Source organism: Pararhizobium sp. LjRoot255 (assembly GCF_964252905.1).
Lineage (GTDB): Bacteria > Pseudomonadota > Alphaproteobacteria > Rhizobiales > Rhizobiaceae > Pararhizobium.
Genome location: NZ_CAXUPQ020000001.1, coordinates 2,903,668 through 2,959,513 on the forward strand (window position 1 = coordinate 2,903,668; position 55,846 = coordinate 2,959,513).

Sequence of the window (55,846 nt, forward strand, 5' to 3'; positions counted from 1 at the left end):
CGCGCTGGCTCCTCTCGACATAGACCGAATGCTCGACCGTATGACGATAGCCGTCGAATGCCCGCCAGTCGCCGAAGGAGGCATAACCGGCGATCGTGCCGTCATCGGTGACGGCCACGAGCACCGGATAGCCGAGGCGCCGGCGCTCCGTGAGCCACGCCGCGCGATTTTCGAGGTCCACCTGCGCGTCGTTCCAGATCGCCGTCGTGTTGAGAACGGCATCGTTGTAGATGTCGCGGATAGCGGGAAGGTCGGCCTCTTTGGCGTCACGCAGCTGCATTGGGTTTCTCCGGAAAACGCCGAAGCTCTACCGCATAATTCCTTAAATCGGAATCGATTTAAGGACAGATCCCGCCCGGTGAGGGGCGGGATCTACATCTATACGAATCTCACGCGACCTGCTTTTCAAGCAGCGGATAGTCGGTATAGCCCTTGGCGCCGCCGCCGTAGAAGGTGGCCTGGTCCGGGGTGTTGAGCGGCGCGTTGTCCTTCAGGCGCTGTACGAGGTCCGGATTGGCGATGAAGGGCTTGCCGAAGGCGACGAGGTCGGTCTTGCCCTGCTCGACGGCCTCCACGGCGAGGTCGCGGTCGTAGCCATTGTTGGTCATCCATGCGGCCTCGCCGCCGGCCTTTTCATAAGCCTGGCACAACGCCTTGTAGTCGAACGGCTGATCACCCTGCTGGAAATCGCGCGGGCCGCCGGTCGCACCTTCGATGATGTGGATATAGGCGAGCTTGTATTTCGCCAGGCCTTCGACGACGTAGGTGAACAGCGCCTGCGCGTCCGGATCGGACGAATCATTGGCGGGCGTTACCGGCGAAATGCGGATGCCGGTGCGGCCTTCGCCGATTTCCTTGGTGATCGCATCAACGACTTCGAACAGGAAGCGGGCGCGGTTTTCGATCGGGCCGCCATACTGGTCGGTGCGCACGTTCGAGCCGGAACGCAGGAACTGGTCGATGAGGTAGCCATTGGCTGCGTGGATCTCGACGCCGTCGAAGCCTGCATCGATCGCCGCACGTGCGGCCTTGCGGTAGTCTTCGAGGATCCCGGGAATTTCGGCGAACTCGAGCGCGCGGGGCTCGGATGTTTCGGCGAACGTGCCTGTGCCGTCTTCGTTGATGAGGTAGGTCTTCGATTTCGCCTGGATGGCCGAGGCCGACACCGGCTTTCCGCCGTTCGGCTGTAGCGATGTGTGGGAGATCCGGCCGACATGCCACATCTGCACGACGATCTTGCCGCCGGCCTTGTGGACGGCTGAGGTGACCTGCCTCCAGCCGTCCAGCGCTTCCTTGCTATAGAGGCCGGGAACGTCGGCATAACCCTGACCCTGATGGGTGATCGCGGTCGCTTCGGTGATCAAGAGCCCAGCGCTGGCGCGCTGTTCGTAATAGGTGACGTTCAGCGTGTTCGGAACGGCGCCCGGCGAGCGGTTGCGCGTCAGCGGCGCCATCACGATGCGGTTGGCAAGCTCGATGTCGCCGATCTTGATCGGGTCGAAGAGGGAAGTCATGGGAAGTCCTTTTCGTTCGTTGCGGGGGTAGTCATTCTGGGAGGATAAGGGCTGGCTGGGAGGATAGGGCTGGCTGGAAGGATCAGCACTGGCTGGGAGGATAAGGGCTGGCGGGCGGATCGCCGTCAGAGTGTGTTGCCGATGTCTTTCAGGAACGCCTGGATGGTCTCTTCGTTCCGTTTGTAGAAGATCCACTGGCCGACGCGTTTGGTGGTGACGAGACCGGCGCGCTGCAGGATCGCCAGATGGCCGGAGACGGTCGATTGCGAAAGACCGCATCGCTCGAACTGGCTGGCGCAAATGCCCATCTCCAGCGGATGATGCTGGTCGGAAAAATGCGCTTCCGGTTGCTTCATCCATCCCAGCATCTCGATGCGCTTCGGATGCGCCAGTGCCTTGAGGATCTCGTCCTTGTCCATCAATCGACCTTGTATCGTCAAATCTCGATACGCCGATATTTAGATCGTGTTTGTCCGATATTCAAATCACATCTCTGTGAGGGGGATTCTGGGCAAAAAAAGAGGGCCACGGGAAAACCGGGCCCTTTAAGTGTGAAGGTCAAAAAACCTCCAGAGGGGAACAGCTGCTGCGGTGGCACTGGGAGGAAAAAGACCACCATCTGCACCAGCTGGATTGGATATGGGAAAGGGGATTGCGCATTTCAACCCGCGGCGCCAAGAAAAATTGCAACTATAAGGATGTACTTGAATTCAAGGCAAAAAAAGAGGGCCACAAGAAAACTTGGGCCCTTTATAGTTATGAAGGTATCTAAACCTCCAGAGGGGAACAGCTGCTGCGGTGGCACTGGGAGGAAAAAAGCCACCAAACTGCATCAGCTGCAGTCGATATGATGGTTTTTTGGGCGCACTGCAATCATTTAATATGCATGACAGCCATGTGCCGAGCGCAGGCCTGCGCATTTTTCAAGCGATTTAAATCGCTTATTCACCTGAGGTTGTTAAGGCTTCGGGAAAAAATCAGTTAAAACAGTAGTTTGTCTAGTGGGAATGTAGAGAACATTTTTTGTGCAACTGCGAAGGCGGCGTCAGAAACTCCAGTTGCGCGCTTTTGCGACGATGAAATCGCGAAAGACTTTCAACTTCGCGGCGTTCTTCATCTCGTCGGGATAGCAGAAATAGGTGTCGAAGGATGGAATGGCGGCGCCGATCGGCAGTTGAATGAGGCCGGGGTCGCGACCGACGATATAGTCCGGCATCATGGCGATGCCGATGCCGAGCAGGCAGGCGCGCTTGATCGAGGTCTGGCTGTTGATCTGCAGATGCGAGGGGCGGGGATTGTCCGAATCGCGCCCGGCAATCTCCAGCCAGTTGACGTCGAGCAGGTAGTTGGGCGCAGGTTCGCCGAAGGTGATGATGCGGTGATTGTCGAGATCGTCGAGCGACTGCGGCTCGCCGTATTTGTTGATGTAGGACGGCGCCGCATAGACGTGCATGTGCACGGTGAAGAGCTTGCGCTGGATCAGGTCTGATTGCTGCGGCTGGCGCAGGCGGATGGCGCAGTCGGCGTGGCGCATGTTGACGTCCAGTTCCTCGTTGTCGAGGATCAGCTGAACCTGCATTTCCGGATAGAGCGCCAGGAATTCCTGGACCTTGTCGGTCAACCAGCCCTGGCCGAGACCAACGGTTGTGGTGATGCGCAGCTTGCCGCTCGGCTTGTCGGTGGTCTCGGTCAGCTGGACCCTGACGCTTTCGAGCTTCATCAGCACTTCGTGGGCGGTACGATAGAGAATTTCACCCTGTTCGGTGAGGATCAGGCCACGGGCATGGCGATGAAACAGCTTGATGCCGACATCCTGCTCGAGCGAGCTCACCTGGCGGCTGATGGCCGATTGGGAGAGGTGCAGTTTGTCGGCCGCATGGGTGAACGATCCCGCTTCCGCCGCCGCATGGAAAATGCGCAGTTTGTCCCAGTCTAGCGGCATAGGGCCTCCCATAAAGGCTCGTGGCGGAAAACGGCCTCGTTCTTTCCCGCCAGAGAGCTGATTGTCTGTTCCCACTCAGGAGCGAGAATTCCCGCTCCAATTGTTCGCGGCTTCTATTCGGCCGCAATTGCGACGGGCATATGGCCCGCCAGGTATTTTTCGGCTTCGAGCGCCGCCATGCAGCCCATTCCGGCGGCCGTGACCGCCTGGCGATAGATGTCGTCCGTCACGTCGCCGGCCGCGTAGACGCCAGGCACGTCCGTGGCGGTCGAATCGGCGGCCGTCCACAGGTAGCCGTTCGGCTTCAGGCGCAGCTTGTCCTTGAAAAGCTCGACCGCCGGCGCATGGCCGATCGCCACGAAGACGCCGTCGATCGGCATTTCGCTCACCTCGCCGGTGCGGGTGTTGCGCAGCTTGACACCGTTGACCGAGGCCGGCATCGGCGGCTTGGCCGGCGCGCCGAGATACTCGACGACCTCGTGATCCCAGATCACCTTGATGTTTTCCTTGGCGAACAGCCGCTCCTGCAGGATTTTTTCCGAGCGGAAGCTGTCGCGGCGGTGAATGACGGTAACGGTCTTGGCAAGGTTGGACAGATAGAGCGCTTCCTCGACGGCCGAGTTGCCGCCGCCGACGACGATCACGTCCTTGTTGCGATAGAAGAAGCCGTCGCAGGTGGCGCAGGCCGAAACGCCGAAACCCTGGAAGGTGGCCTCGCTCTCGATGCCGAGCCATTTGGCCTTGGCACCGGTGGCGATGATCAGGACATCAGCCGTCCAGTCGGTGCCGCTGTCGGTCGTGAGCTTGAACGGCCGCACCGAGAGATCGACGCTGGTGACGAGATCACTGACGATCTCGGCGCCGACATGTTGGGCCTGCTTGAGCATCTGCTCCATCATCCAGGGACCCTGGACCGGATCGGCATAACCCGGATAGTTCTCGACGTCGGTGGTGATCATCAACTGGCCGCCCTGTTCCATGCCGGCGATCAGAACCGGATTGAGCATGGCGCGCGCCGAATAGATGGCGGCGGTGTAGCCAGCCGGGCCTGAGCCGATGATGAGAACTTTGGTATGTCGGGCAGTCATGAGCCGGGTCCTTCGATCGTCGGAACGGTATAACACCGTCCGGCTTCGTCATATGGTGAGAAATTGTCCCCTAGTCTAGGGATTCCGGCGGCCTTGTTTCAAGGGCGGCCTCGTTGATACGCACAGATGTGTTGCGCAATTGCCCCGGTTTGGCGAGGTTTTTGTGCATGGCGCGTAAAGACGCTCTCGTTTTTTTATCCTAATACGTGTTACCGACAAAACTTATGACAATCGCCGATCGGACAGACGTGGCAGTGAACAAGCGGAAATCCCCATACCCGTTTCGCAATCCCGGCGATTTCGACTACGGCCGCACGCTGTTTCACCGGTTCGGCACCTGGCTCTACAGCCGCCGCGTTTCTTCCCGCCGCAAGAGGAAGACCGAAACAGTGACGTTGTCGCCTTTGTCGCCCGCAACGTTCCGGCCGTTGCGGAGCGCGGATGTTCCGCTGCTTTTCCTGGCGCATGACGACCTCAAATTCATGCGGTCGCTGCTGGCGCATTATCGCCGGCTGGGAGTGACCCGCTTCATCTGCGTCGATGATCAATCGACGGATGGCACGCGCGAATTTCTTTGCACGCAGCCCGATGTCGACGTCTGGACCTCCGGTGTGCGCTATCGCGAGGCACGGCGCGGCAAGCTGTGGCGCGAAGCCTTGTTTGCCCGCTATGGCAAGAACCGCTGGTATCTGAATATCGATGCGGACGAATACCTCGTCTACGACCGATGCTTCGAAAGACCGCTGCCGCAACTGATCGCCCATCTCGAAAGCCTCGGCGTGCGCCGGTTCGCAGCTCCGATGATCGACATGTACCCCGGGGGCGAGGTCAGCGCCTTTGCCTTCGACGGTTCGACGGAGGCCATGCCATGGGAGGTTGCCGATTGCATCGACGGCAGTGGCTACGTCATCGAGAAGACCAAGCGCTTCCTCAGCCTTGCCGGCGGTCCGCGGCGGCGCAAGTTTGCGGCCGAAGCCGAGATGATGAAATATCCGCTGATGTACTGGGATGACGATTGCAGCTTCGGCGTCAGCATCCATCAGCCGCTGCCCTTCGACCGCAACTTTTCGCCCATCTCCGGCGTACTCTTGCATTTCAAGTTCTTTGCCGATTATCACGCGAAAACCCGTCAGGCGGTGGAGGACAAGCAGTATTTCGGCGGCGCGCGCGAGTATCAGCGCATCCTCGATACGGTGGCGGCCAGCGGCGAACTCGATTTCGTCTATGAAGACACGCTGAAATATTCGTCGCCGGAGCAATTGATCGAGCACGGATTCATGCGCTCGATCTGGTCTGCCGGCGAACAGCTGGGGACTTGAGGACCCATGCGGATCGGATCGATTTCCCACTATTTCTGCCTTCTTCGCGGACTTCTTTTGCCGGGCTATCTGCGCCTCGGCCGTAAATCGCAGATCCGGTGGGGCGCGTTCATCGACGCCTACCGGGGCCGAGTGGTGATCGGCGACCGGTTCAAGATCCATCGAGGCGGCTTCATCGACGCGCAGAAAGGCACGATCGAGATCGGTTCGAACGTGTCGATCAATCCCTACAGTATCCTTTATGGTCTGGGCGGCATAAGGATCGGCAATGATGTCCGTATCGCCGCCCATGTCGTCGTCGTTTCCTTCGATCATCGTTATGACGACGTTTCCAAAGCCATTACGATGCAGGGCGTCGTCGCCAAGCCGATCGTGATCGAGGATGATGTCTGGATCGGTGCCGGAGCGCAGATCCTGGGCGGCTCCCATATTGCCAAAGGCTGTGTCATCGGCGCGAATGCCGTGGTCAAAGGCAAAACGGAACCCTACGGAATTTATGTTGGCAGCCCGGCGCGGCTTTTGAAGTATCGCGGGCAATAACAAATATGGTCTGCACATGCAGGATCGACAAGAAAAACGGGAAGCTCAACCATGGTGATGCGCGTCGACCTTGATGCAATCGATATGAAGATTTTGCGCGAGCTCCAGAATGACGGCCGGATGACCAATGTCGAGCTGGCCGAGCGGGTCGGCATATCGGCGCCCCCGTGTCTCAGGCGCGTGCGCAAGCTGGAGGAGGCGGGCATCATCCGCGGCTATCGCGCGCTGCTGAACGCACCGGCGCTCGGCTATGACCTGGTTGCATTCTGCATGGTCGGTCTCCAGCACCAGTCGGATGCCAATCTCAAGGCCTTTGCCAAGCAGACGGCAAATTGGCCGCTGGTGCGCGAAGCCTGGATGGTCTCGGGCGAATCCGATTTTCTCCTGCAGTGCGTGGCCGAAAACCTTGCAGCATTTCAGGATTTCGTTATTGAGGAGCTCACGGCCACGGAGAACGTGGATACCGTGCGCACGATGCTGACCATCCGGCAGGTCAAGGATGTCTCTCTGATAGAGATGTAGGTTGCTTCCGCGCCGGTGTCTCCGGTTGTCACGATAGGATCAGGTGATTTGAAACGACTGCTGCGATCGCTGCGCAAGAGCTTCCGTTATATGTTCAACGTCCGCACCGTCCGGCTGGGCGGCGTCACGATTGACACGACCATCGGTCATATTCCTGAAAACGTCCGGGAACTGATTTTTCGCGAGATCTACGAAGACACCGAACGCGACCTGATCGGCAGGATCCTCAAGCCCGGCATGCGCACGCTTGAAATCGGCACCGGCATCGGCTTCGTCAGCCTCGTTGCCGCCCGCATCTGCGGCGAACACAGTGTCTTCTGCTACGAGGCCAATCCGGAGTTGGAGCCGACGATCAAAAGAAATTTTGAGCTGAACGGTCTGACGCCGAACCTCACCATGCGCGCGGTGACCGTCGACGGTGCGCCGATTGCCTTCTTCAAGAGCGACAACATCATCTCCTCCAGCCTCTACGACCGCAAGCGCGACGACAAGCAGATCATCGTCGAAAGCGAGGCGCTCTCCGACGTCCTTGCAAAGCATGATCCCGCAGCATTGATCATGGACGTCGAGGGCGCCGAAATCCAGCTGCTCGGTGTCGACCTGAAGAACGTTGCCGACATCATCGTCGAGTTGCATCCGCATATCGTCGGCGAGGATGCCATCGCGGCGCTCATTTCCAATCTGAAGAACCGCGGCTACGTCATGCTGAGCAATAACCGCAAGACCTCCCATTTCGCCCGCGCGGCCTGAAGGGCACTGCTCCATGCCATCGAAGCTCCCGGTTTCCGCCTTCATCATCTGCCTGAACGAGGAAGCCTATCTCGGCAATTGCATCGAGAGCCTGGTGAACTGCGCGGAAATCGTCATCGTCGATTCCGGCTCGACCGACGGCACGGCGGCGCTGGTGCAGTCCTATATCGACAAGGGCTGGCCGATCCGTTTCCTGTTCGAACCCTGGCGCGGCTATGCCGGCCAGAAGCAGTTCGCGCTGGAACAGTGCCGCGAGCCCTGGTGCCTGAATATCGACGCCGATGAGCGGCTGGATGAACCGCTGCAGGCGCTGCTGCCGTCACTGATTGCGGCGCCGGCTGACACCGTCGGCTGGCGCGTCGCCCGCCGGCCCTATCTGATCGGCTACGGCTATACGCCGGACAAGGTGCGCGAACGCAAGAACCTGCGGCTGATCCGCAAGGGCGGGGGGGCATACGACCTTGCGCAAAAGGTGCATGAAGGGATCGTGCCGGACGGCAAGGTCGAGGCGGCGGCGACGGGCAGTCTTTTGCACTACCGGCCGCTTGTTATCGACGAGCAGATCCTCAAGGAAAACAAATATTCGACGCTGAAGGCGGACCAGCAGTTTGCGGCCGGCAAGCCGCCGCGCCCCTACAAGGTGATCCTCAGCCCGCCACTCTATTTCCTCCGGCTCTATTTCCGCAATGGCCTCTGGCGCTGTGGCCTTCCGGGCTTTATCGAGGCGGCAACCGGCAGCGTCTATGCCTTTCTGACGGCGGCAAAGATCTATCAGCGGCATGCCCTCAAGCGCAGGCCGAATTTCGACGACATGGAGCGCGCGCGGCGCGGCAAATGAGGACCGCATGAAGGTTATGCACTACCACTTCGGCAAGGACGGCGGCGCCGAGCGCTTCTTCGTCCACCTCGTCAATGCGCTTGCCCGGCGCGGCGTCGAGCAGACTGCCGTCATCCGTCCGAACCGCCTGTGGCGCAAGGACGTCGAGCCCCATGCCCGGCTGATCGAAAGCAATTTCCGCAACCTGTCGCCGGATCGCATCCTGCTGCCGCTGAAGGTCATGCACCTGGCGCGCCGCGAAAAGCCGGATGCGCTGTTTTCCTGGGCGACACGGGCAAGCCGCCTGATGCCGAACTACAAGGGCTGCATCAAGATTTCGCGGCTCGGCGACTATCCGACCAATCTCAGCTATTTCAAGAACACCGACGTGCTGGTCTGCAACACGCCGGGGATCGGCGAACATGTGCGCCGGATCGGCTGGAAGCGCGGCGTCGAGGTGATATCCAACTTCACCAACACCGAGCGCGTCACGCCGATCGACCGCAGGAGCGTCGATACGCCGGAAAATGCGCCGGTCGTCATGTCGATGGGCCGCTTCGTGCCGCGCAAGGGCTTTGCGCTGTTGACTGCGGCCGTTGCAAAATTGCCGGGTGTCTATCTCTGGCTTGCCGGCGACGGCGAGGAGATGGAAAACGTGCGCAAGCTCGCCACCGATCTCGGCGTCACCGACCGTGTGCGCTTCCTCGGCTGGCAGAAGGACACGCGTCCTTACGTGGCGGCCGCCGACATCTTCGTCATGCCGTCAAGTCACGAACCGCTCGGCAACGTCATTCTCGAAGCCTGGGCACAGCAGAAGCCGGTGGTCTCCAGCCGGTCCGAAGGGCCGACCTGGTTCATGCGCGACGGCGAAAACGGCCTGCTCGTCGATATCGGCGATACCGACGGTTTCAGCAGGGCGATCGAACGGTTGATCAACGACCGGCACCTTGCCGATCACGTCGCCTTGGGCGGCCACGAGACCCTGATGGGGCAGTTTTCCGAGGAGGCGGTTGCCAACGCCTACCTCGAACTGTTCAAGCGCAAGCCTTAAATTTCGTCGTTTTTCGGTTGAATAGGCCCCGTCATGGTAGCCAGCAGCCCCTCACCCTAACCCTCTCCCCGCTTGCGGGGAGAGGGGATTTGCCCGGAGTTTGCCGCATGTCCCTTCTCCCCGTCTACGAGGAGAAGGTGCCCGACAGGGCGGATGACGGGTCGCAACGCACCAATATGTTTGAGGCGCTTAATAAGCCGCCGTATCAGATAAAAAGTTTCTCGTAGACCGCCCCGATCCGCGATGCCTCGCCCTGAATGCTGAAACTGTCGGTCGCACGAGCGAGCCCACGTTCGCCCGCCAGCTTTGCGCGCTCCGGGTCGTCCATAAACGCAGCGGCGGCCTGCGTCATGTCGCCGAGCGAATTTGCCGCAATGAGGATGCCGGTTTCATCCTCGCCGGTCACCAGCAGTTCCGAAAATGCGCCGACATCGGTCGCCACGACCGGCACCTTTGTCGCCATCGCCTCCAGCGGCGTCAGCCCGAAACCCTCCCAGCGTTGCGGAGCGACGAACAGGTCGAGCGCCCGGTACCAGTCCGGAATGTTGGTATGCTCGCCGACGAAGAGGATGCGATCAAAAAGGCCCGCTTGCTTCACCCTGTCCTTCAGTTCGTTTTCGAAGGAGACGTGCGCCGCCGTCGCACGGCCGGCGACGATTGCGATCCAGTTCGGTCGCATCGGCAGAAGTTCGATCATCGTATCGACGAAAAGATCCGTGCCCTTCTGATGGCGCACCCGGCCGAAACAGCCGGCGATCTTCTTGTCGGGGGCAAGGCCAAGTGCTGCCTTCGCGGCCATCTTGTCATCGGCGGGAAAGAATCGCAGCGTGTCGATGCCGTGCATGATCGTCGTGCTCGGCACCGCCAGATAGGCGGCGGTGCGATTGCTGGTGGCGATCACCGCGTCCATCCGGCGGATCAGGAACTTGCTCCAGCCGGAATGCTTGCGCTGCGAGGCGGAGGTGAAGACGATCCTGAGCTTCATCCGCAGGATGTCCCGCAGCACGATCGCCGGCAGCATTTCGACATTGCGTCGCGCATGCCAGACCCTCAGCGCCCGGTTTTTCGGCCGACCCCACAGCCGAAGCAATGCGGAATAGCCGATACGGGGCAAACCGACCGGCAAGCCAGGACCCAAAGTCGCGACCTTCTGGCCGAGCGCACGTTGCACCGGAACAAGCTGGATGATCGTCGAGGTGACGCCGGAAAGGCGGCGCTTGAAGTTCGGCGCGATGATCTCGACGTCGCTGATGTCTTCCACGCTTACGTGCCCTTGTTCTCTAACAGAAAAAGCCCGGAGGCAGCTCGACGTGCCGTCCGGGCTTTTACTGCATAATTCCTTAAATCGGAATCGATTTAAGGACAAAAATTATGCAGCAACTCCAGCTGTTACAGCGACCTTTGCGCGTCTGAACAGACGCGCGGCGCTGTAATGCAAAATGCCGGGGATCAGCCCCAGTTGATCGCGAGGATTTCGTAGGCCTTCGAGCCGCCGGGGGCGACGACCTCGATCGAATCGCCGACTTCCTTGCCGATCAGCGCGCGGGCGATCGGCGAGGAAATCGAGATGCGGCCCTGCTTCACGTCGGCTTCCTGGTCGCCAACGATCTGGTAGGTCTTGTTCTCTTCCGTGTCCTCGTCGACCAGTTTCACGGTGGCGCCGAACTTGATCTTCGAGCCGGACATCTTCGACAGGTCGATCACCTCGGCACGTGCCACGAAATCCTCGAGCTCGCCGATGCGGCCTTCATTGTGGCTCTGGGCTTCCTTGGCGGCATGATACTCGGCATTTTCCGAAAGGTCGCCATGGGCGCGCGCTTCGGAAATGGCTTCGATGATCCGCGGGCGCTCCTCCTGCTGACGCCAGCGCAGCTCTTCCTGCAGCTTGACGAATCCGCTCTGAGTCATCGGCACTTTATCGACCATTTCATTGTCCTTCATAGTCCGCACCGAGCCCGCAAAAGGCGGGCTCGGCACAAAAGAAAACGGTCACCGGAGCGTTAACTCCGGAACCGTCAGAAACATTTGAACAACGCTTATAGCAGAAAGCGGAGTGCAAAAGCCAGATTATTCGGAGGAGGGGGCAAGTCCGGAAAGACGCGTTTTACGGCGAAACCGCAACGAGGGGGAACAATCTCGAGGTATGATCGTTGGTTCTGCAAGACAAGGATCAGCTCATGCCGAACCCATCACCGGACCATCTTGAAGGCAGGCTCAACGCGCACCGAAAGCTCTTTATCGCACTTTCGGCGTTCATCGCGGCAAGCAGCGAGGGCCGCGCGTTTCTCGAGCGTGTCGCGGAGGACAGCGAAACCGTATCCGATCACGAAGAGGATCCGGGCATCGAGCCTGATGACGGCTTCGCGATGCAGCAGGTCGCCGACGACGAGATGCAGTCGATCGTGAAGGCGGCGTTGTCGCGGGCTGCGGCAGCCGAAAGCGAGGAGCAGCGGCGCAGGGATATCGCACCATGAATGAGGTGAGATCATGCAAGATCGCCCGCAGGACAGATTGAAGCTCTACCGCCTGATTCCCGTCGCCGCTGCCAATGATCCGAACTGGGACAATGCCGACTATCAGGGTGAGGTGGTCGTTCGCGCCTTCTCGGCCGCGGATGCCCGGGTCGTCGCCGCGCAGGCGGAACTCGATTTTACCGAGATCGATGCATTGCCGGCCGAAGGCAATTCTACCCGCGATGCCAGCGCATTCCGCAACGAGCGACTCTATACGGTAGTCGAGATGTCTGAGCAGCAGGGGCTTGCGGCCGACGGGCCGCGCGGCGTTGTCGAGGGCGTTGTGTCCGTCGGCACGATCAAGCCGACGCAGATTCCGTGAGACAAAGGAGAAAGACCATGGCTGCACAGGCAAGCCAAGCTGCCCGCACCGCGGAAAAACAGCGCCATATCCAAAAACAGGTCGCCAAGGCCGACGCCAAGGACAAGCAGCAGAAGTCCGCAAAACCGAGGGCGATGCAGGCTGGCGCGCGGCTCTACCCGGTGCCGCCGTTTCCGAAACAGCATCAGCCGAAGCCCGGCGCCGAATACAAGCTCGATCCCGCCCCCTTGTACGATGCGCCGTTTTACAAGGGTTCCGGCAAGCTTGAGGGCAAGGTGGCGATGATCACCGGCGGCGACAGTGGCATCGGCCGCGCGGTCGCCGTGCTCTTTGCCCGCGAGGGCGCCGATGTCGCAATCCTCCATCTCGCCGAGGGCCGCGATGCGGAAGACACCGTGAAGGCGATCGAGGCGGAGGGCCGCAGGGCGATGGCCATTCCCGGCGACGTCAAGGACCGGATATTCTGCCACAAGGCCGTGGCCGCCGTGGTCGAGGCTTTCGGAACGCTCGACGTGCTGGTCAACAACGCCGCCTTCCAGGTTCATACCGCAGATGTGCTCGACCTGACGGAAGAACATTTCGACGAAACGCTGAAAACCAATCTCTACGGCTATTTCTTCATGGCGCAGGCCGCCGTGCGGCACATGAAGGAAGGCAGCGCCATCATCAACACCGGTTCGGTCACCGGCATCGAAGGCAGCAAGCAGCTCCTGGACTATTCGATGACCAAGGGCGGGATCCATGCCTTCACCCGGGCGTTGTCCGGACAGCTTGTCGAAAAGGGCATCCGCGTCAACGCCGTCGCGCCCGGCCCGGTCTGGACGCCGCTCAACCCGTCGGACAAGGAGGCGAAGGACGTGTCCACATTCGGTTCCGACACGCCGATGAAACGCCCCGCCCAACCGGAAGAAATCGCTCCGGCCTACGTCTTCCTCGCGTCGCCGCAATGTTCGAGCTACATCACCGGCGAGATATTGCCGATTGTGGGTGGGTACTGATCGGGGCGCCTGCGAGCGGAAAAATTGATGCGCTCGCGAAAATAGGACTTTACCTCAACTGCACTTGAGGTTGTAACAGTCATGCTTCTTTACTGGAGACGGAAGCATGACGACCGACAATATCCCCTACGTCGAAGAGCAGATGGCTGCTCCGCCCGTTGAATTATCGGCCGGATGGGCCGAACTTCTGCGGCCGCGCCATCTGGTGTCGACGATCACCCTCTGCCTCGGCGTGGCTCTCTTCGCCTTCAACGAATTCTTCATCTCGACGGCACTGCCGACGGCCGTCGAGGATCTCGGCGGCGCCGCTCTCCTGTCCTGGGCCTTCACCCTCTATCTCGTCTTCGCCATCATCGGCGGCATGGTGGCCGCCAATCTGAAGCAGCGGTTCGGAGCGCGAAACACGCTTCTTGTGTCCGCGGCCATCTTCATCGCCGGCACTGTATCTGCGACATTCGCCACGGACATGACGCAGGTTCTTGCCGGGCGCCTCCTGCAAGGAGCGGGCGAGGGCATTGTCGCAGCACTCTGCTATGCGCTCATCCCCGAGCTCTTTCCGCCGCGCCTCGTGCCGAAGGTGTTCGGCGCCGAAGCGATCGTCTGGGCACTGGCCGCATTCTCCGGACCGCTGGTCGCCGGTGGCCTGACGGAGCATTTCTCCTGGCGCGCCGCCTTCTTCGTCAGCATTCCGGTGGCTGCCCTCTTCATTGTTTTGGTGCTGTGCATCGTTCCGCACGGTGTCTCAGGTCTGCAGAAAGCACCGTCGATCCCGTTCGCACGATTGGCCTCGGCGGGTTTCGGCATCCTGATGATCTCGCTTTCCGGCGCGGTTGGCAGCACGGCGCTGATGGCTTTGCTGCTGGCCGGCGCCACGGTCGTGCTCACGGCCGTCGTCTATCTCGACCGCCGCTCGGCGAACCCGGTGCTGCCCAAGGCTGCATTCACCGCGCACAAAGCATTGGGAACGGGTCTTTGGGTCATCCTGTTGATGCCGCTTGCCCAGGCGGCCGGGTCGGTCTTCCTCGTCTACAGCCTGCAGCATCTGTGGCAGCTCGGACCGACCGCGGCCGGCGCTTTGAGCGCGGTCATGGCGATCTCCTGGAGCCTCACCGCGATCGTCGTCGCCAGCCTGCCATCTCTTGCGCTGCGCAACCGGATCATGCTGGCGGGGCCGGTTCTGCTTCTCGCCGGTCTGGCGGCGGTCATGACCGCGATCGGTTCGGGCGCGCTCTGGCTGGTCCTGCCGGGACAAGTGATGATCGGCGCCGGGTTCGGCACTTCATGGGGCACGATCAGCCAGTTGATGATGGATGTGTCCACCGATACCGAACGCGACCGGACCTCGGCGATGCTGCCGACCCTGCAATCGGCCGGCTACGCCATCGGCGCCGCCTTTTTCGGCCTTATCGCCAATGTCATGGGTTTTGGCGAAGCAGCATCGGCCGAAACGATCCGCCAAGCGATGCTCGTCGTCTTCGTCACCGGATGTGCGGTCGCCGCGGTTTCGGTTTTCTTCGGAATGAGGACGGGAACCCTGGCGCGCAGGCAAGCCAAGTTCTGAGACGCGGAATAGAGAAGCGGCGCCCGCAGGCGCCGCTCAAACCATCAATCCTGGAAATAGCTCTGCAGCGTCCGCACCTCGAGGCTTCCGGCCTTCAGTGCCTTGATCGCACGGGCCGCGGCTTCGGCGCCGGCCATGGTGGTGTAGTAGGGCACCTTCTGCATCAGCGTCGCGCGGCGCAGCGATTTCGAATCCGAGATCGCCTTGTTGCCGTCTGTCGTGTTGATGACGAGGTGGACCTGGCGGTTGCGGATGGCGTCCTCGATATGCGGACGGCCTTCCTGTACCTTGTTGATCTTGGTAGCGATAATGCCCTTTTCCGCGAGGAAGCGGGCGGTGCCGCCGGTTGCAAGAACCTTGAAGCCGATATCGGTGAGGTGGCGGATGGCGGGCAGAACGCGTTCCTTGTCCTCGTCGCGTACCGAGACGAACACCGTCCCCTCGCGCGGCAGGTCGACGCCGGCGCCGAGCTGTGCCTTGGCGAAGGCCAGAGCGAAGTCGGTGTCAAGGCCGATGACTTCGCCAGTCGAGCGCATTTCCGGCCCGAGCAGGATGTCGACGCCGGGGAAGCGGGCAAACGGGAAGACGGCTTCCTTGACGGCGATATGCTTCAGGTTGCGCGGGTCCGGCTTCTTGCCATAGGCGGCGATCGCCTCGTCGAGCTTTTCGCCGGCCATGATGCGGGCGGCGATCTTGGCGATCGGCGCGCCGATCGTCTTCGCCACGAAGGGCACGGTGCGCGAGGCGCGCGGGTTGACTTCGAGAACGTAGATCGTGCCGTCCTTGATGGCGTATTGCACGTTCATCAGGCCGACGACGTTGAGGGCCTTCGCCATCGCCTTGGTCTGGCGTTCCAGTTCGTCGACAATCTCGTCGGACAGCGTGTAGACCGGCAGCGAGCAGGCACTGTCGCCCGAGTGGATGCCGGCTTCCTCGATATGCTCCATGATGCCGGAGACGAAGACCGTCTCGCCGTCCGAGAGCGCATCGACGTCCACCTCGACCGCATTGTTCAGATAGCTGTCGAACAGAAGCGGGTTCTTGCCGAGCAGCGTGTTGATCTGGCCGGTCTTGTCGTTCGGGTAACGCTGCTTGATGTCTTCCGGCACCAGTCCCGGCACGGTGTCGAGCAGGTAGGTCTGCAGCATCGATTCCGAATGGATGATCTGCATGGCGCGGCCGCCGAGAACATAGGACGGGCGCACGACCAGCGGGAAGCCGATTTCACTGGCGACCAGGCGCGCCTGCTCGACCGAATAGGCGATGCCGTTGTTCGGCTGGTTGAGGTCGAGCTTCTGCAGGAGCTTCTGGAACCGGTCGCGGTCTTCGGCAAGATCGATCATGTCGGGCGCGGTGCCGAGGATCGGGATGCCGTTCTTTTCCAGTGCCTCGGCAAGCTTCAGCGGGGTCTGGCCGCCGAACTGGACGATGACGCCGACGAGGGTTCCTTTTTCCTGCTCGGCGCGCATGATCTCGATCACGTCTTCGGCCGTCAGCGGCTCGAAATAGAGCCGGTCGGAGGTGTCGTAGTCGGTCGAGACGGTTTCCGGGTTGCAGTTGACCATGATCGCCTCATAGCCGGCGTCCTTCAGCGCGAAGGCGGCATGGCAGCAGCAATAGTCGAACTCGATGCCCTGGCCGATGCGGTTCGGACCGCCGCCGAGGATGACGACCTTCTTGCGGTCGGAAATCTGCGCTTCCGAGCGGGCCGCTCCGTTGAAGGGCGTCTCGTAGGTCGAATACATATAGGCCGTCGGCGAGGCGAATTCGGCGGCACAGGTGTCGATGCGCTTGTAGACGGGGCGCACGTTCAGCCGGTTACGCAGCTCGGCCACTTCCTTCGGCCGCTTGGCCGACAGCGTCGCCAGCCGCGCGTCGGAAAAGCCCATGGCCTTCAGCATGCGCAGGTTTTCGGCATCTTGCGGCAGGCCGTGCTCGCGCACGCGCTCTTCCATGTCGACGATCGCCTTGAACTGGGCGATGAACCACGGATCGATCTTCGAGCCGTCATGCACGTCGGCCTCGCTCATGCCCATGCGCAGCGCCTGCGCGACCATGCGCAGTCGGTCCGGCGTCGGCGTGCCGATTGCCGCGCGGATGGCGTTGTGGTTGTCGCCATTGTCCTCTTCGAGGCCGGGGATCTCGATCTCGTCGAGGCCGGTCAAGCCCGTTTCCAGGCCGCGCAGCGCCTTCTGCAGCGATTCGGCAAAGGTGCGGCCGATGGCCATGACTTCGCCGACCGATTTCATCGCCGTCGTCAGCGTCGTGCCGGCGCCCGGGAATTTTTCAAAGGCAAAGCGCGGGATCTTGGTGACGACATAGTCGATCGATGGCTCGAACGAGGCGGGCGTCGCGCCGCCGGTAATGTCGTTGTCGAGTTCGTCGAGCGTATAGCCGACGGCGAGCTTGGCGGCGATCTTGGCGATCGGGAAGCCCGTCGCCTTGGATGCCAAGGCCGACGAGCGCGACACGCGCGGGTTCATCTCGATGACGACGAGGCGGCCGTTCTCGGGATTGACGGCAAACTGCACGTTCGAGCCGCCGGTCTCGACGCCGATCTCGCGCAGCACCGCGATCGAGGCGTTGCGCATGATCTGGTATTCCTTGTCGGTCAGTGTCAGCGCCGGGGCAACGGTGATCGAATCGCCGGTATGCACGCCCATCGGATCGATGTTTTCGATCGAGCAGATGATGATGCAGTTGTCCGCCGTGTCGCGGACCACTTCCATCTCGTATTCCTTCCAGCCGAGCACCGATTCCTCGATCAGCACCTCGGTCGTGGGCGAGGCGTCGAGACCGGAATTGATGATCTCGAAGAATTCCGAGCGGTTGTAGGCGATGCCGCCGCCGGTGCCGCCCATGGTGAAGGAGGGGCGGATGATCGTCGGCAGGCCGATCTCGTCGAGCGCCTGCGCGGCCACTGCCATGGCATGGCTCATATAGCGCTGCTTGCGGTCGGTCTCGCCGAGGTTCCACTGGTTCTCCAGCTCGTCCAGTGCCTTGTCGAGTTCGGCGCCGGTCAGCTGCGCCTTGACCCTGGCGCGTTCGGCCTCGTGAACCTTGCGGTCGTGATCCTTGATCTCGGTGGCGTTGGCGAGCATCGACTTCGGCGTTTCGAGCCCGATGCGCTTCATCGCCTCGCGAAACAGCGCCCGGTCCTCGGCCATGTCGATCGCGGCCGGCTTGGCACCGATCATCTCGACATTGTAGCGGTCGAGAACGCCCATTCTCTTGAGGGAAAGCGCCGTGTTCAGCGCCGTCTGGCCGCCCATGGTCGGCAGCAGGGCGTCCGGCCGTTCCTTGGCGATGATCTTGGCGACGACTTCAGGCGTGATCGGCTCGACATAGGTCGCATCGGCCAGGTTCGGATCGGTCATGATCGTCGCCGGATTGGAGTTGACCAGGATGACCCGGTATCCCTCTTCCTTCAGCGCCTTGCAGGCCTGCGTTCCGGAATAGTCGAATTCGCATGCCTGCCCGATGACGATCGGACCCGCGCCGATGATGAGGATCGATTTGATGTCTTGGCGCTTTGGCATGGTCTCTATCCGCTTTTCAGCTTGCGCGAAAAACCGGCCAGGGTGGGATATCACCGGCCGGGGCGCGCATGCTTGATCTTTTCAGGCTAGAAGCGGCTTATAGGGAAATGTGCGGGCAAGCGGAACCCCGAAAATGCGAGAATGGACAGGAAAGTTCGCGAGGGTTTTCCCTCTCTTGCCACCAGCTGTGATGTCAGGTTCGCCACGACGCCTGAAACCGGCGGCCGGGTGGCTTACGGGATAGTAAAAATGTTGATCTGGTCGGTAATGCCGCGCAGCGTGACGTTGTGCGACATAGGAGCCAGGCCGCGCTCCGACAGGAGGTTGGAGGCGCGGGGATCGTCAAGGACCGAGCCTGTGGCGAAGATCTCGCGAGACGTAGCCAGATGCTGCACGCGAGAGGCGATGTTCACCGTCTGGCCGAAATAGTCCTGTCGCTCGTTGAGGCTTACCGCGATGCACGGCCCTTCATGGATGCCGATTTTCAAAAGCAGGTCCTCGCTGCCGCGTTGCTCGTTGAGCTTGCGCATCGCCTCGCGCATCCGCATGGCGGCCGCGACCGCCCGGTCGGGCGTTGGAAACGTCGCCATCACGGCGTCGCCGATCGTCTTCACGACCGCACCGGCCTCGGCGCTGACAATCTCGTGCAAGATGCTGAAATGCGTCTTCACCAGATCGAAGGCCGCAAGATCGCCAACCCGCTCGTACAGTTCGGTCGAGCCGCGCAGGTCGGTGAAGAGGAAGGTGAGGCTGGTGATCTTCAGCCGCTGGTCCACGTCGATCGTGTCGGTGCGGTAGATGTCGCGGAACGTCTGGTTGGTGAGCAGGCGCTTCGCGGTCAGAAACGGGCGACGACGGCCGAGCAGATCGTGCAGCGCATCGTTTGCCAGGCACACGGACGGCAGGGTGCGAACCTCGGTGTGATTTTCCACCATGATGCGCACGGGCCCGGGCCGCAGCTCCAGCGTCTCGCGGTGCTGGAATCCGCGGTCGAAGACGAGCGAAAGGCTCGTTCGTTCCTTCGTCGGCTCGCCCTTCACGTCGAGGAATTGCGCTGCATGCGTCACCGGTTCGAAGACCATCACGAAGCCTTCCGGCAGTTGCAGCGATATGACCGCCTTTTCCCCCGACGGCAGTTCGAGTGCCTCGAGAACGAACTCGTCGACCTTTGCCTCGTAATCGTCCTCGGGCAGGTCGATGCCGGAGCCCCAATAGATCTGGCGGAAATACTCCAGCGGCGGCAACTCGTGTGGATTATGAGCTTCGATGTGGCGCACGCGCGGATTGACCGTGAAGGTCACTTCGACCATTTCGTCGAGCGTCGGCTCGTAACCGGCGGCGCAGAGGGCGCAGGTGTAGACATCGTTTTGCACGGTCTTCAGCGAGGTATTGGCGTCGAGCACCCCGCCGCAACCGGGGCAGAGAATGTTCCATGACATTTCGAACAGGCCGAGCCGCGACGCATGCAGGAAGCCTTTGATCGTCTGCTCCTCGTCGAGCCCTTCGCTTGCGGCAAACGCCAGCGCATTCACACGGCCGAGCTTGCGGTCCGGCGCGTCACGGACGAGCCGCTCGATGGCATCGACAATGTCCGGCTTTGCCGATTGGCGCAGCACCGCGAATAAAGACTGGGCCTCACTCATTTACGCAGTTTACACCAAATCCGGCGTGCGGACAGCGTGTGTTTGGGGGTGTCGCAGCAGAAAACCGAAGGGGAGTGCCTTGGGAGCCTTTGATTCCTCCCAAAACAGTGATCCGCCATACTGCAAAGCCGGTGCTACCAACGGCATCGTCGAGTTTGAAAACCGCTCTGAAACTTTATCGTTTTGATCTTGCACAAAATTGCGTCTCGCGCGTTATATGGTTGCTAACAAAGGCTCGACGGCCGAGAAGCAGAGACTGGGAGATCGCATCATGCAATGGAAGGGCCGCCGCCAATCGGGCAATGTCGAGGACGTTCGTGGATCAAGCCCCTCCCGTGGCGGCTTGGGCGGCAGCCCCTTCGGGCGAGGCGGTGGCTTCCGCATTCCGACCGGTGGCGGTCGCGGCGGTGGCATGAGCGTCGGCACGATCATCTTCCTCGTCGTCATCTATTTCGTCTTGAAGATGATGGGTATCGATCTCTTGCAGGTGATGGAGAGCGGGCAGGTCGGTTCGCCCGGCGTCGAGCAGACCGAAACGCAGTCACCGCGAGGCTCTGCGCAGGAGGAAGAAACCAAGGCCTTCGTCTCGACGGTGCTGGCCGAGACCGAAGACACCTGGAACGGCATCTTCCAGGCAAACGGCGAAACCTATCGGGAGCCGAAACTGAGGCTGTTCCGCGACGGCATCAATTCAGCCTGCGGCATGGCCTCCTCGGCGAGCGGCCCGTTCTATTGCCCGGGCGACCAGAAGGTCTATCTCGACATGGCCTTCTTCGACGAACTGGCTGAGCGCTTCGAAGCGTCGGGCGATTTTGCCGAGGCCTATGTGATCGCCCACGAAGTCGGCCATCACGTGCAGAACCTGCTTGGCATCCTGCCGAAAGTGAATGCACAGCGCCAGCGCATGAGCGAAGCCGCTTCCAACCAGCTGTCGATCCGTGTCGAACTGCAGGCGGATTGCTTCGCCGGCATCTGGGGCAAATACACCGAGCAGAAGGGGATCCTCGAACAGGGGGACCTCGAAGAGGCGCTGAACGCCGCCACCCAGATCGGCGACGACACGCTGCAGAAGCGCACCCAGGGCTACGTCGTTCCCGAAAGCTTCAACCACGGCACGTCGGCCCAGCGTTCGACATGGTTCAAGCGCGGCTTCGACAGCGGCAAGCTCTCGTCCTGCGACACGTTCAACAGCGACATCTGAGTGCTGACGGCAGGATCTCTGTTCAAAAAATAGTGTTCGCGCACGGCGCCTGATCGCAAAAGGAACGGGCGCGACCTACATCTCCCTTCTACAGCGCCGCGCGTCAAACATGACGCGCAAAGTGTTGTAGCGCTTTGAAACCGCTGAACGGCGCGCCAAGCGGGGCCATGAAGGAGAATAGACATGAGGAAATTCGTCTTAACTGTATTTGCCGTCAGCGCTCTGGCCCTGCCGGTCGCGCCTCCCGCCGCCGCTGAAACGCTCGGCACCATTCTTTTCGGCCGCCCCCTGGAGCCCGGATTGCTCGTTATCGTCATGCGGCCAAGCTATCATGGCGACGAAGATCGTGTTCCCTCGATCTATCGCTATCCCTCTGCCGAAACCATTGCCCGCGCGCAGAATGAAATCGCATCCAATCCTGTTCTCAGGGAGGCACTGGAGCGCCGGAATATCCAGCCGCACAACGTCGTTGCCGTCCAGACCGCTGCAAGCGGCGGCAAGATCATCTATGCGCGCTGATCGCCAGACTGCGTTTACGCCAGCCTGTGGCAATCGCACCGGCGATACCTTTTTGCCAAACTATCCGGAGGTTCCGCTCGTATCGGTACCGAACCGGTTCGCTCGTCCACGTATGAAAAGGAGAAGACAGTGAAAAAGGCCCTGCTGTTGGCGCTTTTCGCCGCATTCGTCATAGCCGCCGCAAGCACCGCGATCGGGCCAGCCCATGCCCAGAGAGCGCCTGCCGGCATCACGATCATCATGATCCGCGACTATTACGGTCCGGACGATTTCCAGCAGGTATCGCCGATCTACCGACATCCTTCGCCGCAGACGCTCGCGAAAGCGCAGGAGGAGATCAGGTCAAATCCTGATATCCGTGCCCTCCTGCAAAGGCGGGGCATTTCCTTTCGAAATGTCGTCGGCGTGCAGACCGCCCTTAATGGCGGCAAGGTCGTTTATGTGAGGTGACGTGTCTGGCGTCGCCGTTTCATGCGGCCGGACGGCAGATTCACCGACATCCGGGGCCGCGGGCGTCGGCAACAAGGCGGCGACATGCCGGCACCGCTCCAGGCCTTCGTACCTCAAGAGGGCTGACGTTTGCGGCACGCATCAATGTTCCAGCACCACCCATCACGAACATTGAAATGTTCACGGATTGTTTCGGTCGAAAAATTTCGATAAAGACGGTGTGCCGGTTTCCGTTCGCGTTCCGTATTCGTTTTCAGCATCCCGCCATAAAAGGTTTGTTCGATGATCGATGCCAGATCTGCGCGGCGCGGCCTGTCCCTCGTCTTTGTCATCCTGTTCCTCGATGTCATGGGCATCGCCATCATCGTGCCGGTGCTGCCCAGTTACCTGAAGGAACTGACCGGCGATACAATCAGCGAGGCGGCGGTTGACGGCGGCTGGCTGCTGCTCGTCTATTCCGGCATGCAGTTTCTGTTTGCGCCGCTGATCGGAAACCTGTCCGACCGATTCGGCCGCCGGCCGATCCTGCTTGCCTCGGTGCTGACCTTCGCGCTCGACAACCTGATCTGTGCCCTGGCGGTGAGCTACTGGATGCTGTTCGTCGGCCGGGTGCTTGCCGGCATCAGCGGCGCCAGTGTCTCGACGGCCGCCGCCTATATCGCCGATGTCAGCGACGACAGTAACCGGGCGAAGAATTTCGGCCTGATCGGCATTGCCTTCGGCACGGGTTTTGCGCTCGGCCCTGTTCTCGGCGGTCTGCTCGGCGAATTCGGGCCGCGCATTCCTTTCTATGGTGCGGCCGCGCTGTCCTTCATCAACTTCCTGATGGCCCTGTTCCTGCTGCCGGAGACGCTGGAAAGCCACAACCGCCGCCGCTTCGAATGGAAGCGCGCCAATCCGCTCGGGACGCTGAAGCAGATGCGCAGCTATCCCGGCATAGGCTGGGTGCTGCTCGTCTTCTTTCTCCTTTGGCAGGCGCATGCCGTCTATCCCGCCGTCTGGTCCTTCGTCGCCTCCTATCGCTACGATTGGAGCGAGGGGCAGATCGGCCTGTCGCTCGGCATTTTCGGCATCTGCGGCGCGCTCGTCATGGCCTTCGTGCTGCCCAAGGCGCTCCCGCTGCTCGGCGAATGGAAGGCCGGTGCCGTCGGCCTGATCTTCACCGGGCTCGGCCTCGCCGGCTATGCGCTGTCGGTCGAGGGCTGGATGATCTATGCCGTCATCCTCACCACCTGCCTGGAAGCGCTTGCCGATCCGCCGCTGCGCAGCATCGCCTCGGCCAACGTGCCGCCGTCGGCGCAGGGCGAACTGCAAGGCGCCCTGTCCAGCATCGCCAGCTTCACCACCATCCTCGGCCCGTTGATCTTCGCCCACATCTTCAGTGTCTTCACCGCGCCGCAGGCGCCCGTCACCTTCGCCGGGGCGCCCTATATACTCGCCGCCACCTTCGTCGCCGGTGCGATCGCCGTCTATTTCCTGAAGGTGCGCCCGGCCTCCGCCGCACTTGGCGCGGAGAACGCGACACAGTCCGGCTGAGCGCGCTGCCCGGCGCGTCCGTGCGCGGGCGCCCGTTGGAACATTCGGCAGACCACTCCGTTTGAAGATCATGCAAGCGGAGCGGAGGATCGAACATGAACGGCGGGAACGGCAAGGAACGACGCATCCCGGCGCCCCGCGAGGGGACGCCAAGCCCGCGGCTCGACGAGGGCGAATTCAAGCGGCGCTTTCTCATCCAGTTTCAGGACAAGGCTTTTAATCCGTTGACCGCTGAACTCGACAAGATCGCGTCGGCTGCATGGGATGCCTATGATCATCACCGTAAAAGCCCGAAAACGAAGAAAGCCGGCCCCGGCTATGCCGATCCGGACTATGAGCTTTCGGCCGACTGGATCGCCGCCCATCACGCGGTCGAGGAAGCCCAGCGACGGCACGACGATCCCTTGGCGCCGGCGCGCATCCTTTTGATTAGCGGTTCGGCCCGCAGTGAGCACACCTGTCCGGGCGAAATGTCGAAATCCTATCGGCTGGTCGAGATCGCGCGCGAAGTCATTGCGCGGCGTCCTGTCGAGGTCGAGGTTCTGCAGCTCGATCGCCTTGCCTCCGAATATGGACGGCATATCCATCCCTGCAAGGCGTGCTTTTCGACGTCGCCGGCCCTCTGTCACTGGCCCTGTTCCTGCTATCCCAATCATTCGCTCGGCCAGGCGCAGGACTGGATGAACGAGATTTATCCGATGTGGGTCGCCGCCCACGGCGTGATGATCGTCTCGCCGGTCAATTGGTACCAGGTTTCCTCGCCGATCAAGCTGATGATGGACCGGCTGGTCTGTGCCGATGGCGGCAATCCCGACCCGACCTTGACGCAGGGCAAGGATGCGGCGCTTGCCAAGAAGATCGAGATGGAGGGCTGGCATTATCCGCGGCATCTGGCCGGCCGGCTCTTCGCCGTCATCGTCCATGGTGATGTCGAGGGCGCCGAAAACGTCCGGCGCAGCCTGTCGGACTGGATGAAATACATGCGGATGACGCCGGCAGGGCCGCTCGCCGAACTCGATCGCTACATCGGTTATTGGAAGGAATATGCGGTCTCGCACGAAGAACTCGATGCCGATACCGCCATCCAGGACGAAGTGCGCAATGCCGCGCAGACGCTGCTCGACGCGGTGCTCGCGAAAAAGGCGGGCAAGCTCGTTGCCGCGGGAGCAGAGCTGCAGCAACCGCGGCAGAAATAAGCGCGTTAGCGAGATGCCGATCCCCAAGAGGAACAAGCCATGCCGGTCAAGACCCTGCGCAAGCCGAAACCGCCACCCGCCTTCACCGGCGAGCGAGCCGATGGTGCCTCCATCGCTGCCCTGCACCGGCAGGCGGAGGATTGTGAACGGTGCGACCTCTACAAGCACGCAACGCAGGTCGTCTTCGGCGAAGGGCCGCCGCATGCGCCGATCGTTCTGGTCGGCGAACAGCCGGGTGACCGCGAGGACGTGTTGGGCCGGCCCTTTGTCGGCCCCGCCGGCCGGCTGCTGGACGAATGCCTGCGGGAGGCCGACATCGATCGATCGCTCTGCTACGTCACCAATGCGGTCAAGCACTTCAAATTCGAGCGCCGGGGAAAGCGGCGCTTGCATTCCCGCCCAAATGCCGGCGAAATCCAGCGCTGCGCCTGGTGGCTGGCAGCGGAAATCGAGCTGCTCGAGCCGAAATTGATCGTCGCGCTGGGGGCAACCGCGCTCTATGCGCTGATGGGTCGCTCGATAGGATTGACGAAATATCGGGGTCATCTCCTCAAGACCATGAACGGCACGCCGCTGCTCGTGACGGTCCATCCGTCCTACCTGTTGCGGATCCGCGATCGTGATGAGGCGCAAGCGGCAAGGCAAGCCTTCGTCGTGGACCTGGCGCGCATGCAGTCGTTTCTGCCGCCTGAATGACGAAGGGCAAGAAAACGGCCGTCGCGCCGCCCGCGCGAAAACGCCCGCAAAATGATCAATTTTTGTGATGCTTAGATGAAAAAATAAGCGCTTTGGTGTTTGTTGCTGGTGCTTTACCGGTGGTTGCTTTATTTCGGTCTCTTCCGTTATGCGGCCCATTCCGGCTGCGACGAAGCCAAGGGCTCAAATCTCACATGTTGACTTCGACCCAAACGCAGACGGGCGTCCGCACCGACAATTCCTGGCCTTCGCATTACCGGGCGAGCATTGCGCTCGGCGTGCCTTTCGTCGGCGCGCAACTTGCGCAGTTCGCCATCCATGCGACGGACGTGCTGATGGTCGGCCGGCTCGGCACGACGGAGCTTGCGGCGATGGTTCTCGCCGCCCAGACGTTCTTCACCGTCTTCATCTTCGGCTGCGGCTTTGCCAATGCCGTGATCCCCGTGGTTGCACAGGCGCAGGGCCGCGGCGACCGCGTCGCGGTCCGTCGCGCCGTGCGCATGGGCATGTGGGCGGTGCTCGGCTATGGCGTGCTGACTGCACCTTTGTTGTGGCATGCCGAAACGGTGCTGCGTGCCATGGGCCAGCAGCCGGCGGTGGCGGCTCTCGCGGGCAACTATCTGCGGGTCGCGCTGTGGGGCATGTTCCCGGCGCTGTTGTTCATGGTGCTGCGCGGCTTCCTGAGTGCGCTCGAGCGGGCGGGCGTCATCCTTTACGTCACGATTGCCATCCTCGTCGCCAATGCCGCGCTCTGCTACGTCTTCATCTTCGGCCATTTCGGCGCGCCGGCGCTTGGCATCGTCGGCGCTGCGATTTCGGCGCTGGCGGTCAATACGCTGAGCTTCGTGCTGCTCTTTGCCTATATCCAGATCACGGCGGAAACCCGTGGCTACGAGATATTCGTTCGCTTCTGGCGCTCCGACTGGCCGGTCCTGAAGGAGGTCGTCAAGCTCGGGCTGCCGATCGCGATCACCATCCTTGCCGAAGTCAGCCTGTTCACGGTCGCCTCGCTGCTGATGGGCATGATCGGCACCGTCGAGCTTGCCGCCCATGGCATCGCGCTGCAGTTCGCCTCCATCGCCTTCATGGTGCCGCTCGGCCTCGCGCAGGTGGCGACGGTCAGGATCGGTCTCGCCCATGGCCGCCGCGATGCGGAAGGCATCAAGCGGGCGGCGATAGCGGTCCTCGTGCTCGGCTCAGCCTTCTCCCTCATCAGCAGCGCCGTCTTCGCGCTTTTCTCGCATGAGCTTGCCGCGCTCTATCTCGATACGCGGCGGCCGGATGCGGCCGAGGTTCTCGCCTATGCCGGGCCGCTGATCGTGATTGCCGGCGCCTTCCAGCTGGTCGACGGCGTGCAGGCGCTGGCCGCCGGCATGCTGCGCGGGTTGAAGGATACGACGGTGCCGATGATCCTGGCGCTGGTCTCCTATTGGGCAATCGGCTTCGTCGCGGCCTATGTGCTGGCCTTCCACGCGGGCTTCGGCGGCGTCGGCGTCTGGTACGGTTTCGTCCTTGGCCTTGCCGCCGCCAGCATCTCGCTCACCTGGCGCTTCTTCCGCTTCCTGTCGCGGGAAAGGAAGACACTGGCACTGGCAGCGTGAACGAAAAGGCCCGCGTGATGCGGGCCTTTGCATGTGTGTCGCTGGGGTAATTACCGCTCCGCCAGAGCCGGTTCGCCCTTCTTTTCGCGCACCAGATTGATGAAGCGGCGGAAGAGGTAGTGGCTGTCCTGCGGGCCGGGGGAGGCCTCCGGATGGTGCTGGACGGAGAAGACCGGCTTGCCGGTGACGCGCAGGCCGCAATTGGTGCCGTCGAACAGCGAAACGTGAGTCTCCTCAACGCCTTCAGGCAGCGACTTGGAGTCGACTGCGAAGCCGTGGTTCATCGAGACGATTTCGACCTTGCCCGTCGTGTGGTCCTTGACCGGGTGGTTTGCGCCGTGGTGACCCTGATGCATCTTCTCGGTCTTGGCGCCGAGCGCCAGCCCCAGCATCTGGTGGCCGAGGCAGATGCCGAACAGCGGGATATCGCTCTTGATGAGGTCCTTGATCACCGGAACCGCATATTCGCCGGTCGCCGCCGGATCGCCCGGGCCGTTCGACAGGAAGATGCCGTCCGGCTTCTGCGCAAGCACTTCCTCGGCGCTGGTCGTCGCGGGCATGACAGTGACCTTGCAGCCGAGGCCGGCGAAGAGACGCAGGATGTTGCGCTTGACACCGAAATCGAGCGCCACGACGTGGTGCGTCGTCTCGGTTTCTGCCAACTCGTCATAGCCCTCGTCCCAGACCCAGGGCTTTTCGCTCCAGCGCGACGACTGGCCGGAGGAGGCAACCTTGGCAAGGTCGAGGCCCTCGAGGCCGCTCCAGGCTTTCGCTTCCGCCTTCAGTTCGTCGAGGTTGAAGACGCCGTTCGGATCGTGCGCGATCACCGCGTTCGGCGCGCCGTTCTCGCGGATCCATGCGGTCAGCGCCCGCGTGTCGATGCCGTAGAGGCCGATGATGCCGCGTGCCTTCAGCCAGGCGTCGAGGTGTTTTGCCGCGCGGTAGCTGGAAGGATCGGTGATGTCGGCCTTGAAGATGACGCCGACTGCGCCGTGGCGGGCTGCCGGCGTCAGGTCCTCGATGTCCTCGTCATTGGCGCCGATATTGCCGATATGCGGGAAGGTGAAGGTGACGATCTGGCCGAGATAGGAAGGGTCGGTCATGATCTCTTCGTAGCCGGTCAGCGCCGTGTTGAAGACCACTTCGGCCTGCACCTTGCCGGTGGCGCCGATGCCCTTGCCTTCGATGACTGTGCCATCGGCCAGAACGAGCAGGGCGGTTGGTTTTGCGGTGGTCCAGGGCGCGGTGCCGGTCATGTTCTTCATCCCGTTCAGGCGGCGCGTGGCAGACGTTCCATGGGACGCCGGCCGGCCGTTTTGGTTCGCAGGCGGGCAGAAGCGGGCGTTGGGCGCGCGCTGTCAGGCCTGGTCACGATGTTTGTGCAGGTGACGGTAAATAGCTGCCGCTTCGCGCAAGGTCAATCTTGAAGACGGACGGATAGGGCTTTTCCTTCAGCTTTTACCGGAGATTTGCGCAATTCGTTTGCTCCCGGCTGTCCGGCTGGTTTATGTAGCGCCATTCAACAGGAGTAAGGACAATGATGCGCGATCAACTCGCCGCCGCCCTCAAGGATGCGATGAAATCGAAGAACGCGGAGCGCCTTTCGACGATCCGTTTGGTTCAGGCCGAGATCAAGAGCCGCGACATCGCCAATCGCGGCGCCGGCAAAGGCGATGCCAGCGACGACGAAATTCTGCAGATCCTAGCAAAGATGGTCAAGCAGCGCGAGGAATCGGCAAAGATCTACGAAGAGAACGCCCGCCCCGAACTCGCTGCCAAGGAACGCGCCGAGATCGTCGTCCTCCAGGATTTCATGCCGAAGCAACTGTCGGAAGCGGACGTGCGGACCAACGTCGCCGCCGCGATCGCCGAAGCCGGCGCGGCCGGCCCGAAGGACATGGGCAAGGTCATGGCGGTGCTGAAGGAACGTTATGCCGGCCAGATGGATTTCGCCAAGGCGTCTTCTGTCCTCAAGGAACTGCTGTCAGCTCTCTGACCGGCGGCATTGACGCTGTCTCCCGATGGAAGACCGCGTCGATGATCGCGAATTTCTCGGCCTGGTAGATCAGGTACTCCTCGACGAAGCCCTGCGACAGCCACAGCACATTTTTGCCGGAGATCGTCTCGAAGCCCAGGCTGCCCGTCGCGGCGGCCCTGCGCATCAGCCGCTTCAGATGCGTCTGCGAGATCATGTAGCGCTGGCAGATATCCGCCGACGAAATCGGACCGACCAGGGTGCGCGGCGCTTGCGGATCGAAATCGTCGATCATGGCGATGAAACCATCCATGACCACGCCGCCGGAATTGGCCCAGGTGAACAGGTTGAACGTCTCGCCGGGATTGCGAACCTCAGGGCTTTCCAGAATTCCCTGCGCTATGGCGGGCTGAAGCCGGGCAAAAAGCCCCGGTTCCTCCGCCAGTTTCGCCGCTCTTGCGCCGCCGTCCAGATGATCGAGGATGGCGAGGTGGGCATAGAGCCACTTCACCACCGATTGCACGGCCACATCCGTCGGCTCCAGCGGCCGCATGCGATTGTCCGGCGGGTTGTCGCTATGGCGGGCGAAGCGATAGGCGAGCATTTCCTGGAGGAAGGCGGCGGCGGTGTTGCGGCTGGCAATGCCGTGTTCCACCGCGGCCGCGACGAAACGTCCGATGTAAAGCCCCTTGGCGGGGTCGTTCGGGTCACGCCGGTAGTGCAGCGATATCCCGAGTTGCGCCATCAGCCAGCGCTGATGCGAGGCAAAGATCGACGTCAGCCGTGGGTTCTCGTCGAACATCGCCGTCAGTTCGGTGGCGAGCAGGCGCATGGCGATAAAGAAGGCGCTGCTTTTGGCAAGATCACGGGCTGCGAAAGTCATCAGGCGGGTTCCGGGAGGAAGATTGGCAATTCATGTCTTGGCTGACGTTTTGTAGCAACTTTTTATTCTAGGTCGTCTAGCGGCTCTCGATCTCTCGTCAAGCTGTGAATTGCGGGTATGATGCATAGCCTTGCTGGCGTGGGCCGCGATTGCCGCCTATATGGAAGCCAGCCCAGAGGTATTCATGCGTTTTTCCAATTCCTTCCTCGACGAGATCCGTGACCGCGTGCCGATATCGGACGTGATCGGCAAGCGCGTCACCTGGGACCGCAAGAAGACCAATGCCTCGAAGGGCGATTATTGGGCCTGCTGCCCGTTCCATGGCGAAAAATCGCCGAGCTTTCATTGCGAGGACCGTAAGGGCCGCTACCATTGTTTCGGCTGCGGCGTGTCGGGCGATCATTTCCGCTTCCTGACCGATCTCGACGGCATGGCTTTTCCGGAAGCCGTGCAGCAGATCGCCGACCTTGCCGGCATCGCCATGCCGCAGCCCGATATCGAGGCCGAGAAGCGCGACCGCCAGCGCACCGGCCTGCAGGACGTCATGGAAATGGCGACGCAGTTCTTCGAGGCGCAGCTGCAGACCGCAAACGGCGCGAAGGCGAGGGCCTATCTGCGCGATCGTGGCCTGACCGGCCGCACGATCGAGACCTTCCGCCTCGGCTATGCGCCCGAAAGCCGCAACGCGCTGAAGGAACATCTGGCCGGCAAGGGCGTGCCTAAGGACGAGATCGAGGCCTGCGGCCTGGTCGTCCACGGCCCGGACATCCCGGTCTCCTACGACCGCTTCCGCGACCGCATCATGTTCCCGATCCTGTCGTCGCGGGAAAAGGTCATCGCCTTTGGCGGCCGCGCCATGTCGCCGGATGCACCTGCCAAGTATCTCAATTCCAACGAGACCGAGCTCTTCCACAAAGGCAACGTGCTCTATAATTTCGCCCGTGCACGGCGCGCGATGTCCGGCGCTGACGGCGCCGGGACCATTATCGCCGTCGAAGGCTATATGGACGTGATCGCGCTGCATCAGGCCGGCATCGAGAATGCCGTAGCGCCACTCGGCACGGCGCTCACCGAAAACCAGATGGCACTCCTGTGGAAGCTGACGCAGCAGCCCGTCCTCTGCTTCGACGGCGACGGCGCCGGCGTCCGCGCCGCCAACCGGGCGGTCGATCTCGCCCTGCCGCATCTGAAGCCCGGTTTTTCCGTGCGCTTTGCCATGCTGCCGGACGGCAAGGACCCGGACGATCTCGTCCGCCACGAGGGCCGCGCGCCCTTCGACAAGGTGATGGCCTCGGCGCGGTCGCTATCGGAAATGGTCTGGCTGCGCGAGGCGCAGGCCGGCTCCTTCGATACGCCGGAGAGCCGCGCCCAGCTTGAGGCGACGTTGAAGCAGGTGGTGTCTGTCATCGCCGATGAAAACGTCCGCCGCCATTACGGCCAGGATATCCGCGACCGGCTCAATCAGTTTTTTCAAGGCGCGTCGCGCCGCGAGGGCGGCCAGCGAAATTTCGACCGCAACCAGCGTCAGGGCGGTGCAAACCGAAATGGCGGGCAGGGGCGCGGCGGCCAGCAGGGCGGGCGCACCTCCGAGCGAAGCGGCATCTCCGACCGGCTTGCGCGTTCATCGCTGGTCAGCGGCCATCAGGCTTTGCCGCCACTCAGAGAAAGCGTGCTGGCGCTCACCATCGTCAATCAACCGCAACTGCTGTTTGAGGAGTATGACGAGATCTCCGCGATCGACTACGACAACCGCGACCTGCAGCGCTTCTGGTCGTCGGTGCTCAATGCCGCCGCTGCCAGGGGGCCGCGCCTGTCGCGGGAAAACCTCGTCGAGCAGCTGGAGGCCGAAGGTTTTGGCGACCTGCTGAAATCGCTCGACCAGCAGATCCGCTTTGCCCGCCTCTGGACGGCAACGACCGCCGCAGCCCCTGAGGATGCGCGCGAAGGCTATATCCAGGCGCTGTCGCTGCACAAGCGCACCAAGGCGCTGCTCTGGCAGCGCCGCGAACTCGAAAGCGAACTCGCCTATGCCACCGAAGAGGGCGACGACGACGCCGTCAGCCAGATCCTGCGCAACCTGCAGGAGGTCCAGCTGGAAGTGACGCGGCTGGAAAACCAGGAAGCCATCATCGACGGTTTCGGCGTGCTGTCGGGACGGGTGAAGGGGCCGGCGGGGAAGTAGTCCATTCCCTGTCAGGCGGTTACAGCCTGCCTGCTCCGCCCGATGTTGCGGCCATACCGATGGAACGGCAACTCGATGAAGACGTATGAGATCCGCGAGATCACGAGGGCGCCGACCAGGGTTGCAAAAACGAGGACCGCGAACTGCGGCCAGGGCTCCTTGATGCCGAGGGCCTGGACCGCTTGCAGCATCAGGATCAACACGATCATGTGGGACAGGTAGACCGAATAGGCCATGTTGCCGACCCACTGCAGCGGCCGGGCATTCGCCGCTCGGCTGAAAAGTGCGGCCACCCCGCCTTTCTTTTCCCGGGCGCAGATCACCAGCATGATGACCGTTGCCCAGATCAGATAGGGCAGAACGCTGACGGATCGCTGCAGGACCAATCCCGCCAGGACGAGCGCCCAGACCTTCACGACCGGTATCAACCGCACCGGATGACCTTCTTTTTCCCTGTATTTCATGAAGTAGAATGTCGCGATCCCGAGGGTGAAATCGATAAGCCATCCACCGATGAAGCTTTCCGGCATGCGCGGCAGGATCAAGGCAACAATGACGACGCCGATAAGCAGCAGCCCGATACGGATGGCATTCATCCTCGTTGTCAGGAGGGCGATGAAAAACGGCGCTATCAGATAATATTGCCACTCCAGCGATATGCTCCAGGCCTGTCCAAGAAAGGCGTAGTCGGTCGAGGGCAGCAGGCGCGGCGGCACCAGACCATGCAGCGCCGGCAAGTGCGCAGCGACATGCCAAGGCCAATAGGTCATCGTGTCGGTCGCGATCTTTATTCTCGCCGCCTGCATCGCGCCGGCAGATGCATGTACCCAGGTTTCGAGAGCGAGATTTGCCAGGAGGACTGAGAGCGCCAGGTAAAACAGGTAGACCGGGAAAATCCGGAATGCGCGCCGCGTGATGTAGAGACCGTAGCTCTCCTGCTTTTTGTCGATCAACGCTGCGATTGCAAAGCCGCTCAGGAGGATGAACACGGTGACTGCGTAGAAATTATAGAGCTTCGCTTCGATAAGCCGTCCGTGCAAGGCTGACGCGGTCGCCACGTGCCCGACCACGACCCATATTGCCAAGACCCCGCGCAGGGCTTCAAATTCTTTTACGTAGCGCATCAAACCACCGTTTGTTGATCCCGTTACGCCAGCCTTATCGTGATGCACTGCAGCAATTTTTAGTCAACGTGAGAGATTTATGCATGGTTTGTGGAAACGCGGCTGCCGAACTTGAGGCCCCGACGAGCAAGGTGACCTCTTGCCGACCGGCCAGCGAATTGCAAAAGTCACTTACGAGAGCCGTTTTCATAAGGAGTGGAACTTATGACTGAAATCACCTTGCTGGCTTTCTCACTCGTCTCGTTCATCGGCATCGCCACGCCCGGCCCGACGGTGCTTCTGGCGCTGACCAACGGTTCGCGCTTCGGCGTCCGTCGCGCCCTCGTCGGCATGATCGGCGCGGTCCTGTCCGACTTCGCTCTGATCAGCGCCGTCGCGCTTGGCCTTGGGGCGCTGCTGGCCGCCTCCGAATTCTGGTTTTCCGTCGTCAAATGGATCGGCGCCGGTTATCTCGCCTTTCTCGGCATCATGCTGCTGCGCTCGAAGGGCTCCTTGAACGAGACGTTGCATGGCCCGGCGGAGAACGGCTTGGGATCGCCGCGCTCGATCTTCCTGAAAAGTTTCCTGGTCGCGGTCACCAATCCCAAGGGCTATCTGTTCTTCTCGGCCTTTCTGCCCCAGTTCATCGTGCCGAGCGAACCGCAGGTCCCGCAATATGCCCTTCTCGCCCTCGTCTTCGCGGTCATCGATTTTCTCGTCATGTTCGGCTATGCGGCGCTCGGTTCGCAGGCCGTGCGCGTGCTGAAGACGTCCGGCGCGCTGTGGCTCGACCGCATCTGCGGCGGTGCTCTCCTGGCGCTCGCCGGTTCGCTGGCGTTCTATCGGCGTGCGACCGCGTGACAGGCGGGCGCAAGCTTCCGAGATTTCACCTGAGACCGAATATGGGATCACCGAAGAAAGCGACGACGACCGTCAGCCAGATTCTCCGCGACCTGCAGGAGGGCCAGCTGAAAGTGATGCGGCAAGCATGCCCGGCACCCACGGCCGGGGGCCGGTAACATGTCATGGAATGGGCGTGTCGGCGTGATCGACTTTGATGCTTAGTTTGCGGCGAAGCAGTAGAAAAGTCCGTCGCCGCCTGTGCTTTTGAATGCCTCCTGGGTGCAGCCACCACGCGTCGCGTGGGAAGAGTTCCAGGATTTGGCTGCCGCGGAATCGTCGAGGCCTGTGCGGTCGCTGTGGCCGACGATCGCCGCGCCGTCAGCACCGCCCATCGTCCAATTGCCACAGGTCTCCGGTGCTGCGGTGCCATCTGGTAGCGATCCGGTCAGGATGTCGTGGCGATTCGGCGTGTCGCCGCGCCCGTTGATGACTTCGCCTTTTTCGTTGAGCGCCGTCTGCTTGGTCAGATTGCTCGCGTCGCCGTGCAGCGCGGCAACATCGTCGGCGATTTTTTCGCCCTTCGCGTTGTACCAGGGGCCTGTGCCGATGCGGTCCTTGGCGTTTTCGGTATCGGTGGAAAGATAAGCCTTCCAGTTCTTGCCGGTCGATCCGCTGGGGGTTGCGAGCGTGTTGCAATAGGCATCGGCGCCGGCAAGCCCACCAAGATCACCCCCCTTGCCGGGGTTGGCGCTGGTGACGAAGAAGCTCATGCTGGTGTCCTGCGCGTACGCCCCTGCGAACGATAAGGCCAAGGCCGTCGCGGCAAGTGCAAGCCTGCGTTTCATCGGTTCTCTCCCTGGTTCGGATTTCGAGCGGGAAAGTCTAGAGCGGCCAAAGATCTGAGTAAAAACGAAATGTCGTGATGAGCGGTGAGGAGCTGACACACGCACACACCCAAATACCTTCCCGGCACGAGATTTAGATCAAGACGCGAGGAGGGATGGATCGACTTGCGTTGGCTTCTGGGAGTGCGATGCAAGGAAAAATAGGAGGGGGGACACCGCCCTCGGCCGCTTTGCGATAGCTGGAGATTGAAGCTCGCGCCCACCCTTGCACCTGTGCCATAGTGCGCGTCTCCCACGAAAGCGATTCCATGCCGCAAGACCAATCCCGCATCGATCCCTTGTTCGATAACGCAGGCGCGAAAAACCCGCTCGCCGTCCTGAAATCCGTCTACGGCTATTCGGCCTTTCGCGGCAAGCAGGCGGCCGTGGTCGAACGGGTGGTGGCGGGCGGCGATGCCGTCGTCTTGTTTCCGACCGGTGCCGGAAAATCGCTCTGCTTCCAGATCCCGGCGCTCTGCCGCGATGGCGTCGGCATCGTCGTCTCGCCGCTGATTGCGCTCATGCGTGATCAGGTGGAGGCGCTGAAGCAGCTCGGCGTCAGGGCGGCGGCCCTCAACTCGTCGCTGACGCGCGAGGAATTCCTCGATGTCCGCCGGGCGATTGCCAACGGCGAACTCGATCTTCTCTACGTCACGCCCGAGCGCATCGTCACGCCGGCCTTCAAGGAGATGATCGGCACTACGCGGATCGCCCTCTTTGCCATCGACGAAGCGCACTGCGTCTCCCAATGGGGCCATGATTTTCGCCCGGAATACCGGGAATTGGGCCAGCTTGCCGAGCATTATCCCGGCGTGCCGCGCATGGCGCTGACGGCAACGGCCGATCCGCATACCCGCGAAGACATCATCGACAGGCTCGGCCTGCGCGGGGCGCACGTCTTCACCACCTCGTTCGACCGCCCCAACATCGCCTACGAAATCGTCGAGCGCGACCAGCCGCGCCAGCAATTGCTGCGGTTCCTCTCCCGCCACACGGGCTCGAGCGGCATCGTCTATTGCCTGTCGCGCGCCAAGGTCGAGGACACGGCCGAATGGCTGAACGGACAGGGTATCCGCGCGCTCGCTTATCACGCCGGCATGGACCGCACTGTCCGCGACGCCAATCAGGACGCGTTCCTGAAGGAGGAAGACCTCTGCCTTGTCGCCACCGTCGCCTTCGGCATGGGGATCGACAAGCCGGACGTGCGCTACGTCGCCCATCTCGATCTGCCGGGTTCGGTCGAGGCCTATTACCAGGAAACCGGCCGTGCCGGGCGCGACGGGCTGCCGTCCGATGTCTGGATGGCCTATGGCATGGCCGATGTCATCCAGCGCGGCCGGATGATCGACGAGGGCGGCTCGGCTGACGAAATCAAGCGGGTCGAGCGCGCCAAGCTCAACGCCCTGCTCGCCATCTGCGAGACGCCGACCTGCCGAAGGCAAGCCATTCTTGCCCATTTCGGCGAGGCGCATGGCGGCAATTGCGGCAACTGCGACACCTGCATCAAACCCGTCGAGACCTGGGACGGCACGGACGCCGCCATCAAGGCGCTGGCCGCGATCTATCGCACCGGTGAACGCTTCGGCACCGGCCATCTGATCGACGTGCTCATCGGCACCGTCAACGAGAAGACGACGCGCTTCGGCCATGCCGACATGCCGGTGTTCGGCGTCGGCAAGGACATTCCGTCGAAGACCTGGCAGTCGGTTTACCGTCAATTGCTCGCCGCCGGCTTCGTCAGCGTCGATCACCAGGCATTTGGCGCGCTGAAACTGCAGCCGGAGGCGCGCGCCGTCTTCAAGCATGAACGCGAAGTCCGCTTCCGCAAGGACCGCCCGACGACGGCCAAGGCGCAACGCACGGCCAAGTCCGGCAACGGCGCTGCGGCGCGAATCGATCTCTCGGATCGAGATCACGGGCTTTTCCAGAAACTGAGAGCGCTCAGGGCCTCCATCGCCAAGGACATGAACGTCCCGCCTTACGTCATTTTTCCGGATACGACGCTGATGGCGCTCGCCAAGGAACGGCCGACAAGGGGCGACGACCTTCTCGGCATCCCCGGCATCGGCCAGACCAAACGCGATCGTTATGGCGATGTATTCCTCGACGTGATCCGCAACGACGGCTGAAGCGCCGGTTACATCCTGACCGTCATGCCGCCATCGACGGTCAGCACATGGCCGTTGACGAAGGAGGCAGCGTCGCTGGCGAGGAAAAGGGCCGCACCGGCGATCTCGTCCGGCCGGCCCCAGCGCTCAACCGGGATGCGCTGGCGCACGAAGGGCATCAGGTCCTCGTCAGCGGCCAGCGCCGCATTGGTTTCCGTCGCAAACCAGCCCGGCGCGATGGCATTGCTGGTGATGCCGTAAGGTCCGTATTCCACCGCCATCGCCCGCATCAGCCCGGTCAGCCCCTGTTTGGCGACGGGGTAGATGCCGTCGCCCGGCAAGGCGACATGGCCGTTGATCGAGGTGATCGAAATCAGCCGCCCATGGCCGTGCCGCTTCATGATCGCGGCCGCATCGCGCGCGAGTGTCGTTGCCGCGATCAGGTCGGTGCGGATCAGTTCGATGATCGCCTCGTCGTCGAACTCCGCCAGCGGCCGCCGGTCGCGCGCGCCGACATTGTTGACGAGGATGTCGAGCCGGTGATGGCTGCGCTCGATATCGGCGAGCGCCGCGCGCTGCGCTTGCCGCTCGGTGATGTCGAAGGCGGCGGCCTCGGCGCTGCCGCCTGTGGCCGCGATCCGGCCTACGGCTTCCTCAAGCGTTTCCGCCGTGCGACCGTTGACAACGACATGCGCTCCCGCCTCGGCAAGCGCACGGGCGATCTCGAGTCCAAGCCCGCGCCCGCCGCCGGTCACCAGCGCCACCCGGCCCTTCAAGGAAAATCTGTCGAAGATGGTCATGGCTCCCTCGTCGCATAAAATACATTGCCCATCGACACTGAAATAGTTGACTCAGTCAACTAGCTTTTTCCGGCTCGCGTGTTTCCGGCCGGGCATGCTTCCTTGAAACAGCCAGCGCGCGGCCAGACAAGCCCCTTCGGCCCCGTCTCGCGGCAGCGCCGCGTGCCGCCGCCGTCTTCTGCTTTCTTCTGCGCGGGAATATGATAGGTCTCCATCGCAACCCGATCTCCGTTTGGAAAGCGCCGCCATGACATTAGCCTTCATCCAGCATCTCTCGTCCGAACTCGAAGGCCTGAAAGCCGCCGGTCTCTACAAATCCGAGCGGGTGATCACCTCGAAACAGGCAGGCGAGATCGAAGTTGCCTCGGGTGCCAGGGTCCTGAATTTCTGCGCCAATAACTATCTTGGTCTCGCCAACAACGAGGAACTCGCCGAGGCCGGCAAACAGGCGCTCGACCGCTACGGCTACGGCATGGCCTCCGTCCGCTTCATCTGCGGTACGCAGGAGGAGCACAAGCAGCTCGAAGCGCGCATCTCTTCCTTTCTCGGCATGGAGGACACGATCCTCTATTCTTCCTGCTTCGATGCCAATGGCGGCCTGTTCGAAACGCTGCTCAACGAAGAAGACGCGATCATCTCCGACGCGCTCAATCACGCCTCGATCATCGACGGCGTGCGGCTTTCCAAGGCCAAGCGCTTCCGCTACGCCAACAACGACATGGCCGCGCTCGAAGAGGAACTTAAGAAGGCCGAAGGCTCGCGCTTCAAGCTCGTCGCCACCGACGGCGTCTTCTCTATGGACGGCATCATCGCCAATCTGCAAGGCGTCTGCGATCTCGCCGAAAAATACGGTGCCATGGTCATGGTCGACGACAGCCACGCCGTCGGTTTCGTCGGCAAGCATGGCCGCGGCTCGGCCGAATATTGTGGCGTCGAGGGACGGGTGGATATCATCACGGGCACGCTTGGCAAGGCGCTCGGCGGCGCCTCCGGCGGCTACACCTCGGCGAGACGAGAAGTGGTGGAGTGGCTGCGCCAGCGCTCGCGGCCCTATCTCTTTTCCAACACGCTCGCCCCGGTCATTGCGGCCGCCTCGCTGAAGGTCTTCGACCTGATCGACAATGGCGACGCCCTGCGAGCGCGGCTCGAAGCCAATGCCGCGCTGTTCCGCACCGAAATGGGCAGGCTTGGCTTCAGACTTGCCGGCGAAGGCCATCCGATCATCCCGGTCATGCTCGGAGACGCGTCGCTGGCACAGGAAATGGCGGCAAGGATGCTGGAAAAAGGCGTCTACGTCGTCGGCTTCTCCTTTCCCGTCGTCCCCAAGGGCCAGGCCCGCATCCGCACCCAGATGTCGGCCGCCCACAGCGAGGCGGATGTCCGCCGTGCGATCGCGGTGTTCGAGGAGGTCGGCAGGGAACTGGGTGTGATTTGAGGAATTGCCCCTCATCCGGCCTGTCGGCCACCTTCTCCCCGAAAACGGGGAGAAGGGACAAGCCGCGGGTTTCGATGTTCGTATCAGTTGCATGCGGGCGGCAATCTCGATCATTCCCTCTCCCCGCCTGCGGGGAGAGGGCCAGGGTGAGGGGCAGCGCGCAGCGCATCGATATCTAAGGAATGAAAATGACCAACATGATGAAAGCCCTCGTTAAATCCAAGCCGGAAGTCGGCCTCTGGATGGAGCATGTGCCGGTGCCGGAGCCCGGCCCGAATGACGTGCTGATCAAGGTGAAGAAATCCGCGATCTGCGGCACCGATGTGCACATCTGGAACTGGGATCAGTGGGCGCAGAAGACCATTCCGGTGCCGATGGTCGTCGGTCATGAGTTCGTCGGCGAGATTGCTCAGATCGGCTCGGCGGTGACCAAATACCATGTCGGCGAGCGCGTCTCGGGCGAGGGCCACATCGTCTGTGGCAAATGCCGCAACTGCCGTGCGGGCAGGGGACATCTCTGCCGCAACACCCTCGGCGTCGGCGTCCACCGGCCCGGCTCCTTCGGCGAGTATGTCTGCATTCCCGAATACAATGTCGTGGCGATCCCCGACGAGGTGCCGGACGAGATCGCCGCGATCTTCGATCCCTTCGGCAACGCCGTGCACACCGCGCTCTCCTTCGATCTGGTCGGCGAGGATGTGCTCGTCACCGGCGCCGGCCCGATCGGCATCATGGGCGCCATGGTCGCCAAGCGCTCCGGCGCGCGCAAGGTCGTCATCACCGATATCAACCCGGTGCGGCTGGCGCTCGCCGAAAAGGTGGGCATCGATTATGTCGTCGATGCCTCGAAGGAGAATCTGGCGGATGTGATGACCCGGATCGGCATGACCGAAGGTTTCGATGTCGGGCTCGAAATGTCCGGTGCCGCACCGGCCTTCCGCGACATGATCGACAAGATGAACAATGGCGGCAAGATCGCCATCCTCGGCATCGCGCCGACCGGCTTCGAGATCGACTGGAACAAGGTCATCTTCAAGATGCTCAACCTGAAAGGCATCTACGGCCGCGAGATGTTCGAGACCTGGTACAAGATGATCGCCTTCGTGCAAGGCGGGCTCGATCTCTCGCCGATCATCACCCACCGCATCGGCATCGACGATTTCCGCGATGGTTTCGAGGCGATGCGCTCGGGCAATTCCGGCAAGGTGGTGATGGACTGGTAGGACTTGCAATCACGTCCGGCTGCGTCATCTCTCAGCGGGATGAGGAAAAGTGCGGGGCGGCGACCGCGATGCGAGCGCTGTCACGTCGTCCGGTTATCTCTCTGTGGAGATTCTCCGGACCCTTGTCTTTTTATGAACAGTTCCTACATTTCCGCCAGTGAACTGAATCTTTGAAGCGATGAGCTTGATTCAGCCTTTTTTGCCGTTTTGAACGGTTTTTCGCCGGAAATGCTTGACGGGACCGAAAATTGTGGGAATCACCATTTCTAATACAGTAGGTGAAATGGGTACGGCGGATACGATCATCATGCAAATGATGTCTAACCGGCGACGCTGTCGCAGCTGGCCGGTCTAACCTCGGTGTGACTATCGTGGTTAAGCAGGAATTAAAGGTCATCCCGTTACGTCAGGGGTAATGATTCGCGGTGGGAGCGATTGACGCGCCCGAGCCTCGAAAAAGTTTTGCACCGCTCACGCGTTGAATGCTGTCCAAGGAAAGCGACGAATACATGGCAACCAAAGTCAAAGAGAACGAAGAAGCAGAAGCCGAACGCGAAGGCGCACCCGACGGCCCGCTTCTCGATCTCTCGGATGACGCGGTCAAGAAAATGATCAAGGCCGCCAAGAAGCGCGGCTACGTCACCATGGACGAACTGAATGAAGTTCTGCCGTCCGATCAGGTCGATCCCGACCGGATCGAGGACATCATGGCGATGCTCAACGAAATGGGCATCAATGTCGTCGAGGACGAAGAAACCGAAGAGGGCGCTGCGGCCGCCGAGGAAGAAGACGGCGACGCCGACGCCGACAGCGAGGGCGGCGAACTTGCCCCGTCCGGCGGCACGGCCGTAGCGACTGCGAAAAAGAAGGAGCCGACCGATCGCACCGACGATCCGGTCCGCATGTACCTGCGCGAAATGGGCTCGGTCGAGCTTCTGTCGCGCGAGGGCGAAATCGCCATTGCCAAGCGCATCGAGGCTGGCCGCGAAACCATGATCGCCGGTCTCTGTGAGAGCCCGCTGACCTTCCAGGCGATCATCATCTGGCGCGACGAACTCAACGAAGGCAACACGCTGCTGCGCGAGATCATCGATCTCGAAACCACCTATTCCGGTCCGGAGGCAAAGGCCGCCCCGCAGTTCCAGAGCCCGGAAAAGATCGAGGCCGACCGCAAGGCTGCCGAAGAGAAGGAAAAGAACCGCCGGCCGCGCGCTGGCGACGACGACATCACCAATGTCGGCGGCGAAGGCCTGCCGCCGGAGGAAGAGGAAGAGGACGACGACGAATCGAACCTCTCGCTCGCCGCCATGGAAGCGGAACTGCGTCCGCAGGTCATGGAAACGCTCGACACCATCGCCGAGACCTACAAGAAGCTCAGGAAGCTGCAGGACCAGCAGGTCGAAGCCCGCCTCCAGGCGACCGGCACGCTGTCGCCCGCCCAGGAGCGCCGCTACAAGGAGCTGAAGGACGAGCTGATCACGGCGGTCAAGTCGCTGTCGCTCAACCAGAACCGCGTCGACAGCCTCGTCGAGCAGCTCTACGACATCAACAAGCGCCTCGTGCAGAACGAAGGCCGCCTGTTGCGTCTGGCTGAATCCTACGGCGTCAAGCGCGATAGTTTCCTCGAGCAGTATTCCGGCGCCGAGCTCGATCCGAACTGGATGAAGTCGATCGCGAACCTTGCGGCCAAGGGCTGGAAGGAATTTGCCAGGAACGAGAACACGATGATCCGCAACATCCGCGCCGAGATCCAGAATCTCGCCACGGAAACCGGCATCTCCATCTCCGAATTCCGCCGCATCGTGCATATGGTGCAGAAGGGCGAACGCGAAGCGCGCATCGCCAAGAAGGAAATGGTCGAAGCCAACCTGCGCCTCGTCATCTCCATCGCCAAGAAATATACGAATCGCGGCCTGCAGTTCCTCGATCTGATCCAGGAAGGCAATATCGGCCTGATGAAGGCAGTCGACAAGTTCGAGTACCGTCGTGGCTACAAGTTCTCGACCTATGCGACCTGGTGGATCCGGCAGGCGATCACCCGCTCGATCGCCGACCAGGCGCGCACGATCCGCATTCCGGTGCACATGATCGAGACGATCAACAAAATCGTCCGCACGTCGCGCCAGATGCTGCACGAGATCGGCCGCGAACCGACGCCGGAGGAACTGGCCGAAAAGCTCGCCATGCCGCTCGAAAAGGTCCGCAAGGTCCTGAAGATCGCCAAGGAGCCGATCTCGCTCGAAACGCCGGTTGGTGACGAAGAAGACAGTCATCTCGGCGATTTCATCGAGGACAAGAACGCGCTGCTGCCGATCGACGCTGCCATCCAGGCGAACCTGCGCGAGACGACGACCCGCGTTCTCGCCTCGCTCACCCCGCGCGAAGAGCGCGTCCTGCGCATGCGCTTCGGCATCGGCATGAACACCGACCACACGCTCGAGGAAGTCGGCCAGCAGTTCTCGGTCACCCGCGAACGTATCCGCCAGATCGAAGCCAAGGCGCTCCGCAAGCTCAAGCACCCGAGCCGCTCGCGCAAGCTGCGGAGCTTCCTTGATAGCTAAACGACAGCGGTAGTCGATTGAAAAAATGGAACCCGGTCGGTGAAAACTGGCCGGGTTTTTTCGTCAAGTCGCAAGCTGTTGATATCGGCGCCATTCATCCGTTGAGGTCGGTCAATTCCGCCTCCAATCGGTCGCCCCCCGCTCGCTCTGCTCACTCTTCCGATGACTTCGTCTTTCTTGTTCCCTCAGGCCGACAGGACTATACTTCTCTGCTTGCCAATACCTCGAGCTTTCATCGCGTGCGTTCTGTTGAGTGAAATCGGCCGTCCGCGTTGTGGATGGTTTGTCCGATGAGGCGGAGGCGGAGGCGTCAATCGCGGCGCCACTTTCACGGTCGTGCCGCATGGGAGGTGTGCTATGACCATGTATATCATGCTGATCAACTGGACGGACCAAGGTGTGAAGACCGTACGCGAGTCGCCGAAGCGTCTCGACGCGGCGAAGAAACTGCTGAGTGATATGGGCGGCTCGTTCAAGGATTTCTACCTGACCATGGGCGAATATGACATGGTGGCGGTCTGCGAAGCGCCCGACGACGCTGTTGCCGCGCGGTTCGCCCTGTCTATCGGGACGGCTGGCAATGTACGCACCCGCACATTGAAGGCCTTCCCCGAGGCAGCCTACCGCGAACTCATCAATTCGCTGGGCTAGGGCGAGCCTGACCGCCCGGACAAAACCGCAATGACGAAACCTGCGCCGGGCGAGGAGAACCATATGTCCGAAAAACCGATCAGGATACCTGGTCCGGACCATCCAATCACCATCACGCGGAACCCGGGCCGCGTGGTGGTGAAGGCGGGCGGAAAGACCCTTGCCGACAGCCGCAACGCCCTGACGCTGCGGGAATCCTCCTATCCACCGGTGCAGTATATTCCGCGCGCCGATGTTGATATGGCGCTGCTGGAGAGGACCGATCACGCCACCTATTGCCCTTACAAGGGCGATTGTTCCTATTTCAGCTTGCCTTCCGGCGGCGAACGGCTGCGGAATGCCATCTGGTCTTACGAGGCGCCGTACGATGCGATGAGCGCCATCAAGGATCATCTGGCCTTCTATCCCGACCGTTTCGAGATATCCGACAACGAGGGTTGAGCGGGGTACGTGCGTATGTTTCGCGCTCGCTAGGAACGCGTGAAGCCGCGTGCTACTGAACACCACGCCGGCCCTCGGGCTGGCCGAATTCCGTCCTTCCCATCTCCGGCCGGCCATGCTCCGGTCAGTATCCGGCCGTATCCACCCATTCATGCAGCAGACACTGGAAAAACGGCGGGGAAGTTTTGGTGCGGGGCTTTTCGCCTCCGTTGCGCTGCATGTCACTATTGCCGCACTGCTTCTCTTCCGCCTGCCGCCCGCCGCGCCGGAGCCGGAGAAGGAGGAGACCGTCAAGGTCGAGATGGTGCCGGAACCGGAGAAGAAACCGGAGAAGAAACCCGAGAAGAAACCGGCCGAGAAGCAGGTGGAAAAACCCGCCCGGCAACAGGCTCAAAGGCAAGCACAGAAGCCTGCGGAAAAGCCGCCTGCCAAGGCGACGTCGGAACAGAAAGCTGCCGAGGCTCGCAGGAGCCTGCCGCAGGCCTTCGAGTCCGCCTCGAAACAGGGCGAGAAGGAGCCCGCCGCCGGAACGCCGTCCGAGGACAAAGCCGACGGTGCGCCGGACGCGGCGTCGCAGGCCGAATCAGACAGGCCGGCAAGGACCGGCCAGCAGCCGAAACAGGACGCCAAATTGGCGGAGACGGCAAAAACGGCCAAGCCGCCCGAACTTGACCTGCCGCAGACGGCAACCGTCCGGCAGAGCATCAACGAAGGAACTGCCATCGAGCAGACGGTGCCGACGGCGGAAACGGCAAAGCCTGAAACCAGGCCCGATGGTTCGGAAGAGACCGCGATCGTCAGGGGCAAGTCGTCGGGCGAGCGCCCCAAGCCTTCATCCGACATGAGGAAAGCCAAGGAAATTTACTCGGCCGAGGCGCTCTCCGATCCGCGCGTCCGCCAGGCTCTCGGCAAGCTGCCGAAAGATCGGCGGATAGTGCAGATGTGCATGATCGAGGCGCTCGAGCAGATCAGGCGCGCCAGCCCGGATACGGTGCCGGAAGGGCTTTTCTTCGATCCGTCGAAAGACGCGTCACCGATCTCGGGCCAGACGCTGAATGCGACTGGCGCCGCCTATCGCAGCGGCCAGGCCTGGTACGACGTCGATTTTCAATGCACGGTAAACGACGAAGCCGACGCGATCACCGCGTTCAATTTCGCGATCGGCGGTGCCGTTCCCAAAGGCCAATGGAAGGCTCGGCAGTTTCCCGCGGATTGACCCGCCGCGCCGCCCGATCTGCTACTTGTAGAATCCCTCGCGCAGATTGATGCCATGCTCCAGCCAGACCTTCATGGCGCAGAGAGCCCCTGTCCAGCCCTCGCAATTGCTGTAGGAGCCCTTGAGCCCGCCGGCCGTCTCGCGCCAGCCTTCCTCGGAAATCGTCACCAGCGTTCGGCCGTTATCGACGGGCTCGAAGGTCATGGTGACGGTCGTATCGTAACCTGCGGTTTCGGCCGTGCCTTCATTGGCCGCCCATTGCAGCACGACCTTCTTGTCCTTCACGACATCGACCACCTTCACCGGAAAGGCGCCGGGAAAATCGTGAAAATCCCATGTGACGGTGGCGCCGGTCTCGAGCCGGCCCTTGGCGCCGCCGGTGGTGAAATAACGAGACAACTGGGCGGGATCGACGACCGCCGCGAAAACCTCTGAGACCGGCTTGGCGATCCGGCCGGCGACCTTGAATTTCAGTTCCATGATCTTTCCTCCTGTTTTCCTGTTCCGGCTTGTTCTCCGCTCCATTATGTTATAAAAACATAACATGTCAATCGATGAGAAAAACGACAGAATCTTCAAAGCCTTGGCCGCCTCCAGCCGGCGTGCGATGCTCGATATGCTGAAGGATCACCCGCAAACGACGGGCGAATTATGCGCGCGTTTTCCGGGCCTCGACCGCTGCACGGTGATGCAGCATCTCAAGGTTCTGGAGGAGGCGGACCTCGTCATCGTTAAACGCGAGGGCCGCGAGCGCTGGAACTATCTCAATCCGCTGCCGATCAAACAGATCCACGACCGCTGGATCGGTCCCTATGCCGCCCAGGCGGTGGACCTGCTCGGGCGGCTGAAGGAGGACATGGAGGGGTGAGGCTTTCGCGCGGCGCTTTAGCCTGCCGCAGCCTTCTCCAGCCCGGCCACGTCGATCTTCACCATCCGCATCATCGCGTCGGTGGCGCGTCTGGCCCGGGCCGGGTCCGGGTCGTTCAGAAGCTGCATCAGCGCATCGGGAATGATCTGCCAGCTGACGCCGAAGCGGTCGGTCAGCCAGCCGCATTGCTGCGGATGTCCGCCTTCCAGCAGCCGCTCCCAATAATAGTCGACCTCTGCCTGGTCGGCGCATTTGACGAAGAAGGAGATGGCCGGCGTGAAGTGATAATGCGGACCGCCGTTCAGCCCCATGAATTCCTGGCCTTCCAGTTCGAAGGCGGCGGTGAAGGTTTTCCCGTCCGGTCCGTGCTTGTGATAGGTCACTTTCGCATTTTTGAAGATCGACGTGTAGAACTCCAGCGCCTCGTCGAGCCGGTCGTCGAACCAGAGAAACGGCGTGATCTTTTGCATGCTCTTCTCCCTCCCTTGAGCTATGCGATTGATCTATGTCCCTTGCGCCCGCAATCAACCCGCACGATCGCCGAAACCCGCGGTCAACGCCCGTCCGCCTGAAAATTACGAGAACGGCAACGAAGGCTGAGCGGCCCGCCACAACCTTGCACGGCCGCAGGCACCGGGTGCCTGCGGCCGCCGTTCCCGTCTTGCTCGTCCTGCCGCCACCGCCTGTCGTGCGGCGCCGCCCCATCGCTAAAAAATCGGAAGCACGCTACACTGGCGGCGGGGGCGTAACGGGACACGGATCGCGCTGAAATCGGCTTCGCCAGACCTGCGGGATCCGTTTCATCCATCTGGGACACTCGGGCGCTTTTTCAGAGGGGGGAAATGCAATGGCGCAAACGCTTCATCCTGCCGCAACTGACCACTTGCCGGTCTTCATCACCGAGCCTGGGCAAACCGATTACCTCTTCAACGCGGTCGTGATCTTTCTGCTGATCGGCGTCCTCGTCCTTGGCAATTTTTACTTTCAGCTTCATGCCTTTCCGGAGCGCCGGGCGCACCGGACCAGCAAGGTGCAGATGGAAATCGTCGCCATTCTGGCCCTGATCTCGCTTTTCACGCACAACCATATCTACTGGATAGCCGGCCTGCTCCTGGCCTTCATCCAGATTCCCGATTTCTCGTCGCCGCTCCATTCGATTGCCCAGTCGCTGGCGAAACTGTCCGGGCGTGATGCCGAAACGGCAGAGAATCCGGCGGTGGTGGCTGAAGAGCCGGTCGAGGCAAGCGAGCCGGCGCAAAGGACGGAAACGCACGGGGGAGGGATCTGAGCCATGTTCGAGTTGATGCTCTGTTCGTTGCTGACGGTCTTCCCCGACTATCTGTTTCGCCGCTATGCCCAGGGTAAGCGGATCGGCCGCGAAATTACCTTCTACACCGTATGGTATGAGCTGCGCTGGGGCATTACCGCCTGTCTGCTCCTGACCATTTCGCTGATCACGCTGATCTTCTACTTCCACCCTTCGACCAAGCACGTCACGGCCGTGTTCCGCACGGTGACGATCCTGCCGGAAACGGTCGGGCGCGTCGATGAGGTCTATGTCGGCAACAACCAGAAGGTCGAAGCGGGGGCACCGCTGTTCCGGCTCGACGGGTCCCAGCAGGAAGCCGCCATGGAGACCGCCCGCCGGCGCATTGCGGAAATCGTTGCCGAGACGCAGGTGGCTGAAACCGAGCTTGCCGGCGCCGATGGCCAGATCACGGAGGCTCGGGGTGCCTATCAGACCGCGGTGGACGAATACGAGATGAAGGCGCAGCTTCTGAAGAGCAACGCCGTGTCCCAGCGCGAGGTCGACCGCCTGCAGACAACCATCGACGGCCGCAAGGGCGCGGTCGATGCAGCACTTGCAAAGAAAAAGACCCTGGAGACGCAGATCGCCGTCCTGCTGCCGGCGCAAAAGGCAAGTGCCGAAGCCGCCCGGGCACAGGCGCAGGTCGACCTCGACAAGACGCTCGTCAGGGCCGGCGTCGCCGGCTCCGTCCAGCAGTTTACGCTGCGGCCCGGCGATGTCGTCAACTCGATGCTGCGGCCCGCCGGTATTCTCGTGCCGACAGAGGCGGGTCGGGTAGCCCTCATCGCCGGTTTCGGGCAGATCGAGGCGCAAGTGATGAAGCCCGGAATGATCGCCGAAGCGACCTGCGTCGGCAAGCCCTTCACCATCATTCCGATGGTCGTCACCGGTGTCCAGGACGTCATCGCCACCGGACAGTTGCGGCCGACGGATCAACTCGTCGATGTGCAGCAAATGGGCCGGCCGGGAACGCTGACCGTCTTTCTGGAGCCGCTCTATCCCGGGGAACTGGAAGGCATTCCGCCGGGAAGCAGCTGCATTGCCAATGCCTATAGCAACAACCACGATGCCCTCGCAGACGAAAACATCGGCACGCTGCGATGGCTGTTTCTTCATGTCGTCGACGCGGTCGGGCTCGTGCACGCCATGATCCTGCGGATGCAGGCCGTACTGCTCCCGGTGCAAACGCTCGTCCTGTCTGGCCATTGAGGCTGAAGGATGCGAGCCAATTTCCTCTTCTCCCCAGCGGGGAGAAGGTGGCGCGCAGCGCCGGATGAGGGGGCCGCTGGCGCCGAACGCCGAAAACCCCCTCATCGCCTCGCCTACGCTCGGCACTTCTCCCCGGGGGGAGAGGAGGTAGCTTGCCGCGATCGCCTTCGCTCCACATGGAACTGCCCTTGAGGGGGGGGTACACGGCAGGGTAGAGGGGTGAGGCGGCCAGTGTCGTGTTACTGTGGTTCGACACGCTGAACAGGGGCAGACGCGTGCCCGGAAGTTCGTTCAGTCTCGCTGTTTACGCTTGCTCATGAGCCGATGTGGGGCCATTCTCTTGCCGGTTAGGCGAAAGGTCAGGCCGTGCAGCGCTTGATGTCGCCCTCGGCGCGGAGCCGAGTGCTCTTTCGTCTTCGAGCAAACGTTTGCGCCAGCGGGCTCGGCCTTGAAGCGTGCGCCTTTTCCCGGCTGGTACCAGGGCGAGGAGGTTGCCCATGTCCACACATTCTGTCGATCACCTGTTACAACCGGGCGACCGGGTCCCGAACATCATGCTGGATGCGATCTCGCGTGAGGGGAAGATCACACTTGATGATTTTCGCGGACGCAGCCCGTTGCTGATCGGTCTGTTTCGAGGCCTGCATTGTCCGTTCTGCCGGCGTTATGTCGCAGCGATGGCACAACTCAACCCGGCCCTGCGCGAAAAAGGCATCGAATCTCTGGCGGTGGTCAACACACCGGTCGAGCGCGCGCGCCTCTATTTTCGTTACCATCCGATACCCGATCTCCTTGCCGCGTCCGACCCCGCGCGAACTTCGCACCGAGCCTTCGGCTTGCCCATCGTCGAGTTCACGCAGAATGAGACCGTCTGGCCAAACAAGGTCGGAATGGACGAGGTCATGACCATGCGGGTCGATCTGCCGGAACTGCCCGAACCGATGGACCCGCCCACGGCAGGCGACCTTCTCAACCAAAAGGATGGCTACGAAATGATGGAAGCCGATCAACAGGTGCGGATAGCCGGCCACATGCAGCTTGTCGGCCACTTCCTGCTCGATCGCGAAGGCGTCGTGCGCTGGAGCTTCACGGAAGTCGAAGACGAAGGCCGAAACGTCTGCCGGGCGCTGAACCCCGAAGAACTGATGTCGGCAGCCTGCGAGGTCGCGCATTGATCGCAAAAACCACGACCACTGTCGCGTGGGCCCGCAGCGGGCGACGCCTGCTCCTTGCAGCACGTCGTTCCCGCGTGCCTCACGGCGGCTTCCCCATTCCGATCTTCCTGATCGTCAAGGCATGGGGGCGGCTTTGGACGATCAACAGGGCGAGAACACCGAAACCTTCACTCCCTACAGCGCCGCGCGTCAAACATGACGCGCAAAGGACGCTGTAGCACTTTGAAACTGCTGCATAATTTTATCCTTAAATCGATTCCGATTTAAGGAATTATGCAGTAGCACTCAAGATAATCCGGCGGACCTCATGCAGATCACGGGTGACGAAGCTGCAGAGAGCTCGAATTTCGTCCGTAGGCTCAAGAAGGTCCGGCACCATCGCGGTCATCATGCCGGCAGCGCACGCCGATCGAACGCCGTTGTGAGAATCCTCCAAGGCCAAGCACAACCGTGGCTCGAACCCTAGCCGCTCAGCAGCCACCAGAAACGGATCCGGGGCCGGTTTGCTGGCAGTATAGTCGCCGTGCCCCACAATTGCGTGAAACCGCCCCCCCAGGTCGTGAGCATTCAAGTGATCCTGGACCCTATGATGAGCCGACGACGTGGCGATAGCCCGAGGAAGCTGCAAATCGTCTAAAGTGTCAAGCAATTCGACCACGCCCGGCTTTAAGGTAAGAGAGGTCGCCGCCATCAGATCAAAATGCCGGAACATGGCCGCGAAGAACTCATCCACGGGAAAGGCCGAACCGTAGAGGTCCAAGAGCAGGCGTCGGCTCTGATCCACGGGACGACCGATCATAAGGCTGCTGGCCGAAGTTAAATCATGCCCGCCTTCGGTCGCTGCCGCAGCAATTGCTCTCTGGTAAAGCGCCTCAGTATCAAAAAGCAGACCGTCCATGTCGAAGACAACGGCGGCTGGGGTCCAGGGAAGATGCAAGGGAAGGTTTACCTGAGCTATGCATGAATTTGCGTGATCGGGCCGCGTGGTTTCCCAGCATGTGGATGACCTCGATGCCGTTGCCGTATTTGACATATGCGATGAGCGGTTGCAACTGATTGGTGCGGCCCGGATATTGGGTGCAGCGTCCGGCAATTTTTGCGACGTCGAACCCGGTACGATGATGGTGGCCTTGGCGACGCTCCCGATAGGCCTTTTGCCCGCCCGTGACCCCAAAAATATCCCCGTTCATTCCCGCCCTTTGCACCCGTGCCATACTCCCCTCGTCCCGCCACGGATACACCGGTTTGCGTTGCCGGCGAGGCGGGGCCGGTGCCCGGACGATTTGGCGAAACGCGCGCGAAATCCCCGGGGCTGCGTGAAAGGCGGTTCTCCTCCGGTTCGCAAATGAACCGGGCGTGCCGGGCATGTCCCACCGCGGCGGGTCACCCCGCCGGACGGCTTTGCCGTCCACCGGTCCAGGGCCTGCCCCACCTATTGAAAGGCCTGGCGGATAAGCGGCCGGGCCGGGGCATTGGAGGCTTCTCGTGACAGGAGAAGCGCAGAAGAACCTGAGAAGCGCGGCAAAAGACACCGAAGCGGGGCACATCGCGTGTCACCTACTATTACCCACTAAGGCACCCGATGTGCCCCGGCCGATCCCGCCGTCCCTCTGGCCGGCAAACTGAAGAAAATGTCAAGCCGCGGGCGAAAAACGCCGCGTGAACGAGAAGGTGTGTCCGCATGGAAGAGCAGACAAAAAAGGAAGAGCCGGTTCAGCGTAAAATCCTGTGGGGCAAGCAGATGCCGTTTCTGCAGTTCGTCGTGCTGTCGCGCATGGCCGTGAACAACATGGAGATATCCCCCTTCTGCGGCTTGCGCCGCTGCGCCCGCAAGGGGCACTGCGCCGGCAAGCTGATACCGCGGAAAATCCCGCCGGTTCTCGGCGATAGCGACGATCTTACCGTCTGGCTGCCGCTCTGCATTGCCGGTGCCGACGATCAGTGGCTGGAGGGCTTCATCACTTATTGGCACGCCTGCCGCGACGCGTATTTCGTGCGTCCCATTCGCCCGCCGGAGGCTGAGCCCGAGATCCCGCCGCTGTGCGAGGAGTGGCCGCATGCCGATGCGTGCGATCCGCAGACACTGCCGCCTTTTCTCTATCCCCTCGGTTGACGATCCGGCTTGCCGCTCCATTTCGCTTGGCATGGTTCACAGTGGAGGAAACCTCAAATGCACTATGTCGACGGATTTATTGTCGCCGTGCCGAAGGGCAATATCGAGGCTTACAAGGATATGGCCCGTACCGCCGGCGAAGTCTGGAAGGAATATGGCGCGCTGTCCTATGTCGAGTGCATCGGCGACGATGTGCCCTATGGCGAACTCACCTCCTTCCCGCGCGCCGTCCAGGCAAAGGACGACGAGGTCGTGGTCTTTTCCTGGATCACCTATCCCTCGCGCGAGGAGCGCGATCAGATCAACGCCAAGGTCATGGCCGACCCGCGGCTTGCGAGCGACAAATGGACCATGCCCTTCGACGGCAAGCGCATGATCTATGGTGGCTTCAAGAGCTTCCTGGAGCTATGAGGGCTGCTCGATGAACGAAAAACGGTGACCCTGCCTGACGAACGAAATGCGGGCAGGGCCCGGAAAAAGGACGCCATGCCACAGACGATCATCAGCCTGTCGACGCGCGGAGCCGGTCTCTACGAATTCACGCACGAGGCGCAGGCCTTTGTTCATAAGAGCGGTCTGGAGGAAGGGCTGCTCACCGTCTTCGTCCGCCACACCTCCTGTTCGCTCCTCATCCAGGAGAATGCCGACCCCGACGTCAGGCGAGATCTCGACCAGTTCTTCAAGCGTCTGGTGCCGCCGTCGAGCGATCCGTCGATGCGCTGGATCATCCACACGGCGGAAGGACCCGACGACATGCCGGCCCATATCAAGGCGGCGCTGACGCAGGTCTCGATCGGCATTCCGCTCAGTGGCGGCCGCCTGGTGCTCGGCACCTGGCAGGGGCTTTATCTGTTTGAACACCGCGACCGGCCGCACCGGCGCGAGATCGTCCTGCATCTCGGGCGGTGATTGTCGGCTTTGTGCTGGACAAGCGGCCACCGGCCGGTGCAGTCTGGCCCCGGTATCTGTTTCCATTCCGGAACAAAATCAGGGCTTTGGCGTTATTCTCAGCCGGTCACCGCAAGGCTCCGGCTCGACAATCAGGGGGACGTTCGTTGACCGACGCGCAGACGATAGCCAGCCGCTTCATGGAGGCCCTGAACGAGCGGGATTTCGATACGCTCGCCACCTTTCTCGATGAGGACGTGGCGCTGGATTCGCTGACCGGACAGCGGACCATAGGCGCCGGCCCGCTGCGCATGGGCGTCATGAGCTATTTCCGACATTTCGACGAGACCTTCGGCGACATGGTGCTCATGCACGATGCGCTGGGCCAGCGCGTCGCCATCGACGCAACCGCCCGCGGCACCTACCGCGAAACCATGCCAGGCTTCCCCGCCGCCAGCGGCCAGTCCTATTCGATCCCCAGCGTCTTCGTCTTCGAATTCGAAAACGGCGCCGTCACCCGGCTCAGCCACTACCGTAACATTCGCGTCTTCGAAAAAGAGCTCGCCCGCTAGCCTGCATAATTCCTTGAATCAATCGATTTAAGGATAAAATTATGCAGCAGTTTCAAGATGCTACAGCGTCCTTTTGCGCGTCATGTTTGACGCGCGGCGCTGTAGCCCGACGCTTCTCTTCGAGCGATTCGTTCCGCGCCCCGGCCACCTGAACCGCCGATGAACGGCGAGTTCCGATTCCGTTCAGCCGCCCCGGCTTACCTTCCCTCCATGCCCCGAAACGAAAACCCACGGGCGGACGTTTGAATTTTGGACCCAACACGGAGAAACACTCATGAGACAGATCCTTACAAAACTGGCACTTGCCGGCTTCATCGGTCTGACGGGTCTCGGCGCAACGGTCGCCCCGGCCGTCGCCGACACGCTGACATTCGGCATCCATTCCGGCGGCGCCGTTGATGTTCAATACCGTGATCGCGACGGCTATGGCGACGAAGGCGACTGGGGCCGGGATCGCGACGGCTATGGCGACGAACGCGACTGGGGCCGGGATCGCCGCCATCGCCCGGACTGGGGTGACGGCTGGGGTCGTGAGCGTCGCGGCCGTTGCGCTCCCTGGCTCGCCGTCGACAAGGCGCGTGACTACGGTCTGCGCCGGGCCTATGTGGCCGACGTGTCGCGGCGCCGCGTCGTGGTCGAGGGCCGCCGTCACGGCGATTACCGCCGGATCGTCTTCGCCAACGCACGCGGTTGCCCGGTCATCGGCCGCTAAGGGCACGCCGCCCTTGGCGCTGGCATCAGCGGTTCTCCGCCTCGTCGCCCCCCGGCCGGCGGAAAGTCTCGCCCTTCGCGGTTCGCCCGCGGGGGGCGTCGCCGTTTTATCGCCGCCGTCGGGCAGTCTGCGGCGCAACGACATCCTATTGCCGGCTTGTGCCCGGCCGCATGAAGCACCCCGCCACAAGGGCGGGCATGAGGGCCGGGCATGGGGGCCGGGCATGGGGGCCGGGCATGGGGGCCGGATTGAGACGCTGCTTTGCCCCATGATCACGGGTTCACCAAAATAAAACCCCGCCGAAGCGGGGTCCGATTTTCCACGGTCGTCTGCGACCTGATATTATTGCGCAATCGCGAAGGTGACGTTGACGGTGACGTTGTAGCTGTTTTCTCCCGCCGCGATCGGCACGGCATCGGCGGCATATTCCTTTGCCATCGTGCGCATCATCGGCAGCGGTTGGGGCCGGGATGAGTTCTCTGAAATCTCAATGATGCGGCCGAGAGCGACGCCGGCGGCCTCCGAAAGCACCTTGGCCTTGGCGACGGCATCGGCCACCGCCTGCTTGCGGGCTTCGGTGATCGTCGCTTCCGGCTGGTCGTTGGTGAACTGGATCGAACCGCCCTGGTTGACACCGAGCGTCACCGACTGGTCGATGATCGCGCCGAGCTTGGCCAAGTCGCGCACCTTGATGGTCAGCGAATTGGCGACCTGGTAGCCGATCAGGACCGGCGGGCGGCTGCCGCCATCGCTGTTGTCCGGATACTGGTACTGCGGATTGACCGCAAAGCCCGAGGTCTGCAGATCGCGCTCGGCAATGCCGGCGCTCTTCAGCGCGTTGAGCACGTCCGCCATCGCCTTGTTGTTGGCGTCGAGCGCCTCGCGGGCGGTTTTTGCATCCTTGACGACGCTGAACGACAGGATCGCCATGTCGGGCGCCACTTCCGAATGGCCCTCGCCGTAAACGGTGATCACCGCTTCGCGCGGCGTGTTATCCTGCGCGAAGGCCGCCGCGCTTGCGATGCCCGCAAAGGCAGTCGCCAGCATGGCGGTCCTGAGGCGGCGGAAAAGATAGGCTGAGGTCATGGATGGGTTCTTTCCGGTTGTGTCTCGTCCCTGCCACCCTTCATGATGATTGATTGTGTAGGGATTGCGGCGACGTCTTGTGGGAAAACCCGTTTTCCGCTAGAGCCAGTCCACCGCCGTCTGCCATTGGCCGGCGGGATACCGGCTGCAACCGGGGCAGGGCCTGTAGCTCAATGGTTAGAGCCGGCGGCTCATAACCGCTTGGTTGGGGGTTCGAGTCCCTCCGGGCCCACCATTTCTTTCTAGTTCGTCAGACTCGATGATTTTTTCGTCAAAGCGATTGTCCCGCCA

Annotated in this window: 55 protein-coding genes and 1 tRNA gene (1 of these 56 cut by a window edge); 37 read left to right on the plus strand and 19 right to left on the minus strand. The window is 61.8% G+C overall.

What is annotated here, in order from left to right:
• The 5 genes from ACSQ2W_RS14020 to trxB form a co-directional block, all read right to left on the minus strand.
• Positions 1–280, minus strand: partial view of an N-acetyltransferase family protein gene (locus ACSQ2W_RS14020; RefSeq protein WP_436086787.1) — the 5' portion only. The gene continues 224 nt to the left of window position 1, outside the view; the window shows 280 of its 504 coding nt (coding positions 1–280); its start codon is at positions 278–280; its stop codon lies beyond the left edge, outside the window.
• 109 nt (positions 281–389) lie between these two features.
• Entirely contained in the window at positions 390–1,514 is a 1,125-nt protein-coding gene (locus ACSQ2W_RS14025) for an alkene reductase (protein WP_436086788.1), read from the minus strand.
• A 125-nt stretch (positions 1,515–1,639) separates the two neighbouring features.
• Positions 1,640–1,933 carry an ArsR/SmtB family transcription factor gene (locus ACSQ2W_RS14030; protein ID WP_436086789.1) on the minus strand — a complete coding sequence of 98 codons (294 nt, stop codon included), beginning with the start codon at positions 1,931–1,933 and terminating at the stop codon, positions 1,640–1,642.
• A 626-nt stretch (positions 1,934–2,559) separates the two neighbouring features.
• Positions 2,560–3,456 carry a LysR family transcriptional regulator VtlR gene (locus ACSQ2W_RS14035; RefSeq protein ID WP_436086790.1) on the minus strand — a complete coding sequence of 299 codons (897 nt, stop codon included), beginning with the start codon at positions 3,454–3,456 and terminating at the stop codon, positions 2,560–2,562.
• Between the two features lie 113 nt (positions 3,457–3,569).
• On the minus strand, positions 3,570–4,544 hold the full coding sequence (gene trxB, locus ACSQ2W_RS14040; protein ID WP_436086791.1) for a thioredoxin-disulfide reductase: 975 nt from the start codon (positions 4,542–4,544) through the stop codon (positions 3,570–3,572).
• 317 nt (positions 4,545–4,861) lie between these two features.
• On the opposite strand from trxB, the gene ACSQ2W_RS14045 reads away from it, so the two are divergent.
• From ACSQ2W_RS14045 to ACSQ2W_RS14070, 6 genes are read left to right on the plus strand one after another with little or no spacing between them, the layout of a single operon-like run.
• A complete protein-coding gene (locus ACSQ2W_RS14045) occupies positions 4,862–5,863 on the plus strand; it encodes a glycosyltransferase family 2 protein (protein ID WP_436087787.1) in 1,002 nt (333 codons plus the stop codon).
• A gap of 6 nt (positions 5,864–5,869) precedes the next feature.
• Positions 5,870–6,403, plus strand: coding sequence for an acyltransferase (locus ACSQ2W_RS14050; RefSeq protein WP_436086792.1), 534 nt, complete (start codon positions 5,870–5,872; stop codon positions 6,401–6,403).
• A gap of 51 nt (positions 6,404–6,454) precedes the next feature.
• Complete coding sequence (locus tag ACSQ2W_RS14055) at positions 6,455–6,925, plus strand: Lrp/AsnC family transcriptional regulator (protein WP_436086793.1); 471 nt, start codon at positions 6,455–6,457, stop codon at positions 6,923–6,925.
• A 48-nt stretch (positions 6,926–6,973) separates the two neighbouring features.
• Positions 6,974–7,675 carry an FkbM family methyltransferase gene (locus ACSQ2W_RS14060; protein WP_436086794.1) on the plus strand — a complete coding sequence of 234 codons (702 nt, stop codon included), beginning with the start codon at positions 6,974–6,976 and terminating at the stop codon, positions 7,673–7,675.
• Between the two features lie 13 nt (positions 7,676–7,688).
• The gene (locus tag ACSQ2W_RS14065; RefSeq protein WP_436086795.1) at positions 7,689–8,513 is read left to right on the plus strand and encodes a glycosyltransferase family 2 protein; all 825 of its coding nucleotides are present in this window, start codon (positions 7,689–7,691) and stop codon (positions 8,511–8,513) included.
• A 7-nt stretch (positions 8,514–8,520) separates the two neighbouring features.
• Positions 8,521–9,543, plus strand: a complete 1,023-nt coding sequence (locus ACSQ2W_RS14070) for a glycosyltransferase (RefSeq protein WP_436086796.1) — start codon at positions 8,521–8,523, stop codon at positions 9,541–9,543.
• A gap of 205 nt (positions 9,544–9,748) precedes the next feature.
• Here ACSQ2W_RS14070 and ACSQ2W_RS14075 read toward each other — a convergent pair whose 3' ends face one another.
• Both ACSQ2W_RS14075 and greA read right to left on the minus strand, forming a co-directional pair.
• Positions 9,749–10,804, minus strand: a complete 1,056-nt coding sequence (locus tag ACSQ2W_RS14075; protein ID WP_436086797.1) for a glycosyltransferase family 4 protein — start codon at positions 10,802–10,804, stop codon at positions 9,749–9,751.
• Between the two features lie 188 nt (positions 10,805–10,992).
• Positions 10,993–11,469 carry a transcription elongation factor GreA gene (greA, locus tag ACSQ2W_RS14080; RefSeq protein WP_037127414.1) on the minus strand — a complete coding sequence of 159 codons (477 nt, stop codon included), beginning with the start codon at positions 11,467–11,469 and terminating at the stop codon, positions 10,993–10,995.
• A 251-nt stretch (positions 11,470–11,720) separates the two neighbouring features.
• Here greA and ACSQ2W_RS14085 point away from each other — a divergent pair, with 251 nt between their 5' ends.
• The 4 genes from ACSQ2W_RS14085 (at position 11,721) to ACSQ2W_RS14100 (ending at position 14,937) form a co-directional block, all read left to right on the plus strand.
• Positions 11,721–12,017 carry a hypothetical protein gene (locus ACSQ2W_RS14085; protein WP_436086798.1) on the plus strand — a complete coding sequence of 99 codons (297 nt, stop codon included), beginning with the start codon at positions 11,721–11,723 and terminating at the stop codon, positions 12,015–12,017.
• A 13-nt stretch (positions 12,018–12,030) separates the two neighbouring features.
• Entirely contained in the window at positions 12,031–12,378 is a 348-nt protein-coding gene (locus ACSQ2W_RS14090) for a hypothetical protein (protein ID WP_436086799.1), read from the plus strand.
• A gap of 17 nt (positions 12,379–12,395) precedes the next feature.
• Entirely contained in the window at positions 12,396–13,376 is a 981-nt protein-coding gene (locus ACSQ2W_RS14095; protein ID WP_436086800.1) for an SDR family oxidoreductase, read from the plus strand.
• A gap of 142 nt (positions 13,377–13,518) precedes the next feature.
• Positions 13,519–14,937, plus strand: coding sequence for an MFS transporter (locus ACSQ2W_RS14100; RefSeq protein ID WP_436087788.1), 1,419 nt, complete (start codon positions 13,519–13,521; stop codon positions 14,935–14,937).
• A 44-nt stretch (positions 14,938–14,981) separates the two neighbouring features.
• Here ACSQ2W_RS14100 and carB read toward each other — a convergent pair whose 3' ends face one another.
• On the minus strand, positions 14,982–18,476 hold the full coding sequence (gene carB, locus ACSQ2W_RS14105) for a carbamoyl-phosphate synthase large subunit (protein WP_436086801.1): 3,495 nt from the start codon (positions 18,474–18,476) through the stop codon (positions 14,982–14,984).
• Positions 18,477–18,709: 233 nt separating this feature from the next.
• Complete coding sequence (locus tag ACSQ2W_RS14110) at positions 18,710–20,119, minus strand: adenylate/guanylate cyclase domain-containing protein (protein WP_436086802.1); 1,410 nt, start codon at positions 20,117–20,119, stop codon at positions 18,710–18,712.
• A 271-nt stretch (positions 20,120–20,390) separates the two neighbouring features.
• On the opposite strand from ACSQ2W_RS14110, the gene ypfJ reads away from it, so the two are divergent.
• From ypfJ to ACSQ2W_RS14145, 7 genes are all read left to right on the plus strand, one after another.
• The gene (ypfJ, locus tag ACSQ2W_RS14115) at positions 20,391–21,320 is read left to right on the plus strand and encodes a KPN_02809 family neutral zinc metallopeptidase (RefSeq protein ID WP_436086803.1); all 930 of its coding nucleotides are present in this window, start codon (positions 20,391–20,393) and stop codon (positions 21,318–21,320) included.
• A 183-nt stretch (positions 21,321–21,503) separates the two neighbouring features.
• Entirely contained in the window at positions 21,504–21,839 is a 336-nt protein-coding gene (locus ACSQ2W_RS14120) for a hypothetical protein (RefSeq protein ID WP_436086804.1), read from the plus strand.
• Between the two features lie 129 nt (positions 21,840–21,968).
• The gene (locus ACSQ2W_RS14125; RefSeq protein ID WP_436086805.1) at positions 21,969–22,289 is read left to right on the plus strand and encodes a hypothetical protein; all 321 of its coding nucleotides are present in this window, start codon (positions 21,969–21,971) and stop codon (positions 22,287–22,289) included.
• Positions 22,290–22,571: 282 nt separating this feature from the next.
• The gene (locus ACSQ2W_RS14130; RefSeq protein ID WP_436086806.1) at positions 22,572–23,825 is read left to right on the plus strand and encodes a TCR/Tet family MFS transporter; all 1,254 of its coding nucleotides are present in this window, start codon (positions 22,572–22,574) and stop codon (positions 23,823–23,825) included.
• 95 nt (positions 23,826–23,920) lie between these two features.
• Complete coding sequence (locus ACSQ2W_RS14135; RefSeq protein WP_436086807.1) at positions 23,921–25,021, plus strand: flavodoxin family protein; 1,101 nt, start codon at positions 23,921–23,923, stop codon at positions 25,019–25,021.
• Positions 25,022–25,060: 39 nt separating this feature from the next.
• Positions 25,061–25,717 (plus strand): UdgX family uracil-DNA binding protein, encoded by a 657-nt coding sequence (locus ACSQ2W_RS14140; RefSeq protein WP_436086808.1) that lies wholly within the window; start codon positions 25,061–25,063, stop codon positions 25,715–25,717.
• A 194-nt stretch (positions 25,718–25,911) separates the two neighbouring features.
• The gene (locus tag ACSQ2W_RS14145) at positions 25,912–27,318 is read left to right on the plus strand and encodes an MATE family efflux transporter (RefSeq protein ID WP_436086809.1); all 1,407 of its coding nucleotides are present in this window, start codon (positions 25,912–25,914) and stop codon (positions 27,316–27,318) included.
• Between the two features lie 50 nt (positions 27,319–27,368).
• On the opposite strand, the gene carA is transcribed toward ACSQ2W_RS14145, so the two are convergent.
• Positions 27,369–28,574 (minus strand): glutamine-hydrolyzing carbamoyl-phosphate synthase small subunit, encoded by a 1,206-nt coding sequence (gene carA / locus ACSQ2W_RS14150; RefSeq protein ID WP_436086810.1) that lies wholly within the window; start codon positions 28,572–28,574, stop codon positions 27,369–27,371.
• Positions 28,575–28,855: 281 nt separating this feature from the next.
• On the opposite strand from carA, the gene ACSQ2W_RS14155 reads away from it, so the two are divergent.
• On the plus strand, positions 28,856–29,314 hold the full coding sequence (locus tag ACSQ2W_RS14155; RefSeq protein ID WP_436086811.1) for a GatB/YqeY domain-containing protein: 459 nt from the start codon (positions 28,856–28,858) through the stop codon (positions 29,312–29,314).
• On the opposite strand, the gene ACSQ2W_RS14160 is transcribed toward ACSQ2W_RS14155, so the two are convergent.
• On the minus strand, positions 29,289–30,176 hold the full coding sequence (locus ACSQ2W_RS14160; RefSeq protein ID WP_436086812.1) for a hypothetical protein: 888 nt from the start codon (positions 30,174–30,176) through the stop codon (positions 29,289–29,291). The two genes, ACSQ2W_RS14155 and ACSQ2W_RS14160, sit on opposite strands and share 26 nt — an antisense overlap.
• Positions 30,177–30,360: 184 nt before the next feature.
• Between ACSQ2W_RS14160 and dnaG the strand changes: the two genes are divergently transcribed.
• Positions 30,361–32,358: a DNA primase gene (gene dnaG / locus ACSQ2W_RS14165; RefSeq protein WP_436086813.1), complete on the plus strand. Its 1,998-nt coding sequence runs from the start codon at positions 30,361–30,363 to the stop codon at positions 32,356–32,358.
• Positions 32,359–32,369: 11 nt separating this feature from the next.
• Here the strand turns inward: dnaG and ACSQ2W_RS14170 are convergent, their stop codons facing one another.
• Positions 32,370–33,482, minus strand: a complete 1,113-nt coding sequence (locus tag ACSQ2W_RS14170; RefSeq protein ID WP_436086814.1) for an acyltransferase family protein — start codon at positions 33,480–33,482, stop codon at positions 32,370–32,372.
• Positions 33,483–33,686: 204 nt separating this feature from the next.
• On the opposite strand from ACSQ2W_RS14170, the gene ACSQ2W_RS14175 reads away from it, so the two are divergent.
• Complete coding sequence (locus ACSQ2W_RS14175) at positions 33,687–34,322, plus strand: LysE family translocator (RefSeq protein WP_436086815.1); 636 nt, start codon at positions 33,687–33,689, stop codon at positions 34,320–34,322.
• Positions 34,323–34,522: 200 nt separating this feature from the next.
• Here ACSQ2W_RS14175 and ACSQ2W_RS14180 read toward each other — a convergent pair whose 3' ends face one another.
• A complete protein-coding gene (locus ACSQ2W_RS14180) occupies positions 34,523–35,149 on the minus strand; it encodes a hypothetical protein (protein WP_436086816.1) in 627 nt (208 codons plus the stop codon).
• 308 nt (positions 35,150–35,457) lie between these two features.
• On the opposite strand from ACSQ2W_RS14180, the gene recQ reads away from it, so the two are divergent.
• Entirely contained in the window at positions 35,458–37,317 is a 1,860-nt protein-coding gene (gene recQ / locus ACSQ2W_RS14185) for a DNA helicase RecQ (RefSeq protein WP_436086817.1), read from the plus strand.
• An 8-nt stretch (positions 37,318–37,325) separates the two neighbouring features.
• Here the strand turns inward: recQ and ACSQ2W_RS14190 are convergent, their stop codons facing one another.
• Positions 37,326–38,096: an SDR family oxidoreductase gene (locus tag ACSQ2W_RS14190; protein WP_436086818.1), complete on the minus strand. Its 771-nt coding sequence runs from the start codon at positions 38,094–38,096 to the stop codon at positions 37,326–37,328.
• Positions 38,097–38,343: 247 nt separating this feature from the next.
• Here ACSQ2W_RS14190 and ACSQ2W_RS14195 point away from each other — a divergent pair, with 247 nt between their 5' ends.
• The 6 genes from ACSQ2W_RS14195 (at position 38,344) to ACSQ2W_RS14220 (ending at position 45,623) form a co-directional block, all read left to right on the plus strand.
• A complete protein-coding gene (locus tag ACSQ2W_RS14195) occupies positions 38,344–39,531 on the plus strand; it encodes a glycine C-acetyltransferase (RefSeq protein WP_436086819.1) in 1,188 nt (395 codons plus the stop codon).
• Between the two features lie 188 nt (positions 39,532–39,719).
• Positions 39,720–40,754 carry an L-threonine 3-dehydrogenase gene (gene tdh / locus ACSQ2W_RS14200; RefSeq protein WP_436086820.1) on the plus strand — a complete coding sequence of 345 codons (1,035 nt, stop codon included), beginning with the start codon at positions 39,720–39,722 and terminating at the stop codon, positions 40,752–40,754.
• A 509-nt stretch (positions 40,755–41,263) separates the two neighbouring features.
• The gene (rpoD, locus tag ACSQ2W_RS14205) at positions 41,264–43,315 is read left to right on the plus strand and encodes an RNA polymerase sigma factor RpoD (protein ID WP_436086821.1); all 2,052 of its coding nucleotides are present in this window, start codon (positions 41,264–41,266) and stop codon (positions 43,313–43,315) included.
• Between the two features lie 357 nt (positions 43,316–43,672).
• Positions 43,673–43,966: a GYD domain-containing protein gene (locus tag ACSQ2W_RS14210; RefSeq protein WP_436086822.1), complete on the plus strand. Its 294-nt coding sequence runs from the start codon at positions 43,673–43,675 to the stop codon at positions 43,964–43,966.
• A gap of 63 nt (positions 43,967–44,029) precedes the next feature.
• A complete protein-coding gene (locus ACSQ2W_RS14215) occupies positions 44,030–44,407 on the plus strand; it encodes a DUF427 domain-containing protein (RefSeq protein WP_436086823.1) in 378 nt (125 codons plus the stop codon).
• Between the two features lie 49 nt (positions 44,408–44,456).
• Positions 44,457–45,623, plus strand: a complete 1,167-nt coding sequence (locus tag ACSQ2W_RS14220; RefSeq protein ID WP_436086824.1) for a DUF930 domain-containing protein — start codon at positions 44,457–44,459, stop codon at positions 45,621–45,623.
• 21 nt (positions 45,624–45,644) lie between these two features.
• Here ACSQ2W_RS14220 and ACSQ2W_RS14225 read toward each other — a convergent pair whose 3' ends face one another.
• Positions 45,645–46,103 (minus strand): SRPBCC domain-containing protein, encoded by a 459-nt coding sequence (locus ACSQ2W_RS14225; protein WP_436086825.1) that lies wholly within the window; start codon positions 46,101–46,103, stop codon positions 45,645–45,647.
• A gap of 64 nt (positions 46,104–46,167) precedes the next feature.
• Here ACSQ2W_RS14225 and ACSQ2W_RS14230 point away from each other — a divergent pair, with 64 nt between their 5' ends.
• On the plus strand, positions 46,168–46,491 hold the full coding sequence (locus ACSQ2W_RS14230) for an ArsR/SmtB family transcription factor (RefSeq protein WP_436086826.1): 324 nt from the start codon (positions 46,168–46,170) through the stop codon (positions 46,489–46,491).
• A gap of 17 nt (positions 46,492–46,508) precedes the next feature.
• Here ACSQ2W_RS14230 and ACSQ2W_RS14235 read toward each other — a convergent pair whose 3' ends face one another.
• Positions 46,509–46,961: a VOC family protein gene (locus tag ACSQ2W_RS14235; RefSeq protein ID WP_436086827.1), complete on the minus strand. Its 453-nt coding sequence runs from the start codon at positions 46,959–46,961 to the stop codon at positions 46,509–46,511.
• 377 nt (positions 46,962–47,338) lie between these two features.
• Between ACSQ2W_RS14235 and ACSQ2W_RS14240 the strand changes: the two genes are divergently transcribed.
• From ACSQ2W_RS14240 to ACSQ2W_RS14250, 3 genes are all read left to right on the plus strand, one after another.
• Positions 47,339–47,779 carry a hypothetical protein gene (locus ACSQ2W_RS14240; protein ID WP_436086828.1) on the plus strand — a complete coding sequence of 147 codons (441 nt, stop codon included), beginning with the start codon at positions 47,339–47,341 and terminating at the stop codon, positions 47,777–47,779.
• Between the two features lie 3 nt (positions 47,780–47,782).
• Complete coding sequence (locus tag ACSQ2W_RS14245) at positions 47,783–49,009, plus strand: HlyD family secretion protein (protein ID WP_436086829.1); 1,227 nt, start codon at positions 47,783–47,785, stop codon at positions 49,007–49,009.
• 497 nt (positions 49,010–49,506) lie between these two features.
• A complete protein-coding gene (locus tag ACSQ2W_RS14250) occupies positions 49,507–50,184 on the plus strand; it encodes a peroxiredoxin-like family protein (RefSeq protein WP_436086830.1) in 678 nt (225 codons plus the stop codon).
• Between the two features lie 271 nt (positions 50,185–50,455).
• Here the strand turns inward: ACSQ2W_RS14250 and ACSQ2W_RS14255 are convergent, their stop codons facing one another.
• Both ACSQ2W_RS14255 and ACSQ2W_RS14260 read right to left on the minus strand, forming a co-directional pair.
• Positions 50,456–51,082 (minus strand): HAD family hydrolase, encoded by a 627-nt coding sequence (locus ACSQ2W_RS14255; protein ID WP_436086831.1) that lies wholly within the window; start codon positions 51,080–51,082, stop codon positions 50,456–50,458.
• Positions 51,063–51,398 carry a hypothetical protein gene (locus ACSQ2W_RS14260; RefSeq protein ID WP_436086832.1) on the minus strand — a complete coding sequence of 112 codons (336 nt, stop codon included), beginning with the start codon at positions 51,396–51,398 and terminating at the stop codon, positions 51,063–51,065. The genes ACSQ2W_RS14255 and ACSQ2W_RS14260 overlap by 20 nt, the downstream gene beginning before the upstream one ends.
• A gap of 467 nt (positions 51,399–51,865) precedes the next feature.
• On the opposite strand from ACSQ2W_RS14260, the gene ACSQ2W_RS14265 reads away from it, so the two are divergent.
• The 5 genes from ACSQ2W_RS14265 to ACSQ2W_RS14285 all read left to right on the plus strand — a co-directional run bounded on the left by ACSQ2W_RS14265 (position 51,866) and on the right by ACSQ2W_RS14285 (position 54,469).
• Positions 51,866–52,297: a hypothetical protein gene (locus ACSQ2W_RS14265; RefSeq protein ID WP_436086833.1), complete on the plus strand. Its 432-nt coding sequence runs from the start codon at positions 51,866–51,868 to the stop codon at positions 52,295–52,297.
• Positions 52,298–52,354: 57 nt separating this feature from the next.
• Positions 52,355–52,708 (plus strand): DUF1428 domain-containing protein, encoded by a 354-nt coding sequence (locus ACSQ2W_RS14270; protein ID WP_436086834.1) that lies wholly within the window; start codon positions 52,355–52,357, stop codon positions 52,706–52,708.
• Between the two features lie 75 nt (positions 52,709–52,783).
• Entirely contained in the window at positions 52,784–53,206 is a 423-nt protein-coding gene (locus ACSQ2W_RS14275; protein WP_436086835.1) for a secondary thiamine-phosphate synthase enzyme YjbQ, read from the plus strand.
• A gap of 146 nt (positions 53,207–53,352) precedes the next feature.
• A complete protein-coding gene (locus ACSQ2W_RS14280) occupies positions 53,353–53,757 on the plus strand; it encodes a ketosteroid isomerase-related protein (RefSeq protein WP_436086836.1) in 405 nt (134 codons plus the stop codon).
• A 274-nt stretch (positions 53,758–54,031) separates the two neighbouring features.
• Positions 54,032–54,469 (plus strand): hypothetical protein, encoded by a 438-nt coding sequence (locus ACSQ2W_RS14285; protein ID WP_436086837.1) that lies wholly within the window; start codon positions 54,032–54,034, stop codon positions 54,467–54,469.
• A 342-nt stretch (positions 54,470–54,811) separates the two neighbouring features.
• On the opposite strand, the gene ACSQ2W_RS14290 is transcribed toward ACSQ2W_RS14285, so the two are convergent.
• Entirely contained in the window at positions 54,812–55,555 is a 744-nt protein-coding gene (locus tag ACSQ2W_RS14290) for an SIMPL domain-containing protein (RefSeq protein WP_436086838.1), read from the minus strand.
• A gap of 159 nt (positions 55,556–55,714) precedes the next feature.
• On the opposite strand from ACSQ2W_RS14290, the gene ACSQ2W_RS14295 reads away from it, so the two are divergent.
• A tRNA-Ile gene (locus tag ACSQ2W_RS14295) sits at positions 55,715–55,790 on the plus strand.
• Positions 55,791–55,846 lie beyond the last annotated feature (56 nt).

Coding starts and splice junctions, on each gene's coding strand:
- ACSQ2W_RS14025 (WP_436086788.1), bottom strand. CDS start 1,514: ATGACTTCCCTCTTCGACCCGATCAAGATCGGCGACATCGAGCTTGCC.
- ACSQ2W_RS14030 (WP_436086789.1), bottom strand. CDS start 1,933: ATGGACAAGGACGAGATCCTCAAGGCACTGGCGCATCCGAAGCGCATC.
- ACSQ2W_RS14035 (WP_436086790.1), bottom strand. CDS start 3,456: ATGCCGCTAGACTGGGACAAACTGCGCATTTTCCATGCGGCGGCGGAA.
- trxB (WP_436086791.1), bottom strand. CDS start 4,544: ATGACTGCCCGACATACCAAAGTTCTCATCATCGGCTCAGGCCCGGCT.
- ACSQ2W_RS14050 (WP_436086792.1), top strand. CDS start 5,870: ATGCGGATCGGATCGATTTCCCACTATTTCTGCCTTCTTCGCGGACTT.
- ACSQ2W_RS14055 (WP_436086793.1), top strand. CDS start 6,455: ATGGTGATGCGCGTCGACCTTGATGCAATCGATATGAAGATTTTGCGC.
- ACSQ2W_RS14065 (WP_436086795.1), top strand. CDS start 7,689: ATGCCATCGAAGCTCCCGGTTTCCGCCTTCATCATCTGCCTGAACGAG.
- ACSQ2W_RS14070 (WP_436086796.1), top strand. CDS start 8,521: ATGAAGGTTATGCACTACCACTTCGGCAAGGACGGCGGCGCCGAGCGC.
- greA (WP_037127414.1), bottom strand. CDS start 11,469: ATGGTCGATAAAGTGCCGATGACTCAGAGCGGATTCGTCAAGCTGCAG.
- ACSQ2W_RS14085 (WP_436086798.1), top strand. CDS start 11,721: ATGCCGAACCCATCACCGGACCATCTTGAAGGCAGGCTCAACGCGCAC.
- ACSQ2W_RS14090 (WP_436086799.1), top strand. CDS start 12,031: ATGCAAGATCGCCCGCAGGACAGATTGAAGCTCTACCGCCTGATTCCC.
- ACSQ2W_RS14095 (WP_436086800.1), top strand. CDS start 12,396: ATGGCTGCACAGGCAAGCCAAGCTGCCCGCACCGCGGAAAAACAGCGC.
- ACSQ2W_RS14100 (WP_436087788.1), top strand. CDS start 13,519: ATGGCTGCTCCGCCCGTTGAATTATCGGCCGGATGGGCCGAACTTCTG.
- carB (WP_436086801.1), bottom strand. CDS start 18,476: ATGCCAAAGCGCCAAGACATCAAATCGATCCTCATCATCGGCGCGGGT.
- ACSQ2W_RS14110 (WP_436086802.1), bottom strand. CDS start 20,119: ATGAGTGAGGCCCAGTCTTTATTCGCGGTGCTGCGCCAATCGGCAAAG.
- ypfJ (WP_436086803.1), top strand. CDS start 20,391: ATGCAATGGAAGGGCCGCCGCCAATCGGGCAATGTCGAGGACGTTCGT.
- ACSQ2W_RS14120 (WP_436086804.1), top strand. CDS start 21,504: ATGAGGAAATTCGTCTTAACTGTATTTGCCGTCAGCGCTCTGGCCCTG.
- ACSQ2W_RS14130 (WP_436086806.1), top strand. CDS start 22,572: ATGATCGATGCCAGATCTGCGCGGCGCGGCCTGTCCCTCGTCTTTGTC.
- ACSQ2W_RS14135 (WP_436086807.1), top strand. CDS start 23,921: ATGAACGGCGGGAACGGCAAGGAACGACGCATCCCGGCGCCCCGCGAG.
- ACSQ2W_RS14140 (WP_436086808.1), top strand. CDS start 25,061: ATGCCGGTCAAGACCCTGCGCAAGCCGAAACCGCCACCCGCCTTCACC.
- ACSQ2W_RS14145 (WP_436086809.1), top strand. CDS start 25,912: ATGTTGACTTCGACCCAAACGCAGACGGGCGTCCGCACCGACAATTCC.
- carA (WP_436086810.1), bottom strand. CDS start 28,574: ATGACCGGCACCGCGCCCTGGACCACCGCAAAACCAACCGCCCTGCTC.
- ACSQ2W_RS14155 (WP_436086811.1), top strand. CDS start 28,856: ATGATGCGCGATCAACTCGCCGCCGCCCTCAAGGATGCGATGAAATCG.
- ACSQ2W_RS14160 (WP_436086812.1), bottom strand. CDS start 30,176: ATGACTTTCGCAGCCCGTGATCTTGCCAAAAGCAGCGCCTTCTTTATC.
- dnaG (WP_436086813.1), top strand. CDS start 30,361: ATGCGTTTTTCCAATTCCTTCCTCGACGAGATCCGTGACCGCGTGCCG.
- ACSQ2W_RS14170 (WP_436086814.1), bottom strand. CDS start 33,482: ATGCGCTACGTAAAAGAATTTGAAGCCCTGCGCGGGGTCTTGGCAATA.
- ACSQ2W_RS14175 (WP_436086815.1), top strand. CDS start 33,687: ATGACTGAAATCACCTTGCTGGCTTTCTCACTCGTCTCGTTCATCGGC.
- ACSQ2W_RS14180 (WP_436086816.1), bottom strand. CDS start 35,149: ATGAAACGCAGGCTTGCACTTGCCGCGACGGCCTTGGCCTTATCGTTC.
- recQ (WP_436086817.1), top strand. CDS start 35,458: ATGCCGCAAGACCAATCCCGCATCGATCCCTTGTTCGATAACGCAGGC.
- ACSQ2W_RS14190 (WP_436086818.1), bottom strand. CDS start 38,096: ATGACCATCTTCGACAGATTTTCCTTGAAGGGCCGGGTGGCGCTGGTG.
- ACSQ2W_RS14195 (WP_436086819.1), top strand. CDS start 38,344: ATGACATTAGCCTTCATCCAGCATCTCTCGTCCGAACTCGAAGGCCTG.
- tdh (WP_436086820.1), top strand. CDS start 39,720: ATGACCAACATGATGAAAGCCCTCGTTAAATCCAAGCCGGAAGTCGGC.
- rpoD (WP_436086821.1), top strand. CDS start 41,264: ATGGCAACCAAAGTCAAAGAGAACGAAGAAGCAGAAGCCGAACGCGAA.
- ACSQ2W_RS14210 (WP_436086822.1), top strand. CDS start 43,673: ATGACCATGTATATCATGCTGATCAACTGGACGGACCAAGGTGTGAAG.
- ACSQ2W_RS14215 (WP_436086823.1), top strand. CDS start 44,030: ATGTCCGAAAAACCGATCAGGATACCTGGTCCGGACCATCCAATCACC.
- ACSQ2W_RS14225 (WP_436086825.1), bottom strand. CDS start 46,103: ATGGAACTGAAATTCAAGGTCGCCGGCCGGATCGCCAAGCCGGTCTCA.
- ACSQ2W_RS14230 (WP_436086826.1), top strand. CDS start 46,168: ATGTCAATCGATGAGAAAAACGACAGAATCTTCAAAGCCTTGGCCGCC.
- ACSQ2W_RS14235 (WP_436086827.1), bottom strand. CDS start 46,961: ATGCAAAAGATCACGCCGTTTCTCTGGTTCGACGACCGGCTCGACGAG.
- ACSQ2W_RS14240 (WP_436086828.1), top strand. CDS start 47,339: ATGGCGCAAACGCTTCATCCTGCCGCAACTGACCACTTGCCGGTCTTC.
- ACSQ2W_RS14245 (WP_436086829.1), top strand. CDS start 47,783: ATGTTCGAGTTGATGCTCTGTTCGTTGCTGACGGTCTTCCCCGACTAT.
- ACSQ2W_RS14250 (WP_436086830.1), top strand. CDS start 49,507: ATGTCCACACATTCTGTCGATCACCTGTTACAACCGGGCGACCGGGTC.
- ACSQ2W_RS14255 (WP_436086831.1), bottom strand. CDS start 51,082: ATGGACGGTCTGCTTTTTGATACTGAGGCGCTTTACCAGAGAGCAATT.
- ACSQ2W_RS14260 (WP_436086832.1), bottom strand. CDS start 51,398: ATGGCACGGGTGCAAAGGGCGGGAATGAACGGGGATATTTTTGGGGTC.
- ACSQ2W_RS14265 (WP_436086833.1), top strand. CDS start 51,866: ATGGAAGAGCAGACAAAAAAGGAAGAGCCGGTTCAGCGTAAAATCCTG.
- ACSQ2W_RS14270 (WP_436086834.1), top strand. CDS start 52,355: ATGCACTATGTCGACGGATTTATTGTCGCCGTGCCGAAGGGCAATATC.
- ACSQ2W_RS14275 (WP_436086835.1), top strand. CDS start 52,784: ATGCCACAGACGATCATCAGCCTGTCGACGCGCGGAGCCGGTCTCTAC.
- ACSQ2W_RS14285 (WP_436086837.1), top strand. CDS start 54,032: ATGAGACAGATCCTTACAAAACTGGCACTTGCCGGCTTCATCGGTCTG.
- ACSQ2W_RS14290 (WP_436086838.1), bottom strand. CDS start 55,555: ATGACCTCAGCCTATCTTTTCCGCCGCCTCAGGACCGCCATGCTGGCG.